The organism is Actinomycetospora sp. NBRC 106378 (genome assembly GCF_030269685.1).
In the GTDB taxonomy this organism is placed as follows: domain Bacteria; phylum Actinomycetota; class Actinomycetes; order Mycobacteriales; family Pseudonocardiaceae; genus Actinomycetospora.
The window spans coordinates 1-57264 of record NZ_BSTT01000013.1; the positions used below are offsets into that span (position 1 = coordinate 1).

Sequence of the window (57264 nt, forward strand, 5' to 3'; positions counted from 1 at the left end):
CACGGAGGACCTCCCGGTGGTGATGGGTGCCGTCAGACAGCTCCACAGCACTCCCGAGAGGTCCTCCCCTCAAGATCATTCAGACCGTGTCGTCACACCGGTTCAACCAACGTGTCCGGTCAGTACAACTAGTGCTCACCTGGGCGCAGCCCACAAGTCGTTGACAAGCGGGCCCGGCGACCGTCGGGCCCGTGACGACACTCGCTCCCCGACGACGGGTCCCGGCTCCGGTCGGGCGGCTCGCGCGGCAGCCGTGGCCCACCGCTGACACCGGACGTCCGCCGTGTGCCACCGCTGACACGAGGCGGCCGGTCGACCCGGCGCTGCACGACGACGCCGTCCGGCTCGCCGACCTGGTCCGCGGCCTGCTCCACGGCACGGCGACGCTGCGTCGCCCCGACCTGCTCGACGCCCGGCTGCGACGGCTCGCCCACGACGCCGCACCCCTCCTGACCCGCGACGACCGGCTGGTCGACGACCTGCGCACCGCCGCCGGCCTCGCCGTGCACGCCCTCCAGGCGCGCCCGCTCGCGTTGGCCACGTCCGCCGACTTCGCGCGCCTCGCGCGGCTGGCCGAGCTGCTCGCCGCGCTGGCCGCCGCCTGCGAGCCCGAGCCGGGCGCCGCGACCCGTCGTCGGGAAGAAGCGGGTGGGTGGCGCGCCCGCCGGCAGGCGCGGGCCGATCGCGCTCTGTTCGGCTGAGTCCCCGGCGGCGCCAAGTCCGCCGCCAAGTCGCCACCAAGTCGGCCCAGCCAGGCTCGTCGTCATCACCTTCCGTGAACAGGAGAACGTCATGACCGCCACCACCGCCCCCGTCCTCACCTCCGACACCGACCTGCTGGGCATCCGGGTCGCGCACCGGATCATGCGCCGCGACGCCCGCCGGCTCGCCGGGCTGGCCGCCGCATGGGCCGACGGTTCCGACCCGTTGGCGGGCCGGCGACGGCGGGTGTTCGGTGCCTGGATCGAGGGCCTGTGCCTGGACATCCACCACCACCACGCGACCGAGGACGACGTGCTGTGGCCGGTGCTGGAGCGGTATGCGGGCGCCGAGGTCGACCTCGCCCCGCTCTCCGACGACCACGCCGCGCTCGACCCGGTGCTCGACGACATCCGCGCCGCGTTCGCCGTCGCCGCCTCGGGCGGACGGGTCGACGTGCTCGCCGAGCGCCTCACCCACCTCGCCGACCTGCTCGACGAGCACATCGCCGAGGAGGAGCGCGACCTGTTCCCCGTGATCCGGGCCTACGTCCCGCTCGCGGAGTGGCAGGTCGTGGAGAGGGCCGCACAACGCGGCGGCGCCGGCATCCGCTACGCCCTGCCGCGGATCGTCGACACCACCTCCGAGGAGGAGTTCGCGACGATGACGGCGAGCGCCCCGAAGCCGCTCCTGCTCGTCATGAAGCTGCTGCTGCCCCGCTACCGGCGGGAGTCGCGGGTGCTGTGGCCTGCGGCCGGGTGAGCGGAAGAGGTCGCCATGGCGACGTCTGCTCACACACGGAGCACCAGCGTGGCCGTCCCGCTCATCGCGCCGGCCAGGTGCCCGCGCCACGGCTCGAGGTCCCGACGGCAGGTCTCGGCGACCGCCGCGTCGCCGAGCGCCGCCGCGACCTCGCGGCGCAGCACGGTCCAGTAGACCCACCACCAGTCGCGGCGGATCGGGACGTCGGGGCGCCACACCCGGCGCGCCTCGTCGAGCCGACCGGCCGCGACCAGGGCGGCGGCGTAGGGCTCGGCCACGATGTCGCCGCGGGCCGCGTACTCCGCGGCGAGCGGGGCGACGAGCTCGCCGAGACGGCCCTGTGCGTGCCGGATGCCGATCAGCCCGGCCAGCGTCAGCGCCGACGCGTTCGCGAGGCCCTGCGCCCCCATCGCCTCGCCGAACCCGACGTAGAGCCGTTCGGCCTCGTCGTACCGTCCGTCGAGCACGGCCTCCAGCGCCCCGAAGATGGTGGTCCAGCCGACGGTGGCGGCGAGCTGGCCGTCGGGGGCCTCGGCGAGCGCGGTGTCGGCGTGGGCGCGGGCCGCGACGAAGTCCTCCCGGTGGCAGGCGTGCAGGAACCGGGCGTGGTGCCCGACCACCCGGTGGCCCAGGGAGCCCGCCCGCTCGGCCTCGGCGAGCAGGTCGACGCCGAGCTCGTCGAGCCCGTCCCAGAGCTCGGGCTGCAGCAGCGACCAGAAGCGGGCGTTGAGCACGACGCAGCGCAGCGCGGGGTCCTCCGGCGCCACCGCGAGGGCGGCGTCGACGTCGGCCACGGCGAGCTCGGGCTCGCGCGGGTGCCAGGCGAAGGCGCGGGTCGCGAGCAGGCGGGCCCGGTCGGCCGCCGGGAGGTCCTGCTCCAGCAGCCGCGCCACGGCGTCGAGCAGCGGCCGGTCGAGCGTCGCGTTCTCGGTGAGCGCGAAGGTGACCGGCCCGTCGACGCAGGTCGCGGCCGCGAGCAGCGCCGACCGGTCGTCGGGGAGGGCGGCCGCCTCGGTGAGGGCCAGGCTCCGTTCCCGGACGGCGGGTGCTCCCGCTCCCGCGTGGGAGAGCGCGGAGGCGAGGGCGCAGCGCAGCCGCAGCCGGTGGGCGGGGTCGGTCGCGAGTTCGAGCGCACCGACGAGGAGCTCCGCCGCGGTGCGCGGCACCCGGTCCCGGCGGGCTGCCGCGGCGGCCCGCTCGGCGTGGTCGACGACCCGGTCACGCCCCGCGACCGGCCCGGCGGCCAGGGCGTGGCGGGCGAGCGCGGCGAGGTCGTCGGGGTGCTGCGCCTCGAGGACGGTGAGGACCTCCGCGTGCACCCGGGCGCGCCGCAGGCGGGGGAGCTCGTCGTAGAGGGTCTCGCGGACCAGGTCGTGGGTGAAGCGGACGGCGTCGGGGCCGGACTCGACGAGCAGGCCGGTGACGACCCCGGCCTCGCACGCTTCGAGCACCCGGTCCTCGTCGTCGCCCTCCAGCGCGACCAGCACCGACACGTCCACGTCCCGCCCGAGCACCGCCGCGCGCCGCAGCGTCGTCAGCGCGGGCGCGGGGAGCTGGGCGGCGCGGCGGGACAGGACGTCCCGGACCCCGGACGGCACCGTGCGTCCCGCCGCCTCCAGCCCGACCGTGCGGGCCAGGCGCGCGACCTCCCGGACGAACAGCGGGTTGCCGCCGGTGCGGGCGGCGATGCGGCGGGCCACGTCGTCGTCGACCGCGAGGTGCTCGGCGGCCACGAGAGCGGCGACCGCCTCCGGGTCGAGCCCGGTGAGCTCGATGCGTTCGGCGACGACGGCGGCCAGGGCGGCGAGGGTCGCGACGAGCTCGTCGGGCACCTCGTCCGGCCGGGCGGTCCCGACGATCAGCACGCCCTCGACCCGGGCCGACGCCACCACACGCAGCAGGCGCCACGTCTCCTCGTCCCCGCGGTGCAGGTCGTCGAGCACGACGAGCAGGGGCCGGGGCGTGCGGGCGACGAGGTCGAGCAGGGCCTGGCCGGCGTGGAAGGTGTCCCCGCCGAGCGGGCCGCCGTGCCCCAGGCCCGCACCCACCTCGGTCCACGCCCACGCCGGCGGCGCCCCGTCGACCTCCGGGCACCGCCCGCGCACGGTGCGCCAGCCCCGGGCGGCCAGGGTGTCGGCGAGCTGTTCGGCGAGCACGGACTTGCCGGCACCGGCCTCCCCGGTCACGAGCGCGACCAGCCCGGGACCGTCCGCGACCCCGTCGGCCACGGCGAGCAGCCGGGCCGTCTCGCGGTCGCGCCCGAGGAGGCCGCTCTCCTCCGGTGGCGGGACGTCGTTGCCGTCGTCCGGTGGCAGCGGCGACGTCCTGCCACGGAGGTCGGGGAGGTCCCCGACGTCGTGGCGCAGGATCGCCGCCTCGAGGTCGGCGGTCGTGGGGGAGGGGTCCAGGCCGAGCTCGTCGTCGAGCCGGCGGCGGAGCGCGGCGATCGCGGCGAGCGCGTCGGCCTGGCGGCCGCTGCGGTACAGCGCCCGGGCGAGCAGGCGGACCGGTTCCTCGCGCAGGGGCTCCGCCCGGACGTGGGGCGTGAGGAGGTCGACGACGACGGCGGGGTCGTCCTCCGCCGCGGCCAGGGTCTCGACGACGGCGCGGCGCAGCTCGCTCAGCCGCTCCACCTCCGGGGCGGCCCAGACCGCGTCGGCGAACTCCGCCAGCGGCGGGCCGGTGAACAGGGCGAGGGCCGTGCGCAGGTCGGCGGGGGTGCCCGCCCGGCGGAGGTCCCGGGCCCGGACGGTGTCGAGGTCGGCGTGCAGGGCGTACCCACCGGCCGCGCTGACCAGCACGGTCGCGGGGGTGCGCGGGGCGCGGTCCGGCTCCAGGGCCCGGCGCAGGTGGCTGACGTGGGCCTGCAGCCCGGCGAGCGCCCGGGGCGGGGGTTCGCCGTCCCAGAGGTCGTCGACGAGCCGGTCGACCGGCACCACCTCGCCCTCGGCCACCGCGAGGCGGGCGACGAGGGCCCGGCGCTGGGCGCTGCCGAGGTCGACGGGGCGCCCGTCGAGCGACGCGGTCAGCGCCCCCAGCAGCCGGACCTCGAGCACGGGATGGATCGTACGAATCCGGGCGCCGATCGCACCATGATCCGTCAGCCGACGTCCCAGTCCGCGATCGCCCACAGCGGCGACACCGGTCCGGTCCCGGCGCCCAGCGGGTAGGACGCCGCGACGGCGCGGCGGATGTAGCGCTCGGCGTAGGCCACGGCGTCGGGCATCTCCAGGCCCCGCGCGAGTCCGGCGCACGTGGCGCTGGCGAGCGCGTCGCCCGCCCCGTGCACGTGCGGGGTGTCGATCCGCGGACCGGTGAACTCCCAGGTGTCCGTGCCGTCCGAGAGCAGGTCGGTCACCTCGGGCGACCCGTGCAGGTGCCCGCCCTTCACCAGGGCCCAGCGGGCGCCGAGGTCGTGCAGGGCGTCGGCGGCCTTCCGGGCGGTGTCGCGGTCGGTGACGGTCACGCCGGCGAGCAGACGGATCTCGTCGAGGTTCGGGGTCGCCAGCGCCGCGCGCGGGAAGAGCAGCGTGCGGATGGCCTCCATCGCGTCGTCGGCGAGCAGCGGCTCGCCGTACATGGAGGCGGCGACCGGGTCGAGGACGAACGGGGTGCTCTCCCGGCCGATCCCGACCTCGTCGACGACGCCCGCGACCGCCTCGATGATCCCCGCCGTCGCGAGCATCCCGGTCTTGGCCGCCCCGACGCCGATGTCGGTCACCACCGCCCGGACCTGCGCCGCGACCGTCTCCGGTGGCACCAGGTGCACACCGGACACGCCGAGCGAGTTCTGCACCGTCACGGCCGTCATCGCGACGCAGCCGTGCACCCCGCAGGCCGTCATCGCCCGCAGGTCGGCCTCGATCCCGGCGGCGCCGCCGGAGTCGGAGCCGCCGATCGTCAGCGCGCGGGGCGGGGTCTCGGCCATGCTCGGAGAATGCCACGCGCGCGCGAGGTGACTCATCGGACCGAGCAGGAGGTGGCGGTGACCGTCAACGTGGACGTCGACGAGGCGAAGACGCATCTGTCCCGCCTGCTGGAGCAGGTGGCCGCGGGCGAGCGCGTCATCATCTCGAAGGCCGGCGAGCCCGTCGCCGAGCTCGTGCCGCACCAGCGGAAGCCGGTCGTGTTCGGCGGGCTCAAGGGGCGGATCCGCTACGACGACGCTGCGTTCGACTGGCCCGACCCCGAGATCGAGGACATGTTCTACGGGGCCCGAGGGTCCGACGGCGATGCTCCTGCTCGATAGCCACACCCGCACTCTGGTTCCTCGACGATCATCCGAGACCGGGGCGCGAGGCCCGCGGCGGGATCGCCGACGCCGCTGCCGTCCACGTGTCGGCGACGTCGGTGTGGGAGTTGTCGATCAAGCACATGCTCGGAGGCTCGATCTGCCGGAGAATCTCGTCGACGCTCTGGCGGCTCAGGGCCTGACCATGCTCCCCGTCAGCGCGGAGCAGGCGGAGGGAGTCCGGACGCTGCCGGCCGCCCTCCGTCGCCACGATCCGTTCGACCGGCTGCTCGTCGCCCAGGCGCGCGCGCTCGGACTCACGCTCCTGACGGCGGATCGGGTCCTGCTCGGACTCGACCTGCCGTTCGTCGTCGACGCGACCCGCTAGAGCGCCGCCGCCCACAACGACGACACCGGACCGTGCCCCGCGCCCAGCGGATAGGAGTCCTCGACCGCCCGGGTGATGTACCGCTTCCCCAGCGCCACGGCATCGACGAGCGACATCCCGCGCGCGAGGCCCGCCGTGATCGACGACGCCAGCGAGTCCCCGCCGCCGTGCGTGTGTGGCCGATCCAGGCGCGGCGAGCGGAACTCGTGGACCTCGCCGTCGATCGACAGCAGGTCCACGCACTCGTCCTGACGGCGGCCCGAGGTCGCCTCCAGGTGCCCGCCCTTCACCAGCACCGCGTGCGCACCGAGGTCGTGCAGCGCCCGCGCCGCTTCCCGCGCCGACCCGTCGTCGACCACCTTCACGTCGACCAGCAGCGCGATCTCGTCGAGGTTCGGCGTCACCAGCGTGGCGCGGGGGAGCAACTGCGTGCGGACCGCGTCGAGCGCGTCGTCCGCCAGCAACGACGACCCGTGCATCGACGCCGCCACCGGGTCGACCACGAACGGGATGCCGCCCGACCCGATCCCCACCTCGTCGCACACCGCCGCGATCGCCGCGATGATCTCGGCGGTCGCGAGCATCCCGGTCTTCGCCGCGTCGACACCCATGTCGCCGGCGACGGTCCGGATCTGGTCCGCGACGACGTCCGGCGGGATCGGGTGGAACCCGCTCACGCCGAGCGAGTTCTGCACCGTCACCGCCGTGACCGCCACGGCCCCGTGCACGCCGCACGCGGCGAAGGCGCGCACGTCCGCCGTCATGCCGGCGCCGCCGCCGGAGTCGGTGCCGGCGATCGAGAGCGCGACGGGCGGGCTCGAGGTGCGCGGACCCCCTATCGGCGTGCTGTCCTGGATCCCTGTCATGAACCGGCCACCGGCAGGTAGACCCGGTTGCCGCCCGCGGCGAACTCTGCCGCCTTCCCGGCCATCCCGGCCTCCACCTGGTCGCGGATCTCGTGGCTGATGCGCATCGAGCAGAACTTCGGGCCGCACATCGAGCAGAAGTGCGCGGTCTTGGCGGGCTCCGCGGGCAGCGTCTCGTCGTGGAAGCTGCGGGCGGTGTCGGGGTCGAGGGCGAGCCGGAACTGGTCGTGCCAGCGGAACTCGAAGCGGGCCTTCGACAGCGCGTCGTCCCGCTCCTGGGCGCGGGGGTGGCCCTTGGCGAGGTCGGCGGCGTGCGCGGCGATCTTGTAGGTGATCACGCCGACCTTCACGTCGTCGCGGTTCGGCAGGCCGAGGTGCTCCTTCGGCGTCACGTAGCAGAGCATCGCGGTGCCGGCCTGCGCGATCTGCGCCGCGCCGATGGCCGAGGTGATGTGGTCGTAGCCCGGCGCGATGTCGGTGGCGAGCGGCCCGAGCGTGTAGAACGGCGCCTCGCCGCACCACTCCTCCTCGAGGCGCACGTTCTCCGCGATCTTGTGCATCGGCACGTGACCCGGACCCTCGATCATCACCTGCACGCCCTTCGCCCGGGCGATGTGCGTCAGCTCCCCGAGCGTGCGCAGCTCGGCGAGCTGGGCCTCGTCGTTCGCGTCGGCGATCGATCCGGGCCGCAGGCCGTCGCCGAGGGAGAACGTCACGTCGTAGCGGCGCAGGATGTCGCAGAGCTCGGAGAAGTGCTCGTAGAGGAACGACTCGCGGTGGTGCGCGAGGCACCACGCGGCCATGATCGAGCCGCCGCGGCTGACGATGCCGGTCATCCGTCGCGCCGCCAGCGGGACGTGGCGCAGCAGGACTCCGGCGTGGACGGTCATGTAGTCGACGCCCTGCTCGCACTGTTCGATCACCGTGTCGCGGTAGACCTCCCACGTGAGCTTCTCGGGGTCACGCACCTTCTCCAGCGCCTGGTAGATCGGCACGGTCCCGATCGGCACCGGCGAGTTCCGCAGGATCCACTCCCGCGTCTCGTGGATGTCGGCGCCGGTGGAGAGGTCCATGACGGTGTCGGCGCCCCACCGGGTTGCCCACACCATCTTCTCGACCTCCTCGGCGATGGTGCTGGTGACCGCCGAGTTGCCGATGTTGGCGTTGATCTTCACCGCGAACGCCTTGCCGATGATCATCGGCTCGGACTCGGGGTGGCGGTGGTTGGCCGGGATGACCGCGCGGCCGGCGGCGACCTCGGCGCGGACGAGTTCGGGCGTGACGCCCTCGCGGACGGCGACGAACGCCATCTCCGGGCTGATCTCGCCGGCCCGGGCCTGCTCCAGCTGGGTGCGGTCGCTGCCGTCCCGACGACGGGGCAGGCCCGCCTCGAGGTCGATCGTCGCTCCTGGGTCGGTGTACGGCCCGGAGGTGTCGTAGACGTCGAGATGGGTGCCGTCGGTGAGCTCGATGCGCCTCGCCGGGACGCCGTCGACGTAGATCTTGCGCGACCCGTCGACGGGGCCGGTGGTGACGTGCTGCGGTGCGGTGCTCATGACTCCCTACGCCGGCATTACCCGGTCAGGTTCGGCGGTCGGCGGCGCCTGACCCCGGGGTCAAGCCGCCCTCTCAGCCCGCTCCTGGTGCGAGCTCCCGCGTGTGCAGTTGTGGATCCGCCGCCGACGGTGCCATCGGGGGCGGCCCGTCGCAAGGGATCGTGAGCAGCTGATGATCACCGGTTCCGGGGTCCGCTCGCAGAATCAGCCGGTGAGCTCCGCGGGCACCGCGAGGACGTCGACCATCGCGTCGCCGCGCAGCACGGTCACGGGCAGCGTCCGGCCGATCGCGTCGGCGAAGAGCCGGCGCTGCAGGTCGCGGGCCTGGCTGACGGGTTCGCGGTCGGCGTCGACGATGAGGTCGCCGGGCTTGAGGCCGGCCTTCGCGGCCGGGCTCTCACGCACCACCTCGGCGACCCGCAACCCCTGGCGCCGTCCGAGCCGCAGGGCCACGTCGACCGGCAGCGGGGCCGGGGCGCCGACCACCCCGAGGTAACCCCGGCGCACCCGCCCGTCGCGGCGCAGGCTCGCGACGATCGCGCGGGTGGTGTCGTTCCACGGCACGGCGAGGCCCAGCCCGACGCCCGCCACGGCCGTGTTGATCCCCACGACGTGCCCGCGCGCGTCCGCCAGGGCGCCGCCGGAGTTGCCGGGGTTGAGGGCGGCGTCGGTCTGGATGACGTCCTCGACGACGCGGCCGTCCTTCGTCGGGAGGCTGCGCCCGAGCCCGCTGACCACGCCCGCGGTGACGCTGCCCGCGAGGCCGAAGGGGTTCCCGACGGCGACGACGAGCTGACCGACCCGCAGGGTGCTCGCGTCGCCGAGGGTGACCGGGTCCGGGGTGGCGGCGTCCGGGTGCACGGCGAGGACGGCGAGGTCGGAGAGCGGGTCGGCGCCCAGGACCCGGACGTCGGCGTGGCTGCCGTCGGCGAAGGTGGCGCGTCCGCCGCGGGCCCGGTCGACGACGTGGGCGTTCGTGACGAGCACCGTGCCGGTGCCCGCCGGATCGGGGATGACGACGGCGCTGCCGGCACCCCGGGGCCGCTCGGGGTCGCCCACGGCGAGGGCGGCCACGGCGGGGCCGAGGGTCTCGGCGACCGTCACGACGGTGCGGGAGTAGGAGTCGAGCTCGTCCACGTCCTCGTGCTTACACCGTTGCAGCGCTTGCTTCACCGGTGTTCGTCGTGGGCGGACGGTCTCCACCGCGTGGCAGGAAAGCGTCGTTGCTGTCGTCCCGTGACAGCAACGACGCTTTCCTGCCACGGGGAGAGGGGTCAGTGGCCGAACGGATCCGGGTCGACGCCCGGCATCCACGTCAGCCCGGGGACGCCCCACCCGTGCGCCCGGACGGCCCGCTTCGCCGCGCGCTTGTTCCGCCCGATGAGCCGGTCGGTGTAGACGAGGCCGTCGAGGTGGTCGGTCTCGTGCTGCAGGCACCGCGCGAAGAAGCCACGGCCCTCGACGCTCACCGGTCCGCCCTCGACGTCGCGGCCGGTGACGCGGGCCCAGTCGGCCCGGCCGGTCGGGAAGTTCTCGCCCGGCACCGAGAGGCATCCCTCGGCGTCGTCGTCCTCGTCGGGCATGGTCTCGGGGATCTCGCTCGTCTCGAGCACCGGGTTGACCACCACCCCGCGGCGCCGTTCGCCCTCGAGCTCCGGGTCGGGGCAGTCGTAGACGAACACCCGCCGGCCGACCCCGACCTGGTTCGCGGCCAGGCCCACGCCGTGCGCGGCGTCCATCGTCTCGAACAGGTCGTCGACGAGGGTGCGCAGGGCGTCGGAGCCGAACTCCTCGTCGGTGAACGGGGTCGTCGGGGCGTGCAGCACGGGCTCGCCGGTCACGACGATCGGGCGGACGGTCACGGCGGGCGAGCCTAGACGGCGGCTCCGTCGCAGGTGGGAGCTGGTGACGACGTGCGTCGCCACGGTGTTGTCAGGGGGGCGTGGTTGAATGGAGGGCACGCGAATGACACCCGTGTCATTCGTCGGTCCGGCTCCCGCGGGGGTCGGCGGAACGACTCCGAGGAGCGTGATGGACGCACCTGCAGCTTCGACCGGCCCGGCCCCGTCCGCCGGCCGGCACGCCTCGGCCCCCGACGACGGACTCACCCGCCGGGACCGCGAGATCCTCGCGTTCGAGCGGCAGTGGTGGAAGTACGCGGGCGCCAAGGAGCAGGCGATCCGCGAGCTGTTCGACATGTCCGCGACGCGGTACTACCAGGTCCTCAACGCGCTCGTGGACCGTCCCGAGGCGCACGCGGCCGACCCGATGCTCGTGAAGCGGCTGCGGCGGTTGCGGCAGACACGTCAGCGCGCCCGTGCGGCGCGTCGGCTCGGTGTGGAGCCGACGTAGTGGTCTCCTGATCCCTCGAACGGTTATCGCCGGAAGGGGAGCAGGGTCATGACGGGTCCCGGGGCGTCCGGCGCCTCCCGCTTGCGCATCGCGGGGGTCGCGCTGCTCGGCGTGGCAGCCATCGCCGCCGTCGTGGGTCTGATCAGCCTCGGTGGCCAGGGCACCTCCAGCGCCCCCGCGGCCTCCCCGACGTCCACGATCGCGCCCCCGTCGGGCGACACGGGCGCGTCGCCGTCGCCCGCCCCGGGCCAGGCCGGTCAGCCGGGCGGCGACCAGGCCGGCGCGGCGGGTCAGCCCGGTGCGGCGGGAGCCCCGACGCCGGGTGCTGCGCCACCGGTCACCGCGGCTCTCCCGCCCGTGGCGGTGGCACCGCCGATCGTGCCGGGCGGCGGCTCGGGGTCCGGGTCGGGCTCGGGTTCGGGCGGCGGGGGCGGGAGTGCGTCCTACGCGGCCGTGCCGGTCCGCGTGTACAACAACTCGACGATCCGCGGCCTCGCCGAGACCGCGGCCGGGCAGATCAAGGACCGCGGCTTCGACGTCGTCGAGACCGGCAACTACGCCCAGGGCGTCATCCCCGTCAGCACCGTCTACTACCGCCCGGGCAGCGGGGAGCAGGGCGCCGCGGAGGCGCTGGCCTCGGCGTTCGGCATCCGCGCCGAGCCCCGCTTCCCCGGGATCGAGGGCGCCTCGCCCGGCGTCATCGTGATCGCGACGAACAACTGGGGCCAGAACGCGCAGAAGGGCTCCTGAGCCCGCCGCCCCTCCGCCGACCGGCGCGGCCCGTCGCTCGCACCGGATGCGAGCGGTGGGCCGTTCCTGTCGGGTGGCCGCCGCACCGTTCCGGGGGCTGCCGCCGCACCCGGCGTGAGCGTGGCGACCTGCTGACGTCCGGCGTCAGCGGTGGGCCACGGCTGACGACGGTCGGGCGACCCGCTCACCCCCGGTTCGCGTACGCCTCCAGCTCGGCGAGCTGCCGCGGGTCGAGGGACGGCCGCACCACCTGGCGGGCGGCCTCGAACTGGGCGGCGGTCACCTCGGTGGAGTCCAGGGACGCCCGCATGGCCGTGAGGGCGGCCTCGCGGACGAGGGCCGCGCAGTCGGCCGCCGAGTAGCCCTCGAGCGAGGCCCCGAGGGCGTCGAGGTCGACGTCGTCGGCCAGCGGCGTGGACTTCGACGCGGCCCGCAGGACCGCCGCCCGGGCCTCGGCGTCGGGCGGCGGCACGTAGATCTGGCGCTCGAGGCGCCCGGGTCGCAGCAGCGCCGGGTCGATCAGCTCCGGCCGGTTCGTGGCGCCGAGCACCACGACGTCGCGCAGCGGGGTCGCCCCGTCGAGCTCGGTCAGCAGGGCGGCGACCACCCGGTCGGCGACGCCGGCGTCGGACGATCCGCCCCGCCGTGGGGCGAGCGCGTCGACCTCGTCGAGGAACACCAGCGCCGGCGCGGCGTCCGCGGCCCGCCGGAACAGTTCCCGCACCGCCCGCTCGGACTCGCCCACGTACTTGTCGAGCAGCTCCGCGCCCTTCACGACGAACACGTTGAGCTGCCCGGTCCCGGCCAGGGCCCGCATGAGGAACGTCTTGCCGCCGCCGGGCGGGCCGTAGAGCAGCACCCCGCGCGGCGGGTCGACGCCGAGCCGGGCGAACGAGTCCGGGTAGGTCAGCGGCCAGAGGACGGTCTCGGTGAGCGCCTGCTTGGTCTCGACCATGTCGCCGACGTCGTCGAGGGTGAGCCCGCCCGCGTGCAGCGTCCGCGAGCCCGACGACGACAGCGACACCGGCCGCACCGAGGACACCGCGCCGACGAGGTCGTCCTGTTCGAGCTCCAGCTCGTCGCCCGAGCCGCCCCGCAGCGCCGCGCGCACCGCGGCCTCGCGGCGCAGCGCCACGAGGTCGGCCGCGACGAAGCCCGGCGTCCGGAGCCCGACGGCCCCGAGGTCGACATCCGCCGCCAGCGGCACCTCACGCAGGAGCACCCGCAGCAGCTCGGCCCGTTCGCGGTCGCCGGGGGCGGGCAGCCCCAGCTCCCGGTCGACGAGGTCGGGGGCGCGCAGGCGCGGGTCGACGGCCTCGCCGCCCTGCGCGGTGGCGACGAGCGCGACCCCGTCGGCGACCACGGACCGGAGCTCGTCGAGCACGACGGTCGCGAGGGGCGGCGGGTCGGACGCGGGCAGGAGGGTCTCGACGTCGGGGACCAGCAGCACCGTCGGTCCGGTGGCGGAGCGCGCCCGCGAGCAGGCCGAGCGCACCCGCTCGGCGGCGGCCCCGGCCTCGAGGGCGGCGGCCGCGGGCGCGTCGAGCACGACGACGCCCACGCCGGCCTCGGCGGCCACCGCGCGGACGAAGGTCGTCCGGCCGACGCCCTCGGGGCCGGTCACGAGCACGCCGAGGCGGGCGGCCGCACCGAGCCGGGTCAGCAGCTCGGGCCGCCGGAAGACGAGGTCCAGCCACTCCCGCAGCCGACGGGCAGGTTCCTGCTGCCCGACCAGGTCGGTGACCGCGACGCCGGGTTCCGCGGGCGTCGGCGGCGGCTCGGGTGCCGCGGTCGGCGTGCCGGCCGACGCGGCGGCGAGGCCCGGACCGGGCGCGGCCGGGCCCGTGGCGCGCGGCGCGGACGCGAAGAAACCGGACGGCGCGAACGAGCCCGACCTGTCGTCGGGAAGACCTCGCGCGCCGGTCCGCGGGCCGTCCTGCCAGCCGACGACGGTGCTGGGGGCGACGACGAACGCGCCCGGCCCCGCGGGCTCGACGTCGACGACGGTGACCAGCTCGGTCGTCCACGTCCCGCCGAGCTCCGCGGCGAGGCGGGTCCGGGTGCCGACCGCGTCCGCCCCCGGGACGGGCGCGAGGTCCTGCGGCAGCAGCGAGACGGTGTCGCCCGGGGAGAGGACCTTGCCGGTCAGCGCCAGACGCAGGGTCTCCGGGGCGACGGCTCCGGTCGCGAGCCGGGACCCGGAGACGGTGACGGTCCGGGCCGCCGTCACGGCCACCGGCTCCACCGCGACCGGTGTCCCGGCGACGATGCCGGCGTTGATCATCGCGGTCTCGTCGAGGGTCGCGGTACCGGGGGCGGTCATTCCGACGGCGGGTGCCGCGAGGGCCACCGTCGCGCGGGTGCCGACGAGGCGCACGGCGTCCCACACGGCCAGACCGAGGGCGGCGAACACCTCGCCGTGCAGCCGCACGACGCCGCGCCGGGCGTCGACCGCGGAGGTGGACAGCTGGGCGGTGAGGGTGACCTGCGGGGACGTCACGACTGGTCCTGTCCGCGGCGGCGACGCCGCACGCCGAGGCGCTGCGGCCCGGGCCGGTCGCGGTTGATGGTCCGGCGGCCCGCGCGGGCGGCCGCGCCGGCGACGCGTCGGGGGAGGGGACGGCGCGGGGGCATGAGGCCCAGCCGCCGGTGCGCCCGGCGGACGGCGCGGCGCTGGCGCGGCGGGACGTGCCAGACCTCGGGGTGCCGGTCGAGCCAGCGGTAGCGGTAGACGGCGTAGGGGATGTGGGCCAGGTAGGCGAGGATCGCGATGGGGTAGAGCAGGAACGGCACCGCGACGATCGCGCCCAGGACCAGGGCGACGAGGACGAGGGCCGGCGCGATCGCCTGCGGGGGCACCCGGACGCTCTTGAGCGACGCCGTCGGGATCCGCGAGATCATGAGCGCGGCGGAGAGCACCGTCCAGATCGCCACCGTGACCGGCGCCGACCACCAGCCCGGGCCGAGCAGCAGCTCGGTGGCCAGCGGGGTGAGTGCCACGAGCGCCCCGGCCGGGGCGGGCACGCCGACGAAGAACTCCCCCGCGAACGGCTTCGCCTCGGTGTCGTCGGACAGCGTGTTGAACCGGGCGAGCCGCAGTGCGGCCGAGACGACCAGCACGAGGGCGACGACCCAGCCGACCCGCAGGTCGTGCAGCGACCACAGGAAGAGGATCAGCGCCGGCGAGACGCCGAACGAGATGCAGTCCGACAGCGAGTCCAGCTCCGCGCCGATCCGGCTGGAGGCGTCGAGAAGTCGGGCGAGGCGACCGTCGAGGGCGTCGAAGACCCCGGCGAGCGCGATCGCGGCGATCGCGGCGACCGCGTTGCCGGCGAGCATGAACTGCACGCCCGAGAGGCCCGAGCAGAGCGCGAGGACCGTGACGGCGTTGGGCAGCAGGCGCACGCCCGGGGCGGTCGAGGCGGGCACTAGGGCTTCCCCAGCTCGGCCAGCACCGTCTCGGCGCCCACGGTGCGCTGACCGACGTGCACGCCGATCTCGGCGCCCGGCGGGAGCAGCAGGTCGACCCGGGAGCCGAAGCGGATCAGGCCGTAGGTCTCGCCCGCGCGCACCTCGTCGCCCGGCGCCGCGTCGCAGACGATCCGGCGGGCGACGAGGCCCGCGATCTGGACGACGGCGAGGTCACGGCCCGCGGTGTCGCGCAGCCAGACCGCCGTCCGGGAGTTGGCCTCGCTGGCCTCGGGCAGGTCGGCGGAGACGAACGTGCCCGGGCGGTGCTCGACGGCGAGGACCTGCCCGTCGGCGGGCATGCGCTGGACGTGCACGTCGTAGACCGACAGGAAGGTGCTCACCCTCGGGCGCGGGCCCGAGGGGAAGCCCTTGGCGACGAGCTCGGGCGGGGCCTCGGCGTCCCCGATGACGCTGACGGTGCCGTCGGCAGGCGCCACCGCGATGTCGGCGCGCTGGGGCGTCGCGCGGTGCGGGGCGCGGAAGAAGGCCGCGACCGCCCCCGTCGTCAGGACGGCGCCGAGGGTGCCGCGCCCGCGGACCGCGCGGACGGCGAGGGCCCCCGCGGCCACCGCGCCGATGACCGGGGCACCGCCCGGGTGCAGCGGCGGCAGGGTCTCGCGGACGAGGTCGAGGGCGTGGAGCACCGGGTTGCGCCGGGGAGCGGGCAGCTTCTCGCGCGCGGTGGCCGCGGGGTCGCCAGGAGCGGGGGAGCGATCGGACACGGTCAACCTTCGCGTCGACGACGGGTGCTGAATCGAATCTATCGGCACGCACCGGGCAGGGCCGGGGCCGCCATCCCCCGAGACGGCGACCCCGGCGAGAACCGCTCGTCCGCTCCCCAGCGACAAGCGGTTGGTCGATGTGTGACCGGCCGCGACGGGCACGGCGGTCAGCCATCGGGCTACCCGGGGTGAACTCGTCCGGCGAACGCACCATGAGAGTCCTCACACATGGTGCCCGATCTCGCCGTCAACGCCAAACCGTTTTTCGCCGTCGGACCAGCGGGCCACCCGAACGGCGGTCACCCGTGCCGGGTCAGCCCTCGAGCAGCCAGACCTCGACCTCGGTGCCGGCCGCCACCTCGGTGGTCCCCGCCGGGACGACCAGCAGGCAGTCGGCCTGCGCGAGCGCGGCCAGCAGGTGCGAGCCGGCCCCGCCCACCGGCGCCACCGTGCCGTCGACGGCGTCCAGGCGGCCGCGCCGGAACTGGCGGCGGCCGGCGGGGGAGCGCAGGTTCTCGGCGACCCGGGCGCGTACCCGCGCCCGGTCGGGGTGCGGGTGCCCGGCGGCGCGGCGCAGAGCCGGACGCACGAAGACCTCGAACGACACCAGCGAGCTCACCGGGTTCCCGGGCAGGGTCACGACGGCGACCCGGTCCTCGTACCGCCCGGCCCCCTGCGGCATGCCGGGCTGCATCGCGACCTTCGTGAACGCGATCCCGCGCGTGGTGAACGCGTCCTTGACCACCTCGTAGGCGCCCGCGCTGACCCCGCCGGAGGTGATGACGAGGTCGGTGGGCTCGGCGAGGGCCGCGTCGAGCGTCGTCAGGAACTCGTCGACGTCGTCGGGGACGAAGCGCAGCAGGCGGGCCTCGCCGCCCGCGTCCTCGACGGCGGCAGCGAGCATCGGGCCGTTCGACTCGTGGATCTGGCCGTGGCGCAGCGGCTCGCCGGGCGCGACGAGCTCCGAGCCGGTGGAGAGCACGAGGACCCGCGGCCGGCGGTGCACGGTCAGCTCCGGCGCCCCGACGGCGGCCGCGAGCCCGATCTGGGCGGCGCCGAGCACGGTGCCGGCGGTCAGCACGACCTGCCCCGCGGTGACGTCGTCGCCGGCGGTCCGCACGCTCTGCCCGGCCTCGACGGGACGCTCGACCGTCACCGTGGCGCCGGGGAGGCCGCCGTCGGTCCACTCCACCTGCACCACCGCGTCGGCGCCCTCCGGGACCGGTGCGCCGGTCATGATCCGGTGGGCGGTCCCGGGGGCGAGCGGCGGGCCGTCGACCCGCCCGGCCGGCACGTCCTCGGGCACGGGCAGCGTCACGGGCATCGTCGCGAGGTCGGCGGCCCGGACCGCGTAGCCATCCATCGCCGAGTTGTCGAACGGCGGCAGCGACACCGGCGAGGAGAGGTCCACGGCGAGCACCCGGCCCCGGGCGGCCGCGAGCGGGACGGTCTCGGTGCCCGTGGCTGGCAGCAGAGCCGCGACGGTGGCCGCGTGCTCCTCGACGGGCCGCATCGCCGTGGGATCGCCGTGGTCGTGTCCGTGCCCGTGTCCGTGCGCATCGCTCACGGCTCGACATCGTGCCCGGAGGCCCGGACCAGCGCCGACGCGGGAGCGCGATCACGCCCGCGGCGGCCGGTCCGGCCTCTACCCTCGTCGCCGTGACCCGGAGCGACGTGCCGACCGAGGACCTGACGGGGTCCTCGCTCGGTCGCTACCGGGTGGAGGGCGTCATCGGTCGCGGCGGCATGAGCACCGTCTACCGCGCCACCGACACCCGCCTCGGCCGCGTCGTCGCGCTCAAGGTCATCGACCCGGCGCTCGCGGGCGACGAGGAGTTCCGCGAGCGGTTCCGGGACGAGGCCCGCAACACCTCCGCGGTCGACCACCCCCACGTCGTGCCGCTCTACGACGTCGACAGCGTGGACGACCGCCTCTACATCGCGATGCGCTTCGTCGAGGGCCCGGACCTCGCGACCCTCGTCGGCGGCAGGCCCCTCGTCCCCGAGCGGGCGCTGCGCCTGCTCGACCAGGTCGCCGACGCCCTCGACGCGGTGCACGCCCACGGCCTGGTCCACCTCGACGTCAAGCCCGCGAACGTGCTCATCGGCGGCGCGACGTCCGGCTCCGATCACGCCTACCTCGCCGACTTCGGCCTCACCCACCGCGGCGCCACGGGCCACCGCACCCGCGGCGGGGACTTCCTGGGCTCGCCGACCTTCGCCGCCCCCGAGCACCTGCGCGGTGAACCGGTCGACGCGCGGACCGACGTCTACTCCCTCGGCTGCGTGCTCTACACCTGCCTGACCGGGCACGCCCCGTACCGCGGCTCGGTCACCGAGGTCATCGACGCGCACCTGGCGGGGGACGTGCCGACCGTGTCCGGCGGTGCCGCCGCCCTCGGCCCGGAGGTCGACGCCCTGCTGCGGCGGGCACTCGCCGTCGACCCCGCGCGGCGCCCCGGGAGCGCCCGTGACCTGGTCACCGGGGCGCGCTCCGCGCTGGCCCGCCGGTCGGCCCCGACAGGAGTCGAGGGCAGCACGCCGACAGGGGGTCCTGCCGCGGCTCCCGTCGGTCAGCGGTGGCCCGCCGCTGACGTCCGGCGTCAGCAGCCCGCCACGCCGCCGCGCCCGCCCGTGCCGCCCGGTGGGTCCCCGTCCGCCCGCCCGTCCGCGCCGAGCCGGCCGTACCCGTCGTCGGGAAGGCCCGTCGTCGGGAACGGGGTGCCGGTGCGGGCGCCCCTGCCGCCTCGGACCGCGCCACCGCCGCAGCGCACGCAGGCGCCCGCGGCGCCGAGCGACCTCGGGGCGTTCGGGGGCGGCCGGTCGTCCGGGCGGCCCGTGGCGGCGCTCGTCGTCGGGGGCGCGGTGGTGGCCGCGGTGATCGTCGTGCTCGTCCTGCTCCTCGCCTGACGCACCCGCCCCGGTCGCTTGCACTCGCCCCACCCGAGTGCCAGACTCGCTTCTGGCACTCGGTAGTGTCGAGTGCCAGGTCGGGTCGGTGAGACCGGCGCAATGGAGCCGGTCGTCCGTCGCGGGCACCCCCTGGCCGAGCACACGTGTCTCTCATCGGAGGACCACCCAGCATGGCCAAGATGATCGCGTTCGACGAGGAGGCCCGTCGCGGCCTCGAGCGGGGCATGAACAGCCTCGCGGACGCCGTCAAGGTGACCCTCGGCCCGCGCGGCCGGAACGTCGTCCTGGAGAAGAAGTGGGGAGCCCCCACGATCACCAACGACGGCGTCTCGATCGCGAAGGAGATCGAGCTCGAGGACCCGTGGGAGAAGATCGGGGCCGAGCTCGTCAAGGAGGTCGCGAAGAAGACCGACGACGTCGCCGGTGACGGTACGACCACCGCGACCGTCCTCGCCCAGGCGCTGGTCCGCGAGGGCCTGCGCAACGTCGCCGCCGGGGCCAACCCGATGGCGCTGAAGAAGGGCATCGAGAAGGCCGTCGAGGCCGTCTCGCAGGCGCTCCTGAAGTCCGCCAAGGAGGTCGAGACCAAGGAGCAGATCGCTGCCACCGCCTCGATCTCGGCCGCCGACGCGCAGATCGGCGAGCTCATCGCCGAGGCGATGGACAAGGTCGGCAAGGAAGGCGTCATCACCGTCGAGGAGTCGCAGACCTTCGGGCTCGAGCTCGAGCTCACGGAGGGCATGCGCTTCGACAAGGGCTACATCTCGCCCTACTTCGTCACCGACCAGGACCGGATGGAGGCGGAGCTGGACGACCCCTACGTCCTGCTCATGTCCTCCAAGATCTCGTCGGTGAAGGACCTGCTCCCGCTGCTGGAGAAGGTCATGCAGTCCGGCAAGCCGCTCGCGATCATCTCCGAGGACGTCGAGGGCGAGGCCCTGGCCACGCTCGTCGTCAACAAGATCCGCGGGACGTTCAAGTCGGTCGCCGTCAAGGCCCCCGGCTTCGGTGACCGCCGCAAGGCGATGCTCGCCGACATGGCGATCCTGACCGGTGGTGAGGTCATCTCCGAGGAGGTCGGCCTCAAGCTCGAGTCGGCGGACCTCTCGCTGCTCGGCCGCGCCCGCAAGGTCACGGTCTCCAAGGACGAGACCACCATCGTCGACGGTGCCGGCGACGCCGAGCAGATCGCGGGTCGCGTGACCCAGATCCGCTCGGAGATCGAGCGCTCGGACTCCGACTACGACCGCGAGAAGCTCCAGGAGCGCCTCGCCAAGCTGGCCGGTGGCGTCGCGGTGATCCGCGCCGGTGCCGCCACCGAGGTGGAGCTCAAGGAGCGGAAGCACCGCATCGAGGACGCGGTCCGCAACGCCAAGGCCGCGGTCGAGGAGGGCATCGTCGCCGGCGGCGGCGTCGCCCTGCTGCAGGCCTCGACCGGCGACGTCTTCTCCGGCCTCGGGCTGGACGGGGACGAGGCCACCGGCGCCAACATCGTGCGCACCGCGCTCGAGGCGCCGCTGAAGCAGATCGCGCACAACGCCGGCCTCGAGCCCGGCGTCGTGGCCGAGAAGGTCCGTGGACTCAACACCGGTGAGGGCCTCGACGCCGCCACCGGTGAGTACAAGGACCTGATCAAGGCCGGCATCATCGACCCGGCCAAGGTCACCCGCTCGGCGCTGCAGAACGCCGCGTCGATCGCCGCGCTGTTCCTCACCACCGAGGCGGTCGTGGCCGACAAGCCCGAGAAGGCGGGCGCCGGTGCCGGCGCCGACCCGACGGGCGGCATGGGCGGCATGGACTTCTAGTCCACGCTCCGTTCCTGACGACGGGCCGTACCCCACTTCGGTGGAGTGCGGCCCGTTCGTCGTTCCCGGGCACCTGCCACAGGCCGTCTTCCACTGGGTGCGACGCCCTCTGGCCGGAACCGGACGAATCACCTACCGTGCGTGCCCGACGGACCACCGTGAGGGAGCGCGCATGAGCCAGGTGACGGACCAGGCGTCGACCGAGCGTCACAAGCTCCCGGTGCGCACGCTCGTGGCCGCGAGCATCGGCAACGCCGTCGAGTGGTTCGACTGGACGATCTACGCGACGTTCGCGGTCTACTTCTCCTCGCAGTTCTTCGACAGGAGCGATCCCACGCTGGCGCTCATCGGCACCACGTCGACCTACGCGCTCGCGTTCTTCTTCCGCCCGCTCGGCGGCGTGCTCCTCGGGCGCCTCGCCGACCTGCGCGGCCGGAAGTTCGCGATGCTGGTGACGATCCTGCTGATGGCCGGCGGCTCGCTGCTGATCGCCGTGCTGCCGACCTACGGCGCCGTCGGCTGGCTGGCGCCGATCCTGCTCCTGCTGGCCCGGATCGCGCAGGGCCTCTCACTCGGTGGCGAGGTGTCCAACGCCAGCGCCTACCTCGCCGAGATCGCGCCGCCGGAGCGCCGCGGCCGCTACTCCAGCTTCTTCTACATCTCCACCGGCGTCGCGCTGCTCGCCGCCTCGCTGCTCGGCCTGCTCCTGACCTCGACGCTGGCCCGCCCCGAGCTCGAGTCCTACGGCTGGCGCATCGCCTTCGTCGTCGGCGGCGTCCTCGGCCTCGTCGGGCTCTGGCTCCGCCGCAGCCTCGCCGAGACCGACCAGTTCGAGGAGAACGTCGAGAAGGCCAGGGCCACGAGGAACCCGCTGCTGCGGACGCTCACCCACCACCCGCGCTCGGTGCTGCAGCTCTTCGGGTTCACCCTGCTCTCGACGCTCTGCTACTACACGTTCTTCAGCGCCCTGACTCCGTACGCGGTGCAGTTCCGCGACGCCGACGGCAGCGAGGTGTTCCTCGCGCTGTCGATCGGCACCCTGGTGTTCATCGTGCTCCAGTACCCGATGGGCGCCCTCGCGGACCGCTTCGGCCGCAAGCCCCAGATGCTCGTGTGGTCGGCCGCCTTCGCGGTCCTGACGGTGCCGCTGAGCCTGCTCATCACCGACCGACCGCCCCTGCTGAACCTGGTCGTCGTGTTCGCCGTGGGCCTCGGTCTCTACGCCGTGTTCTCCTCGATCGCGCCGGCGATCATGAGCGAGATCTTCCCGACGGAGCTCCGCGCCCTCGGGATCGGTGCCTGGTACAACCTGACCGTCGCGCTCTTCGGCGGCACGGCCCCGCTGCTCATCGCGGCGTTCTCCGGGGCCGGGCAGCCGCAGCTGTTCTTCTGGTACGTCACCGGCGGTGCCGTGGTGGCGTTCCTGATCATCCTGACGCTGCCCGAGACCAGGGGGCGGGTGCTCGACTGACGCCGCGAGGGGCACGTCAGGCATGCCGGGCGGGCCGTGGAGCTGCCTGGTGTGCCCCTCGCGGAGGACGCCGGAAAGCGACCTTCGACGCACCGGCCCGCACCGACCCGTCGTCGGGAAATAGTTCCCGCAGCGCTCAGCGACCTCTCAGCGGATCCGGGCATCCTGGACGCATGGAAGGCCTGCGGATCGTGCTCAACGTGGTGTGGCTGGTGCTGGCCGGGGTGTGGATGGCCATCGGCTACGTGATCGCCGGCGTCATCTGCTGCGTCCTCGTCGTGACGATCCCGTGGGGCATCGCCTCGTTCCGGATCGCGCTGTTCGCCCTGTGGCCGTTCGGCCAGCGGCTGGAGCGTCGCCCCGACCACGGCGTCGGGTCGACGCTCGGCAACATCATCTGGTTCGTGGTGGCCGGCTGGTGGCTCGCCCTCGGGCACGTCTTCACGGCGATCGCGCTCGCCGTGACGATCATCGGCATCCCGTTCGCGTGGGCGAACCTCAAGCTGATCCCGGTCTCGCTCACGCCGCTGGGTCGCCGGATCGTCGACGTCGACGACCCGCGGTCCTTCGGGGTGGGGCCGAGCACGGCCACCACCCCGATCCCGGGCCCCCGACCCGAGGTGCCCTGGTACGGCCGCTAGTCGGCGTCGACCTCGGGCACCGGCGGGCCGAGGATGTCGTCGGCGTCGACGATCCGGTAGGCGTAGCCCTGCTCGGCGAGGAAGCGCTGCCGGTGGGCGGCGTAGTCGGCGTCGACCGAGTCGCGCGAGACGACCGAGTAGAAGTGCGCCTGCCGTCCGTCGGCCTTGGGGCGCAGGAGCCGGCCGAGGCGCTGGGCCTCCTCCTGGCGTGACCCGAAGGTCCCCGAGATCTGGATCGCCACCGACGCCTCGGGGAGGTCGATCGAGAAGTTCGCGACCTTCGAGACGACCAGGCGGGGCAGCTCGCCGCGGCGGAACTCCCCGAACAGCCGCTCGCGCTCCTTGTTCGACGTCGAGCCCTGGATGACCGGGCAGTCGAGCGCCCGCCCCATCTCCTCGAGCTGGTCGATGTAGGCGCCGATGATCAGCGTGGGCTCGTCGGGGTGGCGGGCCAGGATCGACTGCACCACCGGGATCTTCGTCCGCGCGCAGGCGCACATCCGGTAGCGCTCGTCGGCCTCGGAGGTGGCGTAGATGATCCGCTCGTTGTCGGTCATCGTCACGCGGACCTCGACGCAGTCCGCCGGCGCGACCCAGCCCTGCGCCTCGATGTCCTTCCACGGCGCGTCGTAGCGCTTCGGGCCGATCAGCGAGAACACGTCGCCCTCGCGGTTGTCCTCGCGGACGAGCGTGGCGGTGAGGCCGAGGCGACGGCGGGACTGCAGGTCGGAAGTCATCCGGAAGACGGGTGCGGGCAGCAGGTGCACCTCGTCGTAGATGATCAGACCCCAGTCCTTGGAGTCGAACAGCTCGAGCGCGCGGTGGACGCCCTTGGTCTTGCGCGTCATCACCTGGTACGTGGCGATGGTGACCGGGCGGATCTCCTTGCGCTCCCCGGAGTACTCGCCGATCTCGTCCTCGGTGAGCGACGTGCGGGCGACGAGCTCACGCTTCCACTGCCGACCGGCGACCGTGTTCGTCACCAGGATCAGCGTCGTCGCCTTCGCCTTCGCCATGGCGGCCGCGCCGACCAGGGTCTTGCCGGCGCCGCAGGGCAGGACGACCACGCCCGAGCCACCCGCCCAGAAGCCCTCGACGGCCTCTGCCTGGTAGTCCCGCAGCTCCCAGTCGTCCTCGGCGAGCTCGATGGGGTGCGCCTCGCCGTCGACGTAGCCCGCGAGGTCCTCGGCCGGCCAGCCGACCTTCAGCAGCATCTGCTTGAGCAGGCCGCGCTGCGACGGGTGCACGATCACCGTGTCGTCGTCGATCTGCTCGCCCAGGAGCGGGGAGATCTTCTTGTTGCGCTTCACCTCCGCGAGCACGGCACGGTCGAACGACACCATGACGAGGCCGTGCGCGGGGTGGTTGGTCAGCTGCAGCCGCCCGTAGCGCCCCATGGTCTCGACGACGTCCATGAGGAGGTTCTGCGGTACGGCGAAGCGCGAGTGGCTGACGAGGGCGTCGACGACCTGCTCAGCGTCGTGGCCCGCCGCACGGGCGTTCCACAGGGCGAGCGGCGTGACGCGGTAGGTGTGCACGTGCTCCGGCGCGCGCTCGAGCTCGGCGAACGGCGCGATGGCGGTCCGGGCCGCGGAGGCGTTCTCGTGGTCGACCTCGAGCAGCAGCGTCTTGTCGGACTGGACGATCAGCGGTCCGGTCCCGGGGGTGCTCACGGCGTCCGGCCTCCAGGGGTCTCTCAGGGGTTCTCGACGGCGAACCGTCCCCACCATTGTCCTCGTCCCACCGACGGTGTCCGCCCGGCTCCCGCGGGAGGGCCGTGACCTGCCACATCCCGTGATCGAGGCCGCTCGGAGGGGGTCCGGACCGAACGGGGAGATGATCTCGTCAGGGGGTCGGTCTACACTCCGGCAGCACCGACACCTGCTCCGAGGAGTGACACCACCCGACGGGGCCGTCACGGGCCACCCGTGACCGGCCGCTCTGCCCACTGCCCCTGCGTCGGGGCCCACCGGCTCGCCGCGGCGGGCTCCGGTGACCGCTCCGACCTCGAAGCGACGGACCGACATGCGACCCACTGACGCGCGACGGGCACTTTCCGTGCACGTTTGCTCGCCGATCGGAGTGACCGCGTCACTCGCGGAGTGTCGTGGTGTCCGCTCCGTCAGCAGTGTAGCCCATGAACAACTACAGACGGTGCAGCAGGCGTCCGTTCGTGGGGGCGTGTCTGTGACAGGCGACCGACCGACCGGTGCAAGGGGAAGGACCAGCGCGTGACCGCTCCCGTCCGTCGAACCGACGCGCGAGGCGAGGCTCGTGGCGGTGTCACCGACCCGCAGGCCCGCCCGCCCCTGGGTGAGCGGCTCGCCCTGCGCAACTGGAGCCTCCCGGTCAAGCTCGCGGCCGTCCTCCTGGTCCCCACCCTGTTCGTCATCACCCTCGGCGTGCTGCGGATCGTGGAGCAGACCGAGAAGGCACGCTCCTACGACGGCGTGCAGCAGGCCGTCGCCCTGGAGAGCAACAACGCGCAGCTGCTCGGGGCGCTCGACGCCGAGCGACGCGCGGCCGCGGTCCTCCTCGCGACCAACCGCGCGGGCGGCTTCGGGCCGGTGCAGGAGGCGGCGGACGCGACGAACGACCAGCTGGGCCGGCTGCGCAGCGCCTACGGGTCGGCCGACTCGGTCGACGACCAGACCCGCTCGGCCTACCGCGAGGCGTTCTCCGCGGTCGAGGGCCTCGACCGGGTCCGCGACGACGTGCGCTCCGGGGCGGTCGACCCGGCGGGCGCGATCTCGCGCTACACCGACGCCACCTCGGCGGTGCTGACCTTCGACGAGTCGCTCACCCGGGAGGCGGCCGACCCGTCCATCGCGGGCCTGTCCACCGGTCTCTACGCCCTCTCGGTGGTGCGCGAGCAGGACGCGTACGTGCAGGCCGTGGTCGCGGCCGCCATCGCGGGCGGCCGGATCGACGCGCCGTCGATCGACCAGGCGCGCAACGCGACGTTGCGCCGGTCCATCGCCGTCGACGAGTTCCGCAGCGCCGTGGGCACGGACAACGCCGGGCTGGCCGACGCGCTGATCGGCGCCGACGTCGACCAGCGCGACCGGCTCGCGCAGGTCGTGCTCGGCCGCGGCAGCGCCGGCCTCCCGCCGCAGGTCTCGGCCCAGGACTGGGACGCCGCGTCGATCGCGGTGCAGCAGAAGGTCACCGGCGTCTCCGACCAGCTGCGCCAGCGGCTCCAGGCCAACGCGACGGCGCTGCAGGACGGCGCGCGCAACGCGGCCGGGGTCGCCTCGGTCGTGCTGCTGCTGGCTCTCATGGCCGGCGCCGCGGTGGTCTTCTTCGTGACCCGCTCGCTGCTGCGACCGCTGCGGCTGCTGCGCCGCACCGCCCTCGACGTGGCCGAGCGCCGGCTGCCGGACGCGGTCCGCAGCCTCCGTGAGGGCGAGGCGCCCGACACCGACGTCAGCCGCACGCCGATCGAGACCCGCGAGGAGATCGGCCAGGTCGCGCGGGCCTTCGACCAGGTCCACGAACAGGCCGTGCGGCTCGCGGCCGAGCAGGCCGGGCTCCGGTCGGCCTTCAACAGCATCTTCGTCAACCTCTCCCGCCGGTCCCAGGCGCTGGTCGAGCGCCAGCTGCGCCTCATCGAGCAGCTGGAGAACAAGGAGGAGGACCCGGAGGCCCTCGCCGACCTGTTCCAGCTCGACCACCTCGCGACCCGCATGCGGCGGAACTCGGAGAACCTCCTGGTCCTCTCCGGGACCGACCTCGCGCGTCGCGGCGGCCGCCCGGTGCCGCTGGTCGACGTCCTGCGGGCCGCGGCGTCCGAGGTCGAGCAGTACCAGCGCGTCGAGCTGTCCCCGCCGCCGTCCGTGCAGCTGCTCGGCCGCACCGCCGCCGACGTCGTGCACCTGGTCGCGGAGCTGCTGGAGAACGCGACCGCCTTCTCCGCGCCCGAGACCCGCGTCGACGTGTCGGCGCGCCCGGAACCCGACGGGGCGGTCGTGCTCGAGATCGCCGACAGCGGCGTCGGCATGACCGACGAGGACCTCACCGACGCGAACCAGCGACTCGGCTCGCCCCCCACCGTCGACGTCTCGGCCTCCCGCCGCATGGGCCTGTTCGTGGTCGGTCGCCTCGCGATCCGCCACGGCATCGGGGTCATGCTGCGCACCCGCGACGAGGGCGGTGTGGTGGCGGCCGTCCGCATCCCGGCCTCCGCGGTGCTCTCCGGGGTGCCCGGCAGCCGGCCCGGCAGCGGCCCCTCGACCCGCGCGTTGGGCGGCACCGGTCTCCCGGTCCGCTCGCCGGGGTCGAGCCCGCTCGGTGGCCCGGCCACCGGTGCGCCGCGCCCCGAGGTCCCGGGGATCCCCCGCCAGGAGCAGCGTCAGGAGCCTCGTCGCGACCAGCGCGAGGAGGCTCCCGAGCTGCCACGACGCGCGGCCGCCCGCGGGGCCGCGGCCGGTGGCGCCGGTGTGGCCGCCGCCGGCGCCGCCACCTTCTTCGCGCCGTCCGGGACGCCCGACGACGCGTCGTCGACGGAGGCTGCCGCCGGCCCGCCCGCGCCGGACGCTGCAGCCGCAGAGGCCGGGTCCGAGCGGCGCAACGGTCTGACCGGTGCCCTGGCCGCCGCCCTGCCGCGGCGCCCGGTCCGTCCCGGGGCCACCCCACCCGCCGAGCCCGCGGCCGCCGAGGTGCCCGGTCCGCAGACCGACGCGGCCGACCTCGACGACGACGATGACGACGACGACCGCGTCGCCCGCGTGTGGGGCGGCGAGGACGACGGCGTGGCCGTCTGGAGCCAGCACGGCGCCGGGGCGGACGAGGAGGCCCCGGCCGGGGTGCCGGAGCGATCGCAGGCCGCCCACGCCTGGCACGGCGCGGACGAGGAGGACGACGCCGCACCCGCTCCGACCGCCCCGGCCACCGAGGACGCCGACCACGGCGGACGCCACGGCATGCGGCCCGAGCCCGCCGCCGGCTGGGCGCCGACCCGACCCGCCCCCGCGCAGACCCGCGACGGCCGACCCGCTCCACGCCCGCGCCCGGCCCAGGCCTGGTCGGAGGGTGTGCCGGGCGGACCGGCCGGCCCGCCGCCCAACCGACCGTTGCCCCCGCGTCCAATGCCACAGCGACCCGCTGCCGGGTTCCCCGGTGGGCCGGGCGGACCCCAGGCCGGGCCGTGGGGCCCGCCGCCCGACTCCGGTCCGCGCCCGGCCGGGTCGGCGCCCGCCCCGCAGCCCCCGATGTGGAACGGCGCGGAGGTCGTGCCCCCGCCCGGTCCGACGCCGTCGGAGGCGCCCGAGCCGGACGTGACGGCCGCCGAGGCGCCCGCCGACCCGGTCAGCCCGCCCGCACGGCAGGACCCGGCTTCGGGGGAGTTCCCCGCGCAGGAGTCCGCAGCAGCGGATGCCCCCGCGACCGAGGTGGCCGGGGTGGCGGAGGTGGCGGAGGCCCCCGCTGATGCCCCGGTCGGGGACGTGACCGACGACGGTCCCGCTGCGGAGGAGTCCGTGGAGGGGTCGACGGAGGCCGAGGACCTGCCGTCGCGGCCGAACCGCCGGTCGCTGCGGCCGCTCGCCCAGCGCCGCCGCCCGGAGGGCGGTCCGCTCCTGCGTCCCGGGTCGGCGCCCCGCCTCCGGCCGCGGCCGGCCGACGAGCAGCCCGACGGCGACGAGGCCCCGGCCGCGTCCGCCGAGGAGCTGTTCGCCCCCGGCGACGACACGGCCGCCGCCCCCGACGAGACGGCGCACGCGGCCGGCACGAACGGCGTCGCCACGAACGGCACCGCGACGGGTGGATGGGCGCGCCACGGCGTCGCCACCCCCGGCACGGCCACCGACGGCCACGGCACGAACGGCACGAGCGGCACGAACGGTCACGGCACGAACGGCACGAGCGGCACGAACGGTCACGGCACGAACGGTCACGGCACCAACGGCACCAACGGCTCCGGCGCGGGGGCGCTGCCCGTCCGGTCGGCGCCCGAGGGTCTGCCGCGCCGCCCGGCGGCGGTGCTGCCGAACCGGGAGCGCACGCCGATCTTCGACGAGGTCGCGTCCGTGTGGTTCCGCGAGGCGGAGCCCAACGCGCCCGACGTGGTCGACCCGGAATGGTCGGACGCCGGTCGGCCCGGGTTCGACGCGGGGGCGCCGTCGCTCGCCTCCGTCGACGCCGGGACCACCGAGTCCGGCCTGCCCCGGCGTCGTCCGCGGGCGCACCTCGTGCCCGGGAGTGCCCGGCCGTCGCCGACCCCGGTCACCCCCGGCAGCACGGCCGGGGCGACCGAGACACCGCGGCGCTCCGCGGAGGCCGTCCGCGGACGGCTCGCCAGCTACCAGCGCGGGGTCGCCGACGGACGCTCGAGCCGACCCGGCCCGTCCGCCGACGGCGGCCCCGCCGCCGACACCACGAATGCCATCGAGGAGGAGCAGTGACGGCACCCCAGTCGCAGCCCAGCAGGTTCGGCTGGCTGGTCTCGAACTTCGCGGAGCGGGTCCCCGGCGTGGCCCACGCCGTGGTCGTGTCCGCCGACGGCCTGCTGCTGACCGCCTCCAGCCGCCTCCCGCGGGACCGGGCCGACCAGCTCGCCGCGGTGGCCTCGGGTCTGGTCAGCCTCACGCAGGGCGCGGCCCGCTGCTTCGAGGCCGGCGAGGTGGTGCAGACGGTCGTGGAGATGGAGCGCGGCATCGTCCTGCTGATGTCGATCAGCGACGGCTCGTGCCTCGCCACGCTCGCCGCACCCAACTGCGACATCGGGCTCGTGGGCTACGAGATGACGCTGCTGGTCGACCGCGTCGGGCAGCTGCTGACGCCGGAGCTGCGCGCCGAGCTCCAGGGATCGGGGTTCCGGTGAGGTGGCCGGGGGGAGGTGAGCGGCGGTGAGCGAGGACGACTCCTACGCCGAGGTCCTCAACGGGATCACCGGCGGCACGCCCCGGCGGTCCGGGGGACGCCGGGGACTGTTCGGCCGTCGTCGGAAGGACGAGGACCAGGCCGACGAGGACGCGGCCCGGCGACTCGACGCCGAGGACGCAGGCGGCGCCCACCGCAGCCCACCGGGCGGCATCCCGACCGGCTCGGCCGACGCCTACCGGCCGGCCCCCGCGCCCCGCACGAGCCCGCTCTTCCCGAACGGGGACCCGGCGCTCCCGCCGACGACCCCGGGCGGCATCCAGGTCCCGGGCCGACACCAGTTCGTCGCGCCGGACTATCCGGACGGGCCGCGGACCGGCGACGAGCCGCCCGAGGCCTCCTTCGTCCGGCCCTACGCGTGGACCCGCGGCCGGACCCGCCCGGCCTACGACCTCGCCGTCGAGACACTGCTGTCGACGACGGCCCAGGGCCGCGACCCGCGCCAGGTCGCCCAGTACGAGCACCGCATGATCGCCGATCTGTGCGTCGAGCCCAAGTCAGTCGCGGAGGTCGCGGCGTTGCTCCGGCTGCCCCTCGGGGTGGCACGGGTGCTGCTCGGCGACATGGCCGCGCACGGATCGATCGTGGTGCACGAGACCGCCTCGTCGACGGGTGATTCCCCGGACATGGCGTTGATGGAAAGGGTGCTGAGTGGACTACGACGGCTCTGACGAGGCGATCCCGACGACCACGTCGGCCAAGATCGTCGTCGCCGGGGGGTTCGGGGTCGGCAAGACGACCTTCGTCGGCTCGGTCTCGGAGATCGACCCGCTGACCACCGAGGCGGTCATGACCGACGCCAGCTCCGGCGTCGACGACCTGACCGCCGTGCCGAACAAGCGCACCACCACGGTCGCGATGGACTTCGGCCGCGTCACCCTCGACGCCGACCTCATCCTGTACCTGTTCGGCACGCCCGGGCAGGACCGGTTCTGGTTCATGTGGGACGACCTCGTGCGCGGCGCCATCGGCGCGGTCGTGCTGGTCGACACCCGCCGCCTCGCCGACTGCTTCGCGGCGGTCGACTTCTTCGAGGACCGGAACCTGCCCTACGTGCTGGGCGTGAACCTCTTCGACGGCGTCCTGACCCACGCGCTGGAGGACGTGGCCGAGGCGCTCGCCATCGACCCGTCGGTCCCGGTGGTCACGGTCGACGCCCGCGACCGGGAGTCGACGAAGGAGACGCTCATCGCGCTGGTCGAGCACGCCATGCAGGTGTGGGCGGTCGGCGCCCGCGCCTGACCGGCCCCCGACCTGAGCGAACGGCACTCTCGCGCACATAGATGCTGCGACAGTGCCGTTCGTTCACCGCGGACCGGCCGCCCCCGGCCTGAGCGAACGGCACTCTCGCGCACCTAGATGTTGCGACAGTGCCGCTCGTTCACCGCAGGGAGGCGCGGCTCAGTTCTCGGTCAGGACGCTCACCGACGTGATCCGGTGCAGCGCGAACGACACCGCCGACCCGGGCCCGGTGTCCTCGGACTCGACGGCGGCGTCGGTGCCCTCGAGCAGCCCGCCGCCGACGCGCAGCGGACGCACGACCCGCTGCGAGGCGGTGCCGGCGGCGTCCACGTAGCCGATCCACACCGTCCGGCCGGTCCGTGCGGCGTCGGCGAGCACCGCGACGGTCGCCGAGGCGGTCTGGCGGGTGGAGCCCGGCACGGTCGCCGAGCCCCGCGGGGCGGTCGCGGCCCGGTCGCCCGCGCGGAGCTGGGCCACGAGGGCCGCGATCTGGTCGTCGGACAACGACGGCGCCCCACCCGAGCGGTCGGGGCGGCGCGGGGCGGTGCGGCGCCCGCGGGGCCGCAGGTCGAGCACCCCGCCGTCGGCGTCCTCGGCCACGGGGGACAGGCCGGCGACGCGCAGCGCGTCGAGCACCTCGGCCAGCGGTGACGTCGAGACGACCACGGTCGGGGCGAGGCGGCGCAGCTCGAGCTCCGGTGCCACGGGCAGCGCCATGACCTCGGCGAGCAGCGCCTCGTCCTCGGAGCGCAGGAACGAGGCGGCCGACCCGCCGCGCAGCCGCCCGTGACGGCGGGCGACGTCGTCGATCAGGTACGACAGCCCCTGCGGGACGGGGGTCGCGGAGCGCTCGGCGAACAGGGCGTGCACGTCCGCGGCGGTCCACCCGAGGTCCAGCGCCCGGCGGATCGAGCCCTCGCTGATCCGGTAGACCGTCGCGCCGCCGGCCGACTCGACGTCGGCGAGCCGGTCCATCGCGGCGGCCAGGTCCGGCTCGAGCCGTCCGGGCGCGACGGCGGTGAGGTCGGCCTGGAGGAGGACGTGGCCCACCGGCGCGGGCATCGCCGGCCGCAGGGCCGCTGCCGCGGCGGCGTCGGGGTCGTCGTCGGGTCGGCGCGGGACACGCAGCAGCTCCCGACCCGCCGTCGTGAGGGCGTCCAGCGCGACGACGCCGAGCGCGGTCGCCTCGCGGACGGTCGCGCGGACCAGGTCGTCGCGGGCGCGCCCGCCGCGCCGGGGCGCGCGCCAGGCCAGCGACTCGACGAGCGCGTCGACCGTGACCGGCCCGGCCCCGTCGTCGAACTCGGCGAGCCGGGCCAGGACCCGGCGGCGGACCTGCGCGGCCCAGGGCCGGCGGACCTCGTCGGACAGCGGCCCGACGAGCTTGTCCATCGAGTCCCGTTGCCCGATCGACGACGGTTGGCGCGGCATCTCCAGCCATCCGCGCGCGAGGGCCACCCACTGCGTCTCCGGCGGGGACGCGAGCCAGCGGTCGGCGGTGGTGGTCGGGCACCAGACGGCGTCGGCCTCCTCGCTGACCGCGAGCAGCGACGCCGCGGCGAGGACCTCGACGAGCAGGCCCGCCGCGGTCTCGTCGAGGTCGAGCTGCTTGGCGAGCTTGCGCAGGTCGCGGACCCCGAGGCCGCCGCTGCGCAGGACGGCGGGCGGTGCGTCCGACCAGGCCGCGATGACGGCCTCGGCCCGCCGGACCGTCTCCAGGGCCTCGCCCGCGGCGGTCGCGTCGACGGTCTCCGGGTCCCGCGTGCGCGGCGCCGGCATGGGATCGGCGGCCACGACCGGCCCGAGCGGACGGTCACCGCGCAGCCCGAGACCGCCCTCGCGGGTGAGCTCGACGGTGTCGTCGTCGAGCCGGCGCAGGACGCCTGCGGCGAGCAGGCGCGCGACCGGGTTGTCGTCGCCCTCCCGCGCGCGGCTGCGCCCGACCGGCCCGTCCTTGTCCAGGGCGTCGACCACGGCGCGCTCGTCGGCGGGCAGGGCCGCCATGACCGCCGCCGGGTCCTCGCGGTGCAGCACGGAGTCGGCGGGGGCGGGCCGTCCGAGACCGGCCGGGTAGCGCCGCGCGGTGTCGCGCAGGGCGGGCACCGCGCGCACCCCCGCAGCACCGCCTCGATCGTCAGGAACGTCCCAGACCAGTGCCAGCACACGCAGCCGGTCGAGGGCGGCCCGGCCGACCTGCGGGGGGACGTCGGCGCCGAGCAGACCGAGCACGACGGCGGGGTCGGCCGGCGACTGATCGGCCTCCGCGACGAGCAGCGCATCCACCAGCGCGAGGTGCAGCGCGTCGAGGTCCTCGCAGGCGCGACCGACCGACGTGCGGACACCGGCACGGGTCGCGACGACCCCGGTGTCGGCCGGCGCGGGCAGGGCCAGGTCGGGGCGGGCCCGCAGCAGCGCGCCCAGGGTCTCGTCGTCCTGGGCACGCAGGTGCTCGAGGAGGGTCCTGGCCATCCCTACCAGGTTAATCGGTCGTGATCGGGGAGGCGGTCCGGTCGCTGGGTCGGCCCCGGATGCGGCAGACTGAGGGCCGACCACGTGACCAGGGAGGAACCGGTGGCAGCGCAGAGCGACGGTGAGCAGACCCCGAGGGCCGTCGAGCCCCGGCAGGACCCGGGCTGGCCGCAGGTCGACGGCGGCCACCCGATCACGGAGCTGATGGCACCCACCCAGGGTGCCGCCTCCCCGTTCGGCGAGGTCGAGTTCCCGCTGCCGGCCGACCAGCTCGGCTACGAGCACCCGGTGACGGAGATCAATCGCTGATGACGGTCGCCGGCCTCCTGCTCGCGGCGGGGGCCGGTCGCCGGATGGGCACGCCGAAGGCGCTCGTCGAACTCCACGGTGAGCCGATGGTCGTGCGGGCGCTGCGGGCCCTTCACGACGGCGGGTGCGACCCGCGTGTCGTCGTGGTCGGGGCAGCGGCCGAGGCGGCGGGCGCGGCCGTCCGCGCGGCCGACCCCGCCGCCGTCGTCGTGACCGCGTCCGCGTGGGAGCGGGGCATGGGGGAGTCGCTGCGGGCCGGGCTGGACGCGGTGCCCGCGGACGTCGACGCCGTGCTCGTGCTGTTGGTGGACACCCCCGGCATCGGCCCCGCGGCGTTGGCGCGGGTCGCGGCCGCGTCGACCCCGGACGGCATCGTCCGCGGGGCCTACGACGGCCGACCGGGGCATCCGGTGGTGTTCGGACGGGACCATCTGGCCGCGGTCGCCGCCGCCGCCCACGACGATGTCGGTGCACGGGGCTACCTTGCCGGGCGGGACGACGTGACGGCCGTGGAGGTCGGCGACGTCGCGACCCGGGACGACGTCGACACCCCGGCCGATCTGGCCCGGCTGGTATCGGACTAGAGCGCAGGAGGGCTGAACCGTGGCGGTACCCGGACCCGGCTACGCCATCACCGCCCGGGTGGAGGCGCCGCCGAGCGCCACCGCCGCGGGTGATCTCGCCGTGGCCGTGGGCCGCGTCGGCGGCGTGATGACGGCGTTCGACGTCGTCGAGTCCCGGCCCGACTCGATCATCGTCGACATCAGCTGCAACGCCCTCTCCGAGCGGCACGCCGAGGAGATCACCGAGGCGCTGGACACCCTCGACGGCGTGCGGGTGCGCAACGTGTCGGACCGGACGTTCCTCGTGCACCTCGGCGGCAAGATCGAGGTCACGGCGAAGGTCGGGCTGCGTACCCGCGAGGACCTCTCCCGGGCTTACACCCCCGGCGTCGCCCGGGTCTGCCAGGCGATCGCGCGCCGCCCGGACGACGCGCGGCGGCTGACGATCAAGCGGAACACCGTCGCCGTCGTGACCGACGGGTCGGCCGTGCTGGGGCTCGGCAACCTGGGCGCCGCGGCCGCGATGCCGGTGATGGAGGGCAAGGCGGCGCTGTTCAAGCGGTTCGCCGGGGTCGACGCGTGGCCGGTGTGCCTGGACACCCAGGACACCGAGGAGATCATCCGGACGGTCGAGGTGCTCGCCCCGGTCTATGGAGGGATCAACCTCGAGGACATCGCCGCGCCCCGCTGCTTCGAGATCGAGGAGCGGCTGCGCGCGTCCCTCGACATCCCCGTCTTCCACGACGACCAGCACGGCACCGCCGTCGTCGTGCTCGGGGCACTGCGCAACGCGCTCCGGGTGGTGGGCAAGCGCGCGGAGGACTGCCGCATCGTGGTGTGCGGGGTCGGCGCGGCCGGCTCCGCGATCATCCGGCTCCTGCTGCCGTTGCAGCCGGCGGACCTGATCGCGGTCGACGTCGACGGGATCATCCACGAGGGCCGGCCCGGGCTGCACCCGTCGCTGCAGTGGGTGGCCGAGCGGACCAACGCCGAGAACCGCACCGGTGACGTCCACGACGCGCTGCCCGGGGCCGACGTGTTCATCGGCGTCTCGGCGCCGAACCTGCTGCACGCCGACGACGTGAAGGCGATGGCGTCCGACGCGATCGTCTTCGCGCTCGCCAACCCCGACCCGGAGATCGACCCGGGCGTCGCGCAGCACCACGCGGCCGTCGTCGCGACCGGCCGGTCGGACTACCCGAACCAGATCAACAACGTGCTGGCGTTCCCCGGCATCTTCCGCGGCCTGCTCGACGCCCAGGCGCGCACCATCACCGACGCGATGCTGCTCGCCGCCTCGGCCGCGATCGCCGACGTCGTCGCCGAGCCGAACCCGCTGTTCATCGTGCCCAGCGTGTTCGACGCGACGGTGTCGCCCGCGGTGGCCTCCGCGGTGCGCAAGGTCAGCGAGGCCGGGGAGGCCGAGCTCGACTCGGTGCAGGCGGCGCTCGACGCGGGCGCGGAGTCCGCCGAGGGCGCCACGAAGGAGGAGACGTGAGCGGCTCCCGGGGCCTCACCCACGTCGACGAGACCGGCGCCGCCCGCATGGTCGACGTCGGCGACAAGGAGGTCACCCGCCGCGTGGCCACGGCGAGCGGCACGCTGCGCACCACCGCCGAGGTCTGCGCCGCGCTGCGCGACGGCACGGTGCCCAAGGGCGACGCCCTCGCCACGGCGCGGATCGCCGGGATCATGGGCGCCAAGCGGACGCCCGACCTCATCCCGTTGTGCCACCCGATCCCGCTCGCGGGGGTGACGGTGGACCTGGAGGTCGGGGAGACCGACGTCCACGTGACGGCCACCGCCCGCAGCGCCGATCGCACGGGCGTGGAGATGGAGGCGCTGACGGCCGTGTCGGTCGCGGGCCTCGCGTTGCACGACATGGTCAAGGCGCTCGATCCGGCCGCGACCATGGACGGGGTGCGGCTCGAGCGCAAGGAAGGCGGACGCTCCGGCGTCTGGACGAGGCCGGAGGGTCGATGAGGCGAGCGCAGCGACGGGGTGGCAGGCCGTGAGCGAGCCGCTACGACGGGCACGGGTGATCACGGCGTCGAACCGGGCCTCCGCCGGGGTGTACGAGGACCGGGGCGGCCCGGTGATCGTCGCGTGGCTGCGGGAGCGCGGCTGGACCGCCGACGACCCGCAGGTGGTCCCCGACGGCGAGCCGGTGGCGGAGGCACTGCGGGCGGCCGTCGCGGAGCGGGTGCAGGTCGTCCTGACGACGGGTGGCACCGGCATCTCGCCGACCGACGGGACGCCGGAGGCCACGCGCTCGGTGCTCGACTACGAGGTGCCCGGGATCGCCGACGCCGTACGGGCCGCCGGGGCGGAGAAGGTGCCGACCAGCATGCTGTCCCGCGGGGTCGCCGGCGTCGCGGGGCGCACACTGGTGGTGAACCTGCCCGGGTCCCCGGGCGGGGTGCGTGACGGGTTGTCCGTGCTCGAGCCGGTGCTGGAGCACGCCGTCGACCAGATCCAGGGAGGGGACCACCAGTGAGTGCACCGACCGAGCGGGCGATCGTGCTCCGGGCGGCCGTGGGCGAGGAGCCCCTCGACGTCGCCGAGCACGCCGCGCTGGTGGACGGCCCGCGCAGTGGTGCGGTCGTGACCTTCTCGGGCGTCGTCCGCGACCACGACCACGGGCGCTCGGTCCGCGCGCTCGACTACGAGGGCCACCCGTCGGCGGGGTCCGTGGTGGAGCAGGTGGCGTCCGAGATCGCGGGGCGCTTCGACGGTGTCACCGCGATCGCCGTGTCGCACCGCGTGGGCCCGCTCGCGATCGGCGACGTGGCCCTCGCCTGTGCCGTGGCCGCGGAGCACCGGCGCGAGGCGTTCGACGCGTGCAGCGAGCTGGTCGACGAGGTGAAGCGGCAGCTCCCGGTGTGGAAGCGCCAGGAGTTCGCCGACGGCTCCGAGGAATGGGTCAACTGTCCGTAGGACCCGCCACCGCGGGTGATCCCTGAGGCTGGCGGCGTGCGGGTCGACCACGTGTCGCGCGTCGAGACGTCACTGTTCGGGCCCTCGCGCCACCTCCCGCACCGAGGAGGGCCCGGCGCGCGTCGACCTTCGCCGCATCTGGCGTCGGGACGTGACAGCCCGACCGCGAGGGGGACGTGAGGCAGCCGAGAGGGCGGGAGAACCTGCCCGGTGTGGCTCTCGTGGCCGGGGGAGGCCCTGGCGAAGGGCGCCCACGGCCCGACTATCCGACCGAACGGACCCTTCGCTCGAACCGGCCGACCGCGGTCGACCGACCACCCCCGACGCGCGCCGACCCCCGTCGGTGCTCGGGGCACCGGCGGGGGTCGAGGCGTGCGGGAACGGATCAGCTCAGGGCGAGCTGCTGTCCCACGGAGATCGCGTCGGGGTTCGCGATCCCGTTGCGCTGGGCGACCTGCTGCCAGCTCACGCCGTGCGCACCGGCGATCGAGCTGAGCGTGTCGCCGGAGACGACGGTGTAGGCACCGGCCGGGGCGACCGCCGACGGCGTCGGGGCCTTGATGGCCTCGGTCTCGGTGCTCTTCTTCGACGAGCTCGACGAGCCCGACGAGCCCGACTTCGACGAGCTGCCCGAGTTGGACTTGCTCGAGGTGTTGCCGGTCTTCTTGGAGCAGGTCGGCCAGGCGTTCATGCCCTGGGCGGCCTTGACGCGCTCGGCGACCTGGATCTGCTCCTCGCGGCTGGCGTTGTGGGCGTTGCCCGACCCACCGAACGCCTTCCACGTGGACGGGGTGAACTGCAGGCCGCCGGAGAACCCGTTGCCGGTGTTCGTCGACCAGTTGCCGCTGCTCTCGCACTGGGCGAGCGCATCCCAGTCCGTGTCGGCGGATGCCGTGCCGGCGGTGAGCGCGAGCGGGGTGGCCGCGAGCGCGCCGACCAGCGTCAGCTGGGCCGCCCTACGGGTGAGGGCGCGCGCCAGCGACTTCTCGGAACTACGAAGCATGACCTCTCTCGTCGCACCGCGTCCCGCGACACAGTCGGCCGGGAGTCGCACTCCCCAGCGGATCGTCGACCGGTTCCACGCGGTCTCACCGTGAGCGCGCCCCGTGGGGCGCGCCATGCCTCTGCTCGCTCGGCCTGTCCGGTCCGCACCTCTCGTATCGGGTCACCCGGGGCCGCTGGACAGGCGTCGGACGCGGCGACCTCGGGGCTGGTCGATGGCCGTTCCCTGACGGCCGAGAGGGAACGGTACGGAGCACACCGGCGGTTTCAAGCGCCTCTCAGAAAGGCCAAGATCACCCCTTTGGGGTCTTGTCGCAACGCGTGGTCACCGTCGTTGCAGGTCAACGCCCGTTTCCGGTGCGTTACCGACGGTGTTACACGTCTGTGACTCACGGTGGTGGTGTCACGGGCATCACGGCCCCGTCGGGCCGCGTTGCGGCGTGTGCCACAGCAACCTGAGCGTGATCCGGTCGTGTAGGGAACGATGGGGACGTGACCGCCGCCTCCCTCTTCGACCGGCCCGATGCCGTGGCCGCCGCCCTCGAGAGCACCGGATACCTCGCCGACCCGGGCCTCGCGTCCGCGGCGTTCCTCGCCATGCGCATGGGGCGGCCGCTGTTCTGCGAGGGCGAGCCGGGCACCGGCAAGACGGCGCTCGCGCAGGCGTTGGCCCAGGTGCTCGACGCCCCGCTGGTGCGCCTGCAGTGCCACGAGGGCATCGACGCCGCCCAGGCCCTCTACGACTGGGACTTCCCCCGCCAGCTGCTGCACCTGCGCACGATGGAGGCCGCCGCCACCGCGTCCGGGCAGTCCCTCGACGCCGACGCCGTCGAGGCGTCCCTCTACGACCGCCGCTTCCTGCTCGCCCGGCCCGTGCTCGAGGCGCTGCAGACGACGCCGAGCGTGCTGCTGATCGACGAGGTCGACCGGGCCGACGACGAGTTCGAGGCCTTCCTGCTCGAGGTGCTCGCGGAGAACTCGGTGACGATCCCCGAGATCGGCGTGATCCGCGCCGAGACGCCGCCGCTGGTCGTCCTCACCTCCAACCGCACCCGCGAGGTGCACGACGCGCTCAAGCGTCGCTGCCTCTACCTCTGGCTCGAGCACCCGGACCTCGGGCGGGAGGTCGCGATCCTCAAGGCGCGCATGCCGCAGCTCTCCGACGAACTGGCCCAGCAGGTCGCCCAGGCCGTCCACCGCCTGCGCGGGCTGGACCTGCTGAAGCCGCCCGGCGTCGCCGAGTCGCTCGACTGGGCCGCGGCCCTCGAGCTGATCGGGGCACGTCACCTCGACCTGGAGTCGGCGACGACCACGCTCGGCGCGGTGCTGAAGTACCGGGAGGACGCCGACCGCGCCCGCGACGCGCTGGACGCCCTGCTGGCCTCATGACGACCTCGGGCGAGCGGAGCGACGGGGAATGACATCGATGGACCGGGGCGGCAGCAGCGATGCGCCCGCCCCCCGCGCGCACGCCGGAGCGGTGCTGGCCGGTGGGATCATCGACCAGTTGCGCGAGCCCCCCGACGAGGACGCCGTGCTGCGCGACTTCATCGCGTTCACGCGGCTGCTCCGCAACGCGGGCGTGCCCGTCACGCCCGACCGCACCGCCACCTACCTGCGCGCGCTGCGGGAGATCGACCTCGCGAGCGAGGTCGCGACGTACTGGGCGGGTCGGGTGACGCTGTGCGGCGACCCGGACGACGTCGCGCGCTACGACCAGGCCTTCTTCGCCTGGTTCTCCTCCGATCCGCGCGAGCAGCGGATGGGTCGGCCCGCGCCGCCGAAACCGCGCACGGCGACCATCGCGGCGCTCAACCCGCCGCAGGGCCAGGGCCAGGGCGACGAGAACGACGAGACGCCCGAGCTCAAGGTGGCCGCCTCCGGGGAGGAGGTGCTGCGCGACCGCGACATCGCGGAGCTGACGATCAGCGAGCGCGAGCACATCCGCCGCATGCTCGCCCTGCTCACGCCGACACCGCCACGACGTCGGGCCCGGCGGCGTCGGCCCGGCCGCCGGGGTGAGCCCGACCCGCGCCGCACGCTGCGCGCGACGCTGCGCCACGCCGGGGAGATCCCGGGCCTGTCGCGCAAGAACCGGCGGGAACGGCCGCGCCGGGTGGTGATCCTGCTCGACGTCTCGGGTTCGATGGCGCCCTACGCCGACGCGCTGCTGCGGTTCGCGCACGTGCTGACCCGGCGCACGCCGCAGGCCGTCGAGACCTTCACGCTCGGGACCCGGCTCACCCGCGTGACCCGGGAGCTGCGCCAGCGCGATCCCGAGCGGGCGCTGCGCGACGCCGGCAACACGATCCCCGACTGGTCGGGCGGCACCCGGCTCGGCGAGGTGCTCGCGGCCTTCCTCGACCGATGGGGGCAGCGCGGCGTCGCCCGCCGCGCCGTCGTCGTGATCTTCTCCGACGGGTGGGAGCGGGGCGGGACCGAGCTGCTCGGCGAACAGATGCGGCGGCTCGCCCGACTGGCCCACGCGGTCGTCTGGGTCAACCCGCACGCCGGGAAGCGGGGGTACGAGCCGGTGCAGGGGGGAATCGCCGCGGCCCTCCCGCACGTTGACCGGTTGCTGGCCGGACACTCGCTGGCCACGTTGCAGGAGCTCACGGAGGTGCTCGCCGATGCGTGACGTGCTGGGAACCCTCGAGGGGTGGTGGGCCGAGGGCCGGTCGACGGCGCTCGCCACGGTGGTCGGGACCTTCCGGTCGGCGCCGCGCCAGCCCGGTGCCTCGATGCTCGTCGGTCCGGCCGGCGAGGCGGTCGGCAGCGTCTCCGGTGGTTGCGTCGAGGGCGCGGTCTACGAGCTCGGCTCGGACGTGCTCCGCGGCGAGGACCCCACGCTGCAGCGCTACGGCGTCTCCGACGACGACGCCTTCGCGGTGGGCCTGACCTGCGGCGGCATCCTCGACGTCTTCGTCGAGCAGGTCGACCGCGAGACCTACCCGCAGCTCGGCGAGATCGCGGCGGCGGTCCGCGAGCACCGGCCGGTGGCCACCGCGACGATCGTCTCCGGGCCCGGTGTCGGGCGCCGCCTCGTGGTGTGGCCCGACCGGACCGAGGGATCGCTCGGGAGCGAGCGGCTCGACGACGCCGTCCGCGACGACACCCGGGGGCTGCTCGCCGCGGGGCGCACCACCCTCGTCACCTACGGGACCGACGGCGAGCGCCGCGGCGAGGGCCTCGGGGTCTTCGTCGAGTCCTTCGCCCCGCCGCCCCGCCTCATCGTGTTCGGCGCGATCGACTTCGCCGCCGCGGTCGCCCGCATGGGCACCTTCCTCGGCATGCGGGTCACCGTCTGCGACGCCCGCCCGGTGTTCGCGACCTCCAGCCGGTTCCCGGAGGCCCACGAGGTCGTCGTGGAGTGGCCGCACCGCTACCTCGCCGCCGAGGCCGAGGCGGGCCGGATCGACGGACGCACCGCCCTCGCCGTCCTCACCCACGACCCGAAGTTCGACGTGCCGCTGCTCGAGGTCGCCCTGCGCCTGGAGGAGATCGGCTACATCGGCGCGATGGGCTCGCGGCGCACCCACCACGACCGGCTGGAGCGGCTGCGCGAGGCCGGGGTGACCGAGGAGGAGCTCGCCCGCATGTCGAGCCCGATCGGACTGGACCTCGGCGCCCGCACGCCGGAGGAGACCGCGGTGTCGATCGCGGCGGAGATGATCGCTCAGCAGTGGGGCGGGAACGGCATCCCGCTGTCGGACCGGCACGGTCCGATCCACGGCGACTCGAACGTCGAGCCGGGCATCCAGGCGGCGGAGCTGGCGACGGGTTCCCGCTGATCAGGGGCTACCGGTCGGTAGCCATGATCGTTCGTTTCGAGACTGCCCTTCCCCGTCGTCCGTCTGTAACGTGGGCTACACCGACTAGCCGAACAGACGGTGGGGAGGGGGCAGCGTGGTCCTCGTCGATTCCGTGACCCGCGCGGGCGAGTCCCTGGTGGTTCGCCGACGTCAGACCGGGTCCGGGGCGCGGGTGGAGGCTTCGCTCCCGCGCGACGGCGCCACCACCGGCCGTGGGCACCTGCAGTCGGCGCCGGAACCGCCCCGGCTCGCCAAGTTCCACGTCCCGGAGATCGTCTTCGGGACCGGTTCCCTCTCCGAGGCCGCGCACGCCGCGGCCCGCCTCGGAGCGCGACGGCCCCTGCTGGTCACCGACGACGGGCTGCTCGCCGCCGGCTGGCCGCAGCAGCTCTGCCGGCACCTGCACGACGCCGGGATGCGCCCGGCGGTCTGGAGCGGGGTCACCCCGAACCCCAAGGACCACGAGATCGCGGCCGGCCACGAGTGCTACCGCGCGGAGCGGTGCGACGTGCTCGTCGCCGTCGGCGGCGGGTCCGTGATCGACGCCGCGAAGGGCATCGCGCTGCTCGCGGGCAACGGCGGGGCGATCACCGACTTCGAGGGCGTCGACCGGATGGTCAACCCCATCCCGCCGATGGTGATGGTGCCCGCCACCTCCGGCACCGGCGCCGACGTCAGCCAGTTCTGCATCGTCACCGACACCGTGCGGAACACCAAGATCACCATCCTCGGCCGGGCGCTCGTCCCGGACGTCTCCGTGGTCGACCCGCAGCTGCTCACGACGATGCCGGACTGGCTGAACGCGGCCACGGGCCTCGACGCGCTCACCCACGGCATCGAGGCCTACGTGTCGCGGGCGCACAACCCGCTGACCGACCACCACGCCCTGCAGGCGATCTCGCTCGTGGGCTCCCACCTCGAGCGCACGATGGACCACCCGCTCGAGCAGGAGTCGCGCGTGTTCATGGCGCAGGCCGCGCTCGAGGCCGGCCTCGCGTTCACCAACGCGATCCTCGGCGCCGCCCACGCCATGAGCCACCAGGTCGGCGGCCTGCTCGACCTCCCGCACGGCGTGATCAACGGGATCCTGTTGCCGCACGTGGTGCGCTTCAACGCCGAGCCCGACCCGGCCCGCTTCGTGCCCATCGCGCAGGCGCTCGGCTTCCCCGACGCCATCGGCGGTCGCTGGTCGGAGGCGCTGGCCGAGGACGCGTCGGAGTGGGCGGCCGTCGAGGTCCGTCGTCTCGCCGACGAGCTCGGCGTACCGAAGGGCCTCGCGGAGATCGGCGTGACCGAGGACGACGTCGAGCAGCTCGCGACGATGACCATGGCCGACGCCTGCCTGTCGACCAATCCCCGCGAGGCGACCCGCGAGGACATCGAGGCGCTGTTCCGGCAGGCTCTCTGACGCAGTGACCGAGCACCGCATCTCCGACGGTCCGGACCTGGACCTGCTCACCGGCATCCGGTCGGGCAAGCCGTCCTTCTACGTCGAGTACCTCGCCTCGGCCGAGCGGCTGCGCCGGGTGATCCACGCGCTGGACCGCATCAGCCGGGCCCTGGTCCGCACCACCGAGGGGCCGGGCACGCTCGTGCGCTCGGTGGCCGAGGCGGCCTCGGAGCACCTCACGGCGCACTGGGTCGTGTTCGCCCTCGCCGACGGCGCGCTCCCGGAGGCGTCCCCCCGTCACCTGGTGCTCGGGCCCGACCTGGCCGAGGTGCCGCTGGACGGGGACGGGGCGCAGCGGAGCTCGTCCGGTCCGGATGGTCCCGAGGAGCTGCCGCCGTTCGTCCTGCGGCACCTGCACGCGGTCCGCCGCGGCGACCACGACGAGTCCGACCTCGACGTCGGGTCGGGGGACGGTGCGCCCAGCGACCCCCACCCCCACGACCCGCACCACCTGCACGTCCCGGTGCGTCTGGACGGCACCGTGGTCGGGGAGATCGTCGCCTGGACCGGCGTCGAGCGACGGATCGACGCGACCGACGCGTCCGTGCTGCGCGTCCTCGCGAGCCAGACCGCGGCCGCCCTGCAGAACTCGGCGCTGCACCAGCGGACGCTGCGGCTCTATGACGAGGCGAGCCGGCACGCCGAGGACCTCGCCGCCCGCAACGAGCAGCTGCAGCGCACCCGCGACGCGCTGACCGTCGCCCGGCAGCGCGAGGTGCTCGACTCCGAGCGGCACCGGATCGCCCGGGAGCTGCACGACTCGGTGACCCAGTACGCGCTCTCGGCCGGCATGCAGATCGAGGTCGTGCGCTCCGAGATCCGGGACGAGGGCCAGCGCGAGCGGCTGGAGACGGCGAAGCAGCTCACCCGCCGCGCCGTCGAGCAGCTCCGGTCGGCGATCTACGCCCTCAACCACTCCGGGGAGCACGGCCACCGCAGCCTGCCCGCGATGCTCGAGGAGCTCTCCACCGTCCACATGCCCTCCGACCTGCGGGTCGAGGTCCGGATCGAGGGCCGGCCGGTCGTGCTGCCCTCGGCGGCGGAGCGCTCCCTGTTCCGCGTCGCGGGCGAGGCGCTGTTCAACGCGGCCGTGCACGCGGAGGCGACCGTCGCCGTCGTCCGGCTGTCGTTCCGCAAGGACCGCCTCGTGCTCTCCGTCGCCGACGACGGGACGGGGGACCCGGAGCGGGTCCGTCGTTCCCTGCGCGTCGCCGCGGCCAACGACATCGACGGCTCGCACCGCGGACTCGCGAACATGGCCGAACGGGCCCGCGAGTTCGGCGGGCTGCTGCAGGTGCAACGCGCCCGCCAGGGCGGGATCCGCGTCCAGGTGAGCGTCCCGCTCCCCATCCGAGCCCGCCCGAACCCGCCCGAACCCGCAGAACCGTCAGGAACGACGGGGACGGCGGGGACGGCGACGGGTGAGGATGGGGGCAGTCCGAACGACGCTGGGAGCACGACATGACCGACATCCGCATCCCCGCCCGCGCGGCGGTCCGTCGGGGCGAGGTCCGCATCGTGCTGGTCGACGACCACGCGATCGTCCGGCAGGGCCTGCGCTCGGTGCTGGAGCGCGAGCCGCAGCTCGCCATCGTCGGCGAGGCGTCGTCGGCGGCCGAGGCGCTCGCGGTGGTCGCCCACGAGCGGCCGTCCATCGTGCTGCTCGACCTCAAGCTCTCCACCAGCTCCGACTCCGAGGGCCTGCAGCTGTGCCGCCAGCTCACGCAGGCCCACCCCGGCGTCGGGGTGCTGGTGCTGACGACGTTCCTCGACGACCGGCTCGTGGTCGAGGCCGTACACGCCGGCGCCCGCGGCTACGTGGTCAAGGACGTCGACACCACCGAGCTGATCGCCGCCATCCGCGCCGTGTCGCGGGGCGAGTCCGCGTTCGACTCGCGCTCCGCGGCCGCCGTCGTGCGGTCGCTCAACGGGCAGCAGTCGCACGGCGAGACGCTCACCGGCCGCGAGCTCGACGTGCTGCGTCTGCTCGCCCGCGGGATGAGCAACCGGACGATCGGCCGGGAGCTGTTCATCTCCGAGACGACGGTGAAGTTCCACGTCGGGAACCTCATGCGCAAGCTCGACGTCTCGCGCCGCGCCGAAGCCGTGTACGCCGCGTCGAAGATGGGCCTGATCTGACGGTCGTGGCCCGCCCCGACGAGGCGGCGGCGGCGCTCCCGGGCGACGGCATCGTGCCGGACGCGCAGGTCACGATGGACCGGGCGTTCGACCTCGCGGCGGAGCCGGGCGCCGTCTGGCCCTGGTTCGCCCAGCTCGGCAAGGACCGCGCCGGGTGGTACCTCCCGGCGTGGGTCGAGCGGGTGGTCCCGGCCCGCCGTCGCGGACTGCGCCGGGTCGAGCCCTCGCTCCAGCACCTCGCGGTCGGGGACGTCATCCCCGACTGGGGCGGGCGCGACGCGACGTTCGAGATCGTCGAGCACACCCCACCGACGACGCTCGTCCACCGCTCCGAGCGAGGGAACCTGCGCATCAGCTGGGCGATCGTGCTGCGCCCCGCACCCGGCGGCACCCGGGTCCACCTCCGCTTCCGCATCGCCGGGGTCCGCCGGGTGTGGCTCGTGCGCACCGGCGGGGAGCTGATGGACCTCCTGACGGTGGCCGGGCTCGCCGCCGGTCTGCGCGAGCGGGTCGGTGTTCGCGCGCTCAGGTGAACTCCACCTCGGTCGCCCGGATCACCTCCTGGTCGGCGACGACCTCGACGGCGGTGACCCGTCCGTCGACGACGGTGAAGCGGAACATCGACACGACGCGCTTCGCGGTGGCGTAGACCAGCCCGGGGACGCCGTCGATCAGGACCGGCACCGCGGCGTGCGCCCGGCCCGCGAACACCCGCGCCACGGCGTCGGCCCCGGGGACCTCCGGCGCGAGCTGCGGGGCGCCCCGGCCCGCGTTGATCGTCGCCATCCGCACCGCGACGGGGTCCGCGCGCAGCACGACCTCGGGGTCGAGCAACTGGAGCAGGGCCCCGAAGTCGCCGTCGCGAGCCGCGCTCAGGAAGGCCGAGACGACCTCCGCGGAGGCGCGGGAGGCCTCCCTGTCGGCGTGCTCGATGGTCGCGTCGGGAGCCAGGCCCCGAACCCGACGACGGCCGCGGCTCGCGAGTTGTCGCGTCGCGGCGACGGTGCGGTCGACGATCGGGGCGATCTCCTCGAACGGCAGCCCGAAGACGTCGTGCAGCACGAACGCGAGCCGCTCGGCCGGGGAGAGGCGGTCGAGGACGAGGGTGAGGGCCGGGCCGACCGTGTCCGCGGAGACGGCGAGCGACTCGGCGTCGACGGCGTCGTCAGGGAGGTCCTCCGGCGTGTCGTCGGTCGGCCGCCGGGCGCGGAGCTGGTTCAGCGCGATCCGCGCGACGACGGTCGTCAGCCAGCCGGCGAGGTTGTCGATCGCGTCGGGGTCGTCCTGGCGGGCCAGCCGCAGCCAGGTCTCCTGGACGGCGTCCTCGGCGGCGTCGGGGCCGACGAGGCGGCCCGCGACCGCGAGCAGGTGCGGTCGGTGGGCGGCGAAGCGCTCGGCCAGCTCGGTGGGCTCCATCGCTGTCACATCCTTCCGGTGGCGGGTGTCGTGTCCATGACCGACCGGCGCGCCCGGATGTGACCGGCGGTCCGACACGCAGGGAGCCCCCCCATGACCACCAGCACGCTCGAGGCCCGCATGCCGAACCCGGCCGCCCTGCTGCCCGGCGTCGGCGAGGCGATCGGCGGCCTCATCGCGGCCACCCGCTCCGGCGGCCTGCCCGAGCCCCTGCTCGCGCTCGTGCACCTGCGCGTCAGCCTGATCAACGGGTGCGCCTCGTGCGTGCACGGGGGCACGGTCGAGGCGCGGGCGCACGGCGAGACCGAGGAGCGGCTCGCGACCGTCGGGGTCTGGCGCGAGGCGCCGTGGTTCACCGACGCCGAGCGGGTGGCGCTCGAGCTCGCCGAGCACGTCACGCGGCTGGCCGACACGGCCGACGCGGTCCCGGACGAGCTCTGGGCCGAGGTGACCCGGGTGTTCGACGAACCGGCGCGGGCGGCCCTGCTGCTGTGGATCGGCGTCGTGAACCTGTTCAACCGGTGCAACGCGCCGATCCGACACGTGGCGGGGACGGGGTGGTGAGCGCCACGAGGGGTAGGGGTCAGGGCAGCGGCGTCAGCATCCGGTGCGGGGAGCGCAGGGCCACACTGACCGGGTCCTCGCGGCGCCCCGGCCCGCCGACGGCCCGCACCTCGAGGTCGGGGGGCGGGGGCACGGTGCCGCACGTGGGGCAGTGGCCGTCGGCGGTGGTGTCGGTGCCGCACGTGACGTGGGCGAAGCGCCGCACCGGTCCGCCCGCCGCGGTCTGGGCCGACTCGCCGAACGCCGCGAGCGAGCGCAGCGCCGGCCACAACGGCCAGGCGGCCTCGGAGACGCGGTAGGACCTGCCGTCGGGAACGAGGAGGCCGGCGGCGACGAGCCGGTCGAGGCGGTCCGACAGCACGGCGCGCGGGACGTCGAGGCGGGCGACGAGGTCGGCGAAGCGGTGGACGCCGAAGAAGCAGTCGCGCAGGACGAGCAGGGTCCAGCGGTCGCCGACGACCTCGAGGGCCCGTGCGATCGCGCAGTCCTGCGCGGGATATCCCTGGCCGAGCGGCATGTCCACGAGGATAGTTCAATGACCGAACTTCCGTGCTAGCGTCCCGGACCGTGCGGTCCCGGATCACGCTCGCCGTCGCCTCCGTCGCGACGTTCCTCGCGCTCGTCGTCTTCACCTCGACGCTGGCGACGATGCCGGCGACGGCCGCCGCACTCGGCGCGGGGCCGGAGGGCCAGGCCTGGATCCTCAGCTCGATGAGCATCGGGCTCGGGGTGGCGCTGCTGCCGGCGGGGGCGATCGCCGACGACCTCGGGCGGCGCCGCGCGCTGGTCCTCGGCTCGCTGGTGCTCGTGGTCGGCTCGGTGCTGTGCGCGGTCGCCCCGACCACGGCGGTGCTGGTCGCGGGCCGGATCGTCGCCGGGATCGGCGCTGCGGCGCTCGTCGCCGCGAGCCTGGGCCTGATCGGCCACGCCTATCCCGCCGGGACGCCCGACGCACCCCGCGCCAGCGGTATCTGGGGCGCCTCCCTGGGTGGCGGCATCGCGGTCGGACCGCTGCTCGCCACGGGCAGCGAGCGCCTCGCCGGGTGGACGGCGGAGTACTGGATCGAGGCGGTGCTGGCCGTCGGCCTCGCGGTGTGGGCACGGCTGGCGGTCGAGGAGTCGCGCGCCGACCGACCGCGTCCGGTCGACCTGCCCGGCGTGGCCCTGCTTGCGGTCGGGATCGCGCTGCTGCTGACCGGCCTGGTGGAGGCCCGGACCGGCGCGTTCCGGCCGGCGCCGGTCTCGCTGGTGGTCGGGGGTCTGCTCGTCCTCGTCGTGTGGCTGCTGGTCGAACGCCGCCGCGAGGCACCGATGATCGACCCGACGCTGTTCCGGTCCCCGCGCTTCCTCGCCATGATGCTGGCCGCGCTCGCCACCGGGATGGGCATCATCGCGACGACGTCGGTGCTGCTCTCCGTCGCCGAGCGCGGCCTGCGGGCCTCGGCCCTGGCCGCCGCCGCGGTGCTGCTCGCGTGGTCGGTCACGAGTGTGGTCACCTCGCTGCTCGCCCGGCGCCTCCCGGCCTCCGTGAGCGGGCGCCTGCAGATGGCGGTGGCGCTCGTGGTGGTGGCGGTCGGCCAGGCGCTGCTGCTCGGGGCGACCCCCGACTCGTCGGTGTGGCGGTTCGTGCCCGGGCTGTTCGTGGCCGGCATCGCGAGCGGGGTGCTCAACGCCGCGTTCGGACGGGAGGCCGTGGCCAGCGTCCCGCCGGGACGGGCGGCGATGGGCAGCGGCGCGAACAACACGGCGCGCTACGTCGGGTCGGCGATCGGGACGACGGTGGTCGCCGTCATCGCCACCCGCCCCGGCCTGCCGGCGGGACCGGTCGGCCTGCTCGGCGGCTTCGACGACGCCGTGGTGGTCGCCGGGATCTTTTCGCTGCTCGGCGCGATCGCGGTGTTCGCCTGTCGCGGTCGGCGCGCCGAACAGGCATCCTTGAAGGATGGACAAGGCAGCGCTCGCCGAGACCCAGGGCCCCCTCAAGCAGCAGTACCGTGACGACCCGGAGTCGGCCACCGTCGTCCTCAAGGCCGACGGAGACCTCGACGGCTCCGGCATCGCGTGTCGCGTGCAGACCGCCCAGGCCATGGTCGAGGCCGGACTGCACCCCGCCACCGGCGGGACCGGAGAGCTCCTCTGCTCCGGCGACATGCTCCTCGAGGCCCTCGTCGCCTGCTCCGGGGTGACGCTCCGCGCGGTCGCCACCTCGATGGGCGTCGACGTCCGCGGCGGGACGATCCACGCCGAGGGCGACCTCGACTTCCGCGGCACGCTCGGCGTGTCGAAGGAGGCCCCGGTGGGCTTCAAGGACATCCGGCTCTCGTTCGACCTGGACACCGACGCCGACGACGACACCCTCGCCACGCTGCACAAGCTGACCGAGCGGTACTGCGTCGTCTACCAGACCCTCGTGCGCTCGCCCGAGGTGTCGCTGACCCTCGACAAGCGCGCCGCCGCGCAGGCCTGACCACCACTCCCGCGAACGACGAACGGGCCGTTCATCACGATCTTCCGTGATGAACGGCCCGTTCGTCCGTCGGTCGGGACCCGCTAGTCCGTGTGGTACGGGTCGTAGTGGATCTGCATGAACGGCGTCCCGGCGTCGAGCATCGCGGACACCGTCGAACGGACCATGGGCGGTGAGCCCGCCACCACGACCTGCCGGTCGGCCCACGCGCCATACCGGGCGACGACCTCGCCGAGGGTGCCGGTCTCCGCGCCGTAGCGCCGGCCGTCCTCCTCGACGACGGGGACGACGGTGAGCCACGGGTTGTCCTGGGCCATGCGGCGCAGGGTGTCGATGTCGTAGAGCGAGCTCCACGTGCGGCCGCCGACGAACAGCGCGACCTTGCGGTCGGAGCCGTCGATCATCAGCTGCTCGATCAGCGCGCGGGCCGGGGCCAGGCCGGTGCCACCCGCGACCATGAGGAGGTCGGCGCGCGAGCGGGGGTCGAGCGTCATCTGGCCCATGGGCGGGCCGATGCGCCACACGTCGCCGACCCGGGCGTGCGACACGATCGCCCGGCTCACCCAGCCGCCCGGGACCGTGTGGACGTGGAACTCCATCACGCAGTCGGCGCCCGGGGCGTTGGCCGGCGTCAGCGAGCGCCACATCCGCGGGCGCTGCGGCGTCTCCACGGTGACGTACTGGCCGGCCTGGTAGGGCACCGGCTGGCTGGTCTGCACCCGCACGATCGCGAGGTCGGGCGCCACCCGGCGGTGCTCCATGACCCGGGCCATCCAGACGGCGGGTCCGCGCTCGGCGTCCGCGGCGTCGCGCATCGCCTGCGAGACGACGCCGTACGCGCCGATCCACGCGTTCTTGACCTCGGCCGTCCACAGCGGACCCGCGATCTCACCGAGGGCGCCGAGGAGGGCCTCGCCGACCCGGTCGTAGTGCTCGCCGATGACGCCGAACTTGCGGTGGTCGCGACCGAGCTGGCGCAGGAAGATGCTGAGCTCGTCGGGTCGGTCGACCATCTGCACGACGTGGATGAGCGCGCGCAGCAGGCGGGTGCGCTGCAGCTCCATCGTGACCGGGAAGAGCTCGCGGGTCTCCGGGGCGATCCGGAAGAGCCAGCCGTAGAACAGCTGCGTCAGCTCGTCGGCGCGCGGGGCGACCGCCTCGAAGCTGGAGCGGATGATCGCCACCATGTCCGCGGCGTCGTTCGACGGCGCGGCGGCCTCCCGGGGCTGGGGCAGGCCGACGCCCTCGGGCACCACGTGGTTGGGGCCGGGGGCGGAGAGCGCCGTGGTGCGCGGCGGCTCGTCGTGGCGCGGCGCGGCCCAGGCGTCGGAGGAGTAGCCCGGGTCGGAGCCGTAGCCGCCGTACCCGCCGGTCTCGTAGCCGCCGGTCTCGTACCCGCCGGGTGCGTAGCCCCCGGCGGACGGACCGCCGGCGGAGTGGCCACCCGAGGACCAGGGGTCCGCGCCGTGCGACCCGGTCGCGTACCCGCCGGTCTCGTAGCCGCCGGTCTCGTACCCGCCGGAGTAGGGGCCCGGCTCCGGTCGCGCCGAGGGCAGCGAGGCGGGCGGGAAGGCGGTGCTGCGGGGCGGAGGCGGGGGAACGGCCCCGCGACCCTGGGGGTGGCTCATCGTCGTCCCGTCGTCGCGCCGGTCGTCGGCGATGTCGAACACGGCATCGTCGGGGTCGTAGGCCCCGCCGCTGTACGGGGTGCGGCCCGACCCCGGCGTGCTGTCGAACGGTCCGGCGCCGAACGAATCCCGGCCGGGGACCGCGGACCGGTCGAGCGCCGCAGCGCCCCAGTTCCCGGGCTGGTCCCCGGGCACCCGGCCCTCGCGGGGAGGTCCCGCGGGTCCGACGGGGCCGTGACGGCCCGCGTCCGGACCGTTGTTCCTCGCTGCGGTCACGTCCGGTCGACTCCTCATCTCACGATGACTCGCTCGCCCCCCGCCCGGGCCACCCTGGCGGTGGGCACTGTGGCGCGACGCTACTCCGCGTCCCGCCACGATCGAGCAGGGTGGCACACGGTGCGGCCAGCGTACGGCCACGACCGGTGAACGGCGATGCACGGACCGCCGTCGTGGGACCCCGGACGATCGATCGTCACTGGTCGTGGCGGGTCGACCGTTCTTCCGGTGACGTGATCGTCACTCGTCCGGGGAGAGGGTGTCCCGGTCGTCGGGGTCGAGGTCGGGGCGCGTCGACGCGGCGGGGGCGGTGTCCGGGGCGTCGGTCCCGGCGCTCCGGGTCGGCAGCGCGGACCGCTCGGCGACGGGGCGCGGTGCCGCCGACGAGGACGCGGCGGTCGTCGTGGACCGCGGCGTGGCCGAGCGGGTGACGGTGGGGCGCGGCGGCCGGGTGGGCCGCGGGGTCGAGCTCCGCGTGGGGCGCGGCGGTCGCGTCGTCGTGGTCGTCGGCGCCGGCGGGGTGGAGGTGGAGCGCGACGTTCCCGACGACGGGGCGGGTCGGCCGGGCGCGTCGTCCTCGTCGGCCGCGCGCTCCTCCGGCCGGATGAGGTCGGCGCCCGCGACGGCGGGGTCGAGATCGGCCGTCCGCGGCGTGTCGCCGGACGTCGCGGTCGGCAGTTCGGTCCCCGGGTCGGCGATGACCGGGGAGGGGGCGGCGGGCAGCTGGCCCTCCGCACCGGTCGGCGTGAGCCCGAGGGCGAGGCCGACCCCGCCGACGCTGAGGGCGCCGAACGCGGCCACGGCCGCCGGGAGGGCCGTCGACCGGCGGCGCCGCCGCCGGCGCGCCCGTGGCGCGGCCTCGTCGAGGAGAGCGGCCATCTCGTCGGCCTGGGCGCGCAGGTCGCCCGCGCGCACGCGTCCGCGCGTGCCGCCCCAGGAGCCCGCACCGTGCGTGCGACTCCGTCCGGTTCGGCTCACCCGTGGCCTCCCACCGTCGGTCTCGTCACGCTGGGTTCTCGTGACGACTACTGCCGGTCGCTGATGAGGGTGCCAGAGGTCCGGGGTCCCCGTCGCGCCCACCCGACACGGAGAGCACCAACGGGTGACGCAGGGTGAGAAGGTCCCGCCCTCCCGGGCGCATCGGGCGACCCCCTACAGTGGGCCGGTGTGACAGGTCACGAACGGGTTTCGGCTGCGCTGCCCGAGTGGCCGATCGGCCGAAAGGTCGATCGTCAGGGCCCGGATCGCGCATGACGTGAGTCCGAACGGCGAGATCCGCTGTAGGGGCGAGTCGGTGAGGATGGAGTCGGGCGCGCGGGGGTCCGGCTCGGACGTCGTCACCGACGACGTGCACGACTCAGATGTCGACGACGTCGCTGCAGAACTCGGCGACGGAGGCAGGACCTCGGAGCACACGGAGGTGGCATGGCGCGCGGGATGGCCACGATGGCCGTCGTCGGGACCTCGGCGGACGCCGACCCGGTGGACGCCGCGACCACGGCGGTGGCGCCCGACCCCGCCGGGGCTGCGGTGGACGCGACGGGTGACCCCGATCCGGTGAGCGTGACGGGCACGTCCGTCCGGCCCGTCCCGGCTTCCCGGGCCGCCGACCCCGGGGTCGCCACGGCCCCGCTGATCGCCGCCGCGGTCCCCGTGTCGCCCACGCCCGCCACCCCGGCTCCCCAGCCGGCTCCCTCGGTCCAGCCGGCCACCCCGGCCCAGCCGGCCGCCCCGGCCCCGGCCGCCGTCGTGACCGAGCGCCCGCGCCCGCGGCCCCGACCGACGACGCCGGCCCCCGCGGAGGCCGCCGGTCCGTGGGGCGCTCCGGCGGCCGACCGGGCCACCACGGTGCCCCCCGTCGACCCGGCCGAGGCCGAGGAGTTCCTCCGCCAGTTCTTCGCGGAGGCCGAGGAGCCCGGCGCGACGACGGTCAAGGGCGCGGCCGCCGCGCCGGTGACCCTCGACGAGCGGATCGCCGCCGTCCGCGAGGAGATCGCCCGCACCGGCACCTACGTGCACACCGCCGCCGAACTGACCTTCGGCGCCCGCGTCGCGTGGCGGAACTCGGCCCGCTGCATCGGGCGGCTCTACTGGCGCAGCCTGCACCTGCGCGACCGGCGCCACGTCACCGCGCCCGAGGAGGTCGCCGCCGAGTGCGTCGGTCACCTCGACGAGGCGACGCGGCGCGGCCGCATCCGCTCCACGATCACGATCTTCGCGCCCGACACCCCGACCGCCCCGGGGCCGCGCATCTGGAACGAGCAGCTCGTCCGGTACGCCGGCTACCGCACCGGGGGCCGGGTGCTCGGCGATCCCCGCCACGTCGGGTTCACCGACCACGCACGCTCCCTCGGCTGGGTGCCGCCGTCGCCGATGGGGCGCTTCGACGTGCTGCCGCTGGTCGTCTCCGGGGGCGGGGAGTGGGCCGAGAAGGGCCCGCAGTTCCACGAGGTGCCGGCCGCGTCCGTGCTCGAGGTGGACCTGCACCACCCCGACCACACCTGGTTCGCCGACCTCGGCCTGCGCTGGCACGCCCTGCCGGTCATCAGCAACATGCGCCTCGACATCGGGGGCGTCTCCTACCCGGCCGCGCCCTTCAACGGCTGGTACATGGCGACCGAGATCGGCGCGCGCAACCTCGCCGACGCCGACCGGTACGACATGCTCCGCGAGGTCGCCGAGAAGATGGGCCTCGACACCTCCAGCGACCGCACCATGTGGCGCGACCGTGCCGCGGTGGAGCTCACCCTCGCCGTGCAGCACTCCTTCGACGTCGCCGGCGTGTCCATGGCCGACCACCACGGCGAGTCGGAGCGCTTCCTGCGCCACCTCGAGCGCGAGGAGCAGGCCGGCCGGTCGTGCCCCGTGGACTGGAGCTGGATCGTCCCGCCCATCTCCGGCGGGCTCACGCCGGTGTTCCACCGGTACTACGACGAGCCGACCGACACCGGCCCGATGTTCCGCGTCGACCCGCAGGCGGCCGCGCGGGGTCAGGGCTGCCCGATCTGAGTGCCCCTCCCGCGTGGCAGGAAAGCGTCGTTGCTGTCGTCCCGTGACAGCAACGACGCTTTCCTGCCACCGGGGTTGGGTCACCGGGGTTGGGTCACCGGGGTCGGGTCACCGGGGGTGGCTCACCCGACGTCGGCCACCAGCCAGCCGCCGTGGTGCTCGTCCACCCGGTAGGGCAGGCCGGTGCGCTCGCCCAGCGCCACGAGGTCGTCGGGCGTGAAGCGACGCAGGTGCCCGAACACGGGGTCGGGCGTCTCCTCGTACGGCACCGCGACGACCAGCCGGCGACGGGCCACGCGCACCATCTCGTCCACGATCGCCGCCGACTCGCTCGCGGGTAGGTGCTCGAGCAGGTGGATCGCGGTCACGGTGTCCACGGAGGCGTCGGCCAGCGGGACGGCGCGCGCGTCGCAGGCGAGGGTGTGGAGCCGGTCGGCGGCGGCCGGGACGACGCCCGCACGCGCGACGGCGGCGAGCAACGTCATCGTGCCGGGCGTGTGGTCGGTGGCGACGACGTCGAGGCCCCGCTCGGCCATGAGCAGCGGCAGGAACCCGAAGCACGCGCCGAGGTCGGCCACCGTACTGCCGCGCACCTCGTCGAGGGCCCGTGCGTGGACCGGGGCGAACCCCGCCAGCGAGGACTCCGGGGGCAGGCCGACGGTCGGCGCGGTGCGCGGGTGGCGCAGGACGGCGAGCGAGTTGGCGTAGAACGTCGCCCAGGCCGTGAGCGGGTCGAGGACGGTCGAACGGACGATGCCGGTCACCACCCGCTCGAACAGCGGCGCGGAGTCGACGACGGCACCGAGCTCGTCGGCGACGAAGGTGGACACGTCGTCGTCGAGCTCGTCGGGCCGGAAGCGGTGCAGCACCAGCAGGCGGTCGCCGAGCCGGTGGACCTCGAAGCGCTCCGTGACGAGGTCCGGTGTGCGGCCCTCGGCGAGCCGCACCGGGACCGCGGCCCGGTCGAGATGACAGACGACCACGGGGCCGTTCTCCCACCGCCCGGGATGACCCGGGGCGAGCGGGTCGATCCGCAGCGAGCCCGCCGCGGGCGTCAGGGTCCCGCCCACGTCGGTCGAGCTCCGCTGCGCTGCGTCTCCCACGTCACCGGCCGATCATCTCGGACACCATGTCGTGGCTGACCTCGGAGAGCCCGGTGAGGTCGCGGACCACCCGGATGCGGTCGCAGAACTCGGCGTACTGCGGGAGGTCGCAGGCACCGAGACCCCAGGAGTAGCGCGGCTCGGGCGTCAGCCAGATCGTCTCCCGCGCCCGGCGGGAGATCTCGGCGAACGCCTCGATGTTCGGGTCGTTCCCGTTGCCCCGGCCGTCGCCGAGCACGATGACCGTGGAGCGGCGGTTGACGGCCGAGGCGTGGTCCTCGAGGAACGTCCCGAAGGCCTCGCCGTAGTTCGAGTTGGCGTCCACGTCGATCATGTCGCCCCCGAAGATGAGCCCGAGGGCGTCCTCGACGGTGTGGTCGCTGAACAGGTCGGTGACCTCGATCAGCTCGGAGACGAACGCGAACGACCGGACCTGCCCGAACATGTCCTGCAGCCCGTGCACCAGGTGCAGCGTGAAGCGCGCGGTCGCCCGCACCGACAGCGAGACGTCGGCGAGGATGACCAACCGCGGCTTGTCCTCGGTGCGGCTCACCGTGACCGGGGTGAACGGGATGCCGTCGAAGCGCATGTTGCGGCGCATCGTCCGACCGGCGTCGATGCGCCCGCGCGGGGACTGGCGGCGCCGGTGGGTCAGCGCCCCGTGCAGGGTCTTGGCGAGTCGGCGCAGCGAGTCCTCGAGCTGCTGGCGCTCGTGCTCCTCGGCCCGGTCGACCTCGGCCCTGTGGGCCTCCTCGTCGGCGTGCCCGCCGTCGACCACCCGCTGCTCGATCTCCATGAGCCGCTCGAGGTGCCGCTTGATCGCCTCGGGGAGGTTCTCGAGCATCCCGGCCAGACGACGGCGCAGGGCCATCGCGTCGGACTCGTCCCCCTCGTCGGCGATCCCGTCCTCGACGCCCTGCAGCCAGCCGAGGAGGGCCTCCTGCTGGGCGACGTTGAGGTCGGCGTCGACCTTGGTGCCCGACGCGGTGGCGATGTCGCCGGGCAGCCCGCCTCCGTGCAGGTGGTCGGTCTCGATCTGGACCTTCTCGCCGGTGTTGGTCTGGTCGGTGGCGCCGTCCTTGGAGAAGACGATCTCGTCGGTCATCGCCGCGAGGTCGATCTTGTTGGCCTCCTGGTGCAGGTTGTACTGCTGCGCCATGTCCTCCGGGTCGAAGAACTGTTTGATGTCGACCGGCTTGCCGTGCTCGTGGCCCTGCTCCGGGGTCTCCGAGGGCTCGTCGGAGAGCGTGAAGTCGTTCAGCGTGCCGTCGTCGGAGAGGTCCTCGTGGCCGTGCCCGTGGCCGTGCCCGGTGTCGGTCTCCCCGATCTTCACGAGGGCGAAGAAGGCGTCGAAGATCTCGTCGAAGGTGGC

The 57264-nt window shown here is 74.7% G+C and carries 50 protein-coding genes (1 of these 50 only partly in view); 31 read left to right on the top strand and 19 right to left on the bottom strand.

Annotated elements, in window-relative coordinates; translation table 11 throughout:
- Positions 1-191 precede the first annotated feature (191 nt).
- Positions 192-701, top strand: a complete 510-nt coding sequence (locus QSK00_RS23360; RefSeq protein ID WP_285594603.1) for a hypothetical protein — start codon at positions 192-194, stop codon at positions 699-701.
- A gap of 91 nt (positions 702-792) precedes the next feature.
- Positions 793-1461 carry a hemerythrin domain-containing protein gene (locus tag QSK00_RS23365; protein WP_285594605.1) on the top strand — a complete coding sequence of 223 codons (669 nt, stop codon included), beginning with the start codon at positions 793-795 and terminating at the stop codon, positions 1459-1461.
- Between the two features lie 29 nt (positions 1462-1490).
- Here the strand turns inward: QSK00_RS23365 and QSK00_RS23370 are convergent, their stop codons facing one another.
- Positions 1491-4517, bottom strand: coding sequence for an ATP-binding protein (locus QSK00_RS23370; RefSeq protein WP_285594607.1), 3027 nt, complete (start codon positions 4515-4517; stop codon positions 1491-1493).
- A gap of 44 nt (positions 4518-4561) precedes the next feature.
- Positions 4562-5389: a bifunctional hydroxymethylpyrimidine kinase/phosphomethylpyrimidine kinase gene (gene thiD, locus QSK00_RS23375; protein WP_285594609.1), complete on the bottom strand. Its 828-nt coding sequence runs from the start codon at positions 5387-5389 to the stop codon at positions 4562-4564.
- 57 nt (positions 5390-5446) lie between these two features.
- On the opposite strand from thiD (QSK00_RS23375), the gene QSK00_RS23380 reads away from it, so the two are divergent.
- Positions 5447-5710 (top strand): type II toxin-antitoxin system Phd/YefM family antitoxin, encoded by a 264-nt coding sequence (locus QSK00_RS23380; protein ID WP_285594611.1) that lies wholly within the window; start codon positions 5447-5449, stop codon positions 5708-5710.
- Positions 5694-6080: a PIN domain-containing protein gene (locus tag QSK00_RS30445; protein ID WP_352231168.1), complete on the top strand. Its 387-nt coding sequence runs from the start codon at positions 5694-5696 to the stop codon at positions 6078-6080. The genes QSK00_RS23380 and QSK00_RS30445 overlap by 17 nt, the downstream gene beginning before the upstream one ends.
- Here QSK00_RS30445 and thiD (QSK00_RS23390) read toward each other — a convergent pair.
- The 4 genes from thiD (QSK00_RS23390) to QSK00_RS23405 all read right to left on the bottom strand — a co-directional run bounded on the left by thiD (QSK00_RS23390) (position 6077) and on the right by QSK00_RS23405 (position 10364).
- Positions 6077-6946: a bifunctional hydroxymethylpyrimidine kinase/phosphomethylpyrimidine kinase gene (gene thiD, locus QSK00_RS23390; RefSeq protein ID WP_285594615.1), complete on the bottom strand. Its 870-nt coding sequence runs from the start codon at positions 6944-6946 to the stop codon at positions 6077-6079. The genes QSK00_RS30445 and thiD (QSK00_RS23390) overlap by 4 nt on opposite strands.
- Positions 6943-8502, bottom strand: coding sequence for a phosphomethylpyrimidine synthase ThiC (thiC, locus tag QSK00_RS23395; protein ID WP_285594617.1), 1560 nt, complete (start codon positions 8500-8502; stop codon positions 6943-6945). Before thiC ends, thiD (QSK00_RS23390) begins: the two co-directional genes overlap by 4 nt.
- Positions 8503-8706: 204 nt before the next feature.
- Positions 8707-9639 (bottom strand): S1C family serine protease, encoded by a 933-nt coding sequence (locus QSK00_RS23400; protein WP_285594618.1) that lies wholly within the window; start codon positions 9637-9639, stop codon positions 8707-8709.
- 137 nt (positions 9640-9776) lie between these two features.
- Entirely contained in the window at positions 9777-10364 is a 588-nt protein-coding gene (locus QSK00_RS23405; RefSeq protein ID WP_285594620.1) for a peptide deformylase, read from the bottom strand.
- A 169-nt stretch (positions 10365-10533) separates the two neighbouring features.
- On the opposite strand from QSK00_RS23405, the gene napA reads away from it, so the two are divergent.
- Together napA and QSK00_RS23415 are read left to right on the top strand one after the other, a co-directional pair.
- The gene (napA, locus tag QSK00_RS23410; protein ID WP_285594622.1) at positions 10534-10854 is read left to right on the top strand and encodes a nucleoid-associated protein NapA; all 321 of its coding nucleotides are present in this window, start codon (positions 10534-10536) and stop codon (positions 10852-10854) included.
- 48 nt (positions 10855-10902) lie between these two features.
- On the top strand, positions 10903-11604 hold the full coding sequence (locus QSK00_RS23415) for a LytR C-terminal domain-containing protein (protein WP_285594624.1): 702 nt from the start codon (positions 10903-10905) through the stop codon (positions 11602-11604).
- A 184-nt stretch (positions 11605-11788) separates the two neighbouring features.
- Here QSK00_RS23415 and QSK00_RS23420 read toward each other — a convergent pair whose 3' ends face one another.
- The 4 genes from QSK00_RS23420 to moeA form a co-directional block, all read right to left on the bottom strand.
- Complete coding sequence (locus QSK00_RS23420; protein ID WP_285594626.1) at positions 11789-14104, bottom strand: AAA family ATPase; 2316 nt, start codon at positions 14102-14104, stop codon at positions 11789-11791.
- On the bottom strand, positions 14101-15033 hold the full coding sequence (locus tag QSK00_RS23425; protein ID WP_285594628.1) for a CDP-alcohol phosphatidyltransferase family protein: 933 nt from the start codon (positions 15031-15033) through the stop codon (positions 14101-14103). The genes QSK00_RS23420 and QSK00_RS23425 overlap by 4 nt, the downstream gene beginning before the upstream one ends.
- Positions 15033-15797, bottom strand: coding sequence for a phosphatidylserine decarboxylase (locus QSK00_RS23430; protein ID WP_502872070.1), 765 nt, complete (start codon positions 15795-15797; stop codon positions 15033-15035). The genes QSK00_RS23425 and QSK00_RS23430 overlap by 1 nt, the downstream gene beginning before the upstream one ends.
- Before the next feature lie 313 nt (positions 15798-16110).
- Complete coding sequence (moeA, locus tag QSK00_RS23435) at positions 16111-17310, bottom strand: molybdopterin molybdotransferase MoeA (RefSeq protein WP_285594923.1); 1200 nt, start codon at positions 17308-17310, stop codon at positions 16111-16113.
- Positions 17311-17456: 146 nt separating this feature from the next.
- Here moeA and QSK00_RS23440 point away from each other — a divergent pair, with 146 nt between their 5' ends.
- The 4 genes from QSK00_RS23440 (at position 17457) to QSK00_RS23455 (ending at position 22627) form a co-directional block, all read left to right on the top strand.
- Positions 17457-18707 carry a serine/threonine-protein kinase gene (locus QSK00_RS23440; protein WP_285594630.1) on the top strand — a complete coding sequence of 417 codons (1251 nt, stop codon included), beginning with the start codon at positions 17457-17459 and terminating at the stop codon, positions 18705-18707.
- Between the two features lie 173 nt (positions 18708-18880).
- Positions 18881-20515 (top strand): chaperonin GroEL, encoded by a 1635-nt coding sequence (gene groL / locus QSK00_RS23445; RefSeq protein ID WP_285594631.1) that lies wholly within the window; start codon positions 18881-18883, stop codon positions 20513-20515.
- A 172-nt stretch (positions 20516-20687) separates the two neighbouring features.
- A complete protein-coding gene (locus QSK00_RS23450; protein ID WP_285594632.1) occupies positions 20688-21986 on the top strand; it encodes an MFS transporter in 1299 nt (432 codons plus the stop codon).
- A gap of 182 nt (positions 21987-22168) precedes the next feature.
- Complete coding sequence (locus tag QSK00_RS23455; RefSeq protein WP_285594925.1) at positions 22169-22627, top strand: YccF domain-containing protein; 459 nt, start codon at positions 22169-22171, stop codon at positions 22625-22627.
- On the opposite strand, the gene QSK00_RS23460 is transcribed toward QSK00_RS23455, so the two are convergent.
- Positions 22624-24300, bottom strand: a complete 1677-nt coding sequence (locus QSK00_RS23460; RefSeq protein WP_285594633.1) for a DNA repair helicase XPB — start codon at positions 24298-24300, stop codon at positions 22624-22626. The two genes, QSK00_RS23455 and QSK00_RS23460, sit on opposite strands and share 4 nt — an antisense overlap.
- A gap of 558 nt (positions 24301-24858) precedes the next feature.
- Here QSK00_RS23460 and QSK00_RS23465 point away from each other — a divergent pair.
- The 4 genes from QSK00_RS23465 to QSK00_RS23480 are packed head-to-tail and all read left to right on the top strand — an operon-like array spanning position 24859 to position 30748.
- Positions 24859-29028: a sensor histidine kinase gene (locus QSK00_RS23465; protein WP_285594635.1), complete on the top strand. Its 4170-nt coding sequence runs from the start codon at positions 24859-24861 to the stop codon at positions 29026-29028.
- Positions 29025-29447: a roadblock/LC7 domain-containing protein gene (locus QSK00_RS23470; RefSeq protein WP_285594637.1), complete on the top strand. Its 423-nt coding sequence runs from the start codon at positions 29025-29027 to the stop codon at positions 29445-29447. Before QSK00_RS23465 ends, QSK00_RS23470 begins: the two co-directional genes overlap by 4 nt.
- A 25-nt stretch (positions 29448-29472) precedes the next feature.
- On the top strand, positions 29473-30177 hold the full coding sequence (locus tag QSK00_RS23475) for a DUF742 domain-containing protein (RefSeq protein ID WP_285594639.1): 705 nt from the start codon (positions 29473-29475) through the stop codon (positions 30175-30177).
- Positions 30158-30748, top strand: coding sequence for a GTP-binding protein (locus QSK00_RS23480; RefSeq protein ID WP_285594641.1), 591 nt, complete (start codon positions 30158-30160; stop codon positions 30746-30748). Before QSK00_RS23475 ends, QSK00_RS23480 begins: the two co-directional genes overlap by 20 nt.
- A 159-nt stretch (positions 30749-30907) precedes the next feature.
- Here the strand turns inward: QSK00_RS23480 and QSK00_RS23485 are convergent, their stop codons facing one another.
- On the bottom strand, positions 30908-33217 hold the full coding sequence (locus QSK00_RS23485; RefSeq protein WP_285594643.1) for a helicase-associated domain-containing protein: 2310 nt from the start codon (positions 33215-33217) through the stop codon (positions 30908-30910).
- 102 nt (positions 33218-33319) lie between these two features.
- Between QSK00_RS23485 and QSK00_RS23490 the strand changes: the two genes are divergently transcribed.
- The 6 genes from QSK00_RS23490 to QSK00_RS23515 are packed head-to-tail and all read left to right on the top strand — an operon-like array spanning position 33320 to position 37026.
- Positions 33320-33526 (top strand): hypothetical protein, encoded by a 207-nt coding sequence (locus tag QSK00_RS23490; protein WP_285594644.1) that lies wholly within the window; start codon positions 33320-33322, stop codon positions 33524-33526.
- Positions 33526-34110 carry a nucleotidyltransferase family protein gene (locus QSK00_RS23495; protein WP_285594646.1) on the top strand — a complete coding sequence of 195 codons (585 nt, stop codon included), beginning with the start codon at positions 33526-33528 and terminating at the stop codon, positions 34108-34110. The genes QSK00_RS23490 and QSK00_RS23495 overlap by 1 nt, the downstream gene beginning before the upstream one ends.
- A gap of 19 nt (positions 34111-34129) precedes the next feature.
- On the top strand, positions 34130-35587 hold the full coding sequence (locus tag QSK00_RS23500; RefSeq protein ID WP_285594648.1) for an NAD-dependent malic enzyme: 1458 nt from the start codon (positions 34130-34132) through the stop codon (positions 35585-35587).
- A gap of 47 nt (positions 35588-35634) precedes the next feature.
- Positions 35635-36072: a cyclic pyranopterin monophosphate synthase MoaC gene (moaC, locus tag QSK00_RS23505; protein ID WP_502872073.1), complete on the top strand. Its 438-nt coding sequence runs from the start codon at positions 35635-35637 to the stop codon at positions 36070-36072.
- Positions 36073-36100: 28 nt separating this feature from the next.
- Positions 36101-36586, top strand: coding sequence for a MogA/MoaB family molybdenum cofactor biosynthesis protein (locus QSK00_RS23510; protein WP_285594652.1), 486 nt, complete (start codon positions 36101-36103; stop codon positions 36584-36586).
- A complete protein-coding gene (locus tag QSK00_RS23515; protein ID WP_285594688.1) occupies positions 36583-37026 on the top strand; it encodes a molybdenum cofactor biosynthesis protein MoaE in 444 nt (147 codons plus the stop codon). Before QSK00_RS23510 ends, QSK00_RS23515 begins: the two co-directional genes overlap by 4 nt.
- Before the next feature lie 385 nt (positions 37027-37411).
- Here QSK00_RS23515 and QSK00_RS23520 read toward each other — a convergent pair whose 3' ends face one another.
- The gene (locus tag QSK00_RS23520) at positions 37412-38029 is read right to left on the bottom strand and encodes a LysM peptidoglycan-binding domain-containing protein (RefSeq protein WP_285594691.1); all 618 of its coding nucleotides are present in this window, start codon (positions 38027-38029) and stop codon (positions 37412-37414) included.
- Between the two features lie 491 nt (positions 38030-38520).
- On the opposite strand from QSK00_RS23520, the gene QSK00_RS23525 reads away from it, so the two are divergent.
- The 7 genes from QSK00_RS23525 (at position 38521) to QSK00_RS23555 (ending at position 45962) form a co-directional block, all read left to right on the top strand.
- The gene (locus QSK00_RS23525) at positions 38521-39417 is read left to right on the top strand and encodes an AAA family ATPase (RefSeq protein ID WP_285594693.1); all 897 of its coding nucleotides are present in this window, start codon (positions 38521-38523) and stop codon (positions 39415-39417) included.
- 28 nt (positions 39418-39445) lie between these two features.
- Positions 39446-40666 (top strand): vWA domain-containing protein, encoded by a 1221-nt coding sequence (locus tag QSK00_RS23530; RefSeq protein WP_285594695.1) that lies wholly within the window; start codon positions 39446-39448, stop codon positions 40664-40666.
- Complete coding sequence (locus QSK00_RS23535) at positions 40659-41819, top strand: XdhC family protein (protein ID WP_285594697.1); 1161 nt, start codon at positions 40659-40661, stop codon at positions 41817-41819. The genes QSK00_RS23530 and QSK00_RS23535 overlap by 8 nt, the downstream gene beginning before the upstream one ends.
- 115 nt (positions 41820-41934) lie before the next feature.
- Positions 41935-43248 carry an iron-containing alcohol dehydrogenase gene (locus QSK00_RS23540; protein ID WP_285594699.1) on the top strand — a complete coding sequence of 438 codons (1314 nt, stop codon included), beginning with the start codon at positions 41935-41937 and terminating at the stop codon, positions 43246-43248.
- Between the two features lie 4 nt (positions 43249-43252).
- Entirely contained in the window at positions 43253-44755 is a 1503-nt protein-coding gene (locus QSK00_RS23545; protein WP_285594701.1) for a MadS family sensor histidine kinase, read from the top strand.
- Positions 44752-45429 (top strand): MadR family response regulator transcription factor, encoded by a 678-nt coding sequence (locus tag QSK00_RS23550; protein WP_285594703.1) that lies wholly within the window; start codon positions 44752-44754, stop codon positions 45427-45429. The genes QSK00_RS23545 and QSK00_RS23550 overlap by 4 nt, the downstream gene beginning before the upstream one ends.
- Positions 45430-45434: 5 nt before the next feature.
- A complete protein-coding gene (locus QSK00_RS23555) occupies positions 45435-45962 on the top strand; it encodes a hypothetical protein (protein WP_285594705.1) in 528 nt (175 codons plus the stop codon).
- On the opposite strand, the gene QSK00_RS23560 is transcribed toward QSK00_RS23555, so the two are convergent.
- Positions 45955-46845, bottom strand: coding sequence for a sigma-70 family RNA polymerase sigma factor (locus tag QSK00_RS23560; RefSeq protein WP_285594707.1), 891 nt, complete (start codon positions 46843-46845; stop codon positions 45955-45957). The two genes, QSK00_RS23555 and QSK00_RS23560, sit on opposite strands and share 8 nt — an antisense overlap.
- Before the next feature lie 93 nt (positions 46846-46938).
- Between QSK00_RS23560 and QSK00_RS23565 the strand changes: the two genes are divergently transcribed.
- Positions 46939-47409 (top strand): carboxymuconolactone decarboxylase family protein, encoded by a 471-nt coding sequence (locus QSK00_RS23565; RefSeq protein WP_285594709.1) that lies wholly within the window; start codon positions 46939-46941, stop codon positions 47407-47409.
- Positions 47410-47428: 19 nt separating this feature from the next.
- Here the strand turns inward: QSK00_RS23565 and QSK00_RS23570 are convergent, their stop codons facing one another.
- Positions 47429-47926 (bottom strand): winged helix-turn-helix transcriptional regulator, encoded by a 498-nt coding sequence (locus tag QSK00_RS23570; RefSeq protein ID WP_285594711.1) that lies wholly within the window; start codon positions 47924-47926, stop codon positions 47429-47431.
- 50 nt (positions 47927-47976) lie between these two features.
- Between QSK00_RS23570 and QSK00_RS23575 the strand changes: the two genes are divergently transcribed.
- Both QSK00_RS23575 and QSK00_RS23580 read left to right on the top strand, forming a co-directional pair.
- Positions 47977-49407 carry an MFS transporter gene (locus QSK00_RS23575; protein WP_285594713.1) on the top strand — a complete coding sequence of 477 codons (1431 nt, stop codon included), beginning with the start codon at positions 47977-47979 and terminating at the stop codon, positions 49405-49407.
- Positions 49352-49876 carry an OsmC family protein gene (locus tag QSK00_RS23580; protein ID WP_285594715.1) on the top strand — a complete coding sequence of 175 codons (525 nt, stop codon included), beginning with the start codon at positions 49352-49354 and terminating at the stop codon, positions 49874-49876. Before QSK00_RS23575 ends, QSK00_RS23580 begins: the two co-directional genes overlap by 56 nt.
- 83 nt (positions 49877-49959) lie before the next feature.
- Here QSK00_RS23580 and QSK00_RS30450 read toward each other — a convergent pair whose 3' ends face one another.
- Together QSK00_RS30450 and QSK00_RS23590 are read right to left on the bottom strand one after the other, a co-directional pair.
- Complete coding sequence (locus QSK00_RS30450; RefSeq protein WP_352231169.1) at positions 49960-51780, bottom strand: FAD-binding oxidoreductase; 1821 nt, start codon at positions 51778-51780, stop codon at positions 49960-49962.
- Positions 51781-52020: 240 nt separating this feature from the next.
- A complete protein-coding gene (locus tag QSK00_RS23590) occupies positions 52021-52695 on the bottom strand; it encodes a hypothetical protein (RefSeq protein WP_285594717.1) in 675 nt (224 codons plus the stop codon).
- Between the two features lie 933 nt (positions 52696-53628).
- Here QSK00_RS23590 and QSK00_RS23595 point away from each other — a divergent pair.
- Entirely contained in the window at positions 53629-54789 is a 1161-nt protein-coding gene (locus QSK00_RS23595) for a nitric oxide synthase oxygenase (RefSeq protein ID WP_285594929.1), read from the top strand.
- A gap of 122 nt (positions 54790-54911) precedes the next feature.
- Here the strand turns inward: QSK00_RS23595 and mftM are convergent, their stop codons facing one another.
- On the bottom strand, positions 54912-55859 hold the full coding sequence (gene mftM / locus QSK00_RS23600) for a mycofactocin oligosaccharide methyltransferase MftM (RefSeq protein ID WP_285594719.1): 948 nt from the start codon (positions 55857-55859) through the stop codon (positions 54912-54914).
- 34 nt (positions 55860-55893) lie between these two features.
- A protein-coding gene (locus tag QSK00_RS23605; protein ID WP_285594721.1) for a VWA domain-containing protein crosses the window boundary here: on the bottom strand, positions 55894-57264 show its 3' portion. 174 nt of this gene lie beyond the right edge of the window; 1371 of the gene's 1545 nt are visible here — the last part of the coding sequence; the start codon falls outside the window, past its right edge — the gene reads right to left on this strand; it ends in the stop codon at positions 55894-55896.

Excerpts from the sequence above, each read along its gene's own strand:
- QSK00_RS23365 (WP_285594605.1), top strand. The coding sequence starts at position 793 with ATGACCGCCACCACCGCCCCCGTCCTCACCTCCGACACCGACCTGCTG.
- thiD (WP_285594609.1), bottom strand. The coding sequence starts at position 5,389 with ATGGCCGAGACCCCGCCCCGCGCGCTGACGATCGGCGGCTCCGACTCC.
- QSK00_RS30445 (WP_352231168.1), top strand. The coding sequence starts at position 5,694 with ATGCTCCTGCTCGATAGCCACACCCGCACTCTGGTTCCTCGACGATCA.
- thiD (WP_285594615.1), bottom strand. The coding sequence starts at position 6,946 with ATGACAGGGATCCAGGACAGCACGCCGATAGGGGGTCCGCGCACCTCG.
- thiC (WP_285594617.1), bottom strand. The coding sequence starts at position 8,502 with ATGAGCACCGCACCGCAGCACGTCACCACCGGCCCCGTCGACGGGTCG.
- napA (WP_285594622.1), top strand. The coding sequence starts at position 10,534 with ATGGACGCACCTGCAGCTTCGACCGGCCCGGCCCCGTCCGCCGGCCGG.
- QSK00_RS23415 (WP_285594624.1), top strand. The coding sequence starts at position 10,903 with ATGACGGGTCCCGGGGCGTCCGGCGCCTCCCGCTTGCGCATCGCGGGG.
- moeA (WP_285594923.1), bottom strand. The coding sequence starts at position 17,310 with ATGCGGCCCGTCGAGGAGCACGCGGCCACCGTCGCGGCTCTGCTGCCA.
- groL (WP_285594631.1), top strand. The coding sequence starts at position 18,881 with ATGGCCAAGATGATCGCGTTCGACGAGGAGGCCCGTCGCGGCCTCGAG.
- QSK00_RS23450 (WP_285594632.1), top strand. The coding sequence starts at position 20,688 with ATGAGCCAGGTGACGGACCAGGCGTCGACCGAGCGTCACAAGCTCCCG.
- QSK00_RS23485 (WP_285594643.1), bottom strand. The coding sequence starts at position 33,217 with ATGGCCAGGACCCTCCTCGAGCACCTGCGTGCCCAGGACGACGAGACC.
- QSK00_RS23495 (WP_285594646.1), top strand. The coding sequence starts at position 33,526 with ATGACGGTCGCCGGCCTCCTGCTCGCGGCGGGGGCCGGTCGCCGGATG.
- moaC (WP_502872073.1), top strand. The coding sequence starts at position 35,635 with ATGGTCGACGTCGGCGACAAGGAGGTCACCCGCCGCGTGGCCACGGCG.
- QSK00_RS23520 (WP_285594691.1), bottom strand. The coding sequence starts at position 38,029 with ATGCTTCGTAGTTCCGAGAAGTCGCTGGCGCGCGCCCTCACCCGTAGG.
- QSK00_RS23530 (WP_285594695.1), top strand. The coding sequence starts at position 39,446 with ATGACATCGATGGACCGGGGCGGCAGCAGCGATGCGCCCGCCCCCCGC.
- QSK00_RS23535 (WP_285594697.1), top strand. The coding sequence starts at position 40,659 with ATGCGTGACGTGCTGGGAACCCTCGAGGGGTGGTGGGCCGAGGGCCGG.
- QSK00_RS23550 (WP_285594703.1), top strand. The coding sequence starts at position 44,752 with ATGACCGACATCCGCATCCCCGCCCGCGCGGCGGTCCGTCGGGGCGAG.
- QSK00_RS23560 (WP_285594707.1), bottom strand. The coding sequence starts at position 46,845 with ATGGAGCCCACCGAGCTGGCCGAGCGCTTCGCCGCCCACCGACCGCAC.
- QSK00_RS23565 (WP_285594709.1), top strand. The coding sequence starts at position 46,939 with ATGACCACCAGCACGCTCGAGGCCCGCATGCCGAACCCGGCCGCCCTG.
- QSK00_RS23570 (WP_285594711.1), bottom strand. The coding sequence starts at position 47,926 with ATGCCGCTCGGCCAGGGATATCCCGCGCAGGACTGCGCGATCGCACGG.
- QSK00_RS23580 (WP_285594715.1), top strand. The coding sequence starts at position 49,352 with ATGGACAAGGCAGCGCTCGCCGAGACCCAGGGCCCCCTCAAGCAGCAG.